Annotated in this window: 50 protein-coding genes (1 of these 50 running past the window's edge); 32 read left to right on the top strand and 18 right to left on the bottom strand. The window is 71.2% G+C overall.

Going from position 1 to position 57,671, the window contains the following annotated elements:
• Both N1031_RS09365 and N1031_RS09360 read right to left on the bottom strand, forming a co-directional pair.
• Positions 1-583: the 5' portion of a phosphodiester glycosidase family protein gene (locus tag N1031_RS09365; RefSeq protein WP_259479364.1), read on the bottom strand. Its footprint begins 449 nt before the window's first position; 583 of the gene's 1,032 nt are visible here — the first part of the coding sequence; the start codon lies at positions 581-583; its stop codon lies beyond the left edge, outside the window.
• A gap of 106 nt (positions 584-689) precedes the next feature.
• Entirely contained in the window at positions 690-1,106 is a 417-nt protein-coding gene (locus N1031_RS09360) for a VOC family protein (RefSeq protein WP_259479363.1), read from the bottom strand.
• A gap of 224 nt (positions 1,107-1,330) precedes the next feature.
• Between N1031_RS09360 and N1031_RS09355 the strand changes: the two genes are divergently transcribed.
• Genes N1031_RS09355 through N1031_RS09340 form a run of 4 tightly spaced genes read left to right on the top strand, consistent with a single transcriptional unit; the run spans position 1,331 to position 6,352 of the window.
• Positions 1,331-3,010, top strand: coding sequence for an asparaginase domain-containing protein (locus tag N1031_RS09355; protein WP_259479362.1), 1,680 nt, complete (start codon positions 1,331-1,333; stop codon positions 3,008-3,010).
• A gap of 43 nt (positions 3,011-3,053) precedes the next feature.
• Positions 3,054-4,172 carry an LLM class flavin-dependent oxidoreductase gene (locus tag N1031_RS09350; RefSeq protein WP_259479361.1) on the top strand — a complete coding sequence of 373 codons (1,119 nt, stop codon included), beginning with the start codon at positions 3,054-3,056 and terminating at the stop codon, positions 4,170-4,172.
• 3 nt (positions 4,173-4,175) lie between these two features.
• Positions 4,176-5,522: an NtaA/DmoA family FMN-dependent monooxygenase gene (locus N1031_RS09345; RefSeq protein WP_259479360.1), complete on the top strand. Its 1,347-nt coding sequence runs from the start codon at positions 4,176-4,178 to the stop codon at positions 5,520-5,522.
• A gap of 59 nt (positions 5,523-5,581) precedes the next feature.
• The gene (locus tag N1031_RS09340; RefSeq protein WP_259479359.1) at positions 5,582-6,352 is read left to right on the top strand and encodes a GntR family transcriptional regulator; all 771 of its coding nucleotides are present in this window, start codon (positions 5,582-5,584) and stop codon (positions 6,350-6,352) included.
• 45 nt (positions 6,353-6,397) lie between these two features.
• Here N1031_RS09340 and N1031_RS09335 read toward each other — a convergent pair whose 3' ends face one another.
• The 3 genes from N1031_RS09335 to N1031_RS09325 all read right to left on the bottom strand — a co-directional run bounded on the left by N1031_RS09335 (position 6,398) and on the right by N1031_RS09325 (position 10,309).
• Positions 6,398-7,672: an MFS transporter gene (locus N1031_RS09335; RefSeq protein ID WP_259479358.1), complete on the bottom strand. Its 1,275-nt coding sequence runs from the start codon at positions 7,670-7,672 to the stop codon at positions 6,398-6,400.
• Between the two features lie 35 nt (positions 7,673-7,707).
• On the bottom strand, positions 7,708-8,892 hold the full coding sequence (locus tag N1031_RS09330) for a substrate-binding domain-containing protein (RefSeq protein ID WP_259479357.1): 1,185 nt from the start codon (positions 8,890-8,892) through the stop codon (positions 7,708-7,710).
• Between the two features lie 223 nt (positions 8,893-9,115).
• Complete coding sequence (locus N1031_RS09325) at positions 9,116-10,309, bottom strand: MarP family serine protease (RefSeq protein ID WP_259479356.1); 1,194 nt, start codon at positions 10,307-10,309, stop codon at positions 9,116-9,118.
• A 75-nt stretch (positions 10,310-10,384) separates the two neighbouring features.
• Here N1031_RS09325 and N1031_RS09320 point away from each other — a divergent pair, with 75 nt between their 5' ends.
• From N1031_RS09320 to N1031_RS09310, 3 genes are all read left to right on the top strand, one after another.
• Positions 10,385-10,876 carry a glutathione peroxidase gene (locus tag N1031_RS09320; RefSeq protein ID WP_259479355.1) on the top strand — a complete coding sequence of 164 codons (492 nt, stop codon included), beginning with the start codon at positions 10,385-10,387 and terminating at the stop codon, positions 10,874-10,876.
• A gap of 47 nt (positions 10,877-10,923) precedes the next feature.
• Positions 10,924-12,024, top strand: a complete 1,101-nt coding sequence (locus tag N1031_RS09315) for a cell wall-binding repeat-containing protein (RefSeq protein ID WP_259479354.1) — start codon at positions 10,924-10,926, stop codon at positions 12,022-12,024.
• A 201-nt stretch (positions 12,025-12,225) separates the two neighbouring features.
• Positions 12,226-13,131, top strand: a complete 906-nt coding sequence (locus tag N1031_RS09310) for a methyltransferase (protein WP_259479353.1) — start codon at positions 12,226-12,228, stop codon at positions 13,129-13,131.
• A gap of 149 nt (positions 13,132-13,280) precedes the next feature.
• On the opposite strand, the gene N1031_RS09305 is transcribed toward N1031_RS09310, so the two are convergent.
• The 3 genes from N1031_RS09305 to N1031_RS09295 are packed head-to-tail and all read right to left on the bottom strand — an operon-like array spanning position 13,281 to position 17,536.
• A complete protein-coding gene (locus N1031_RS09305; RefSeq protein ID WP_259479352.1) occupies positions 13,281-13,871 on the bottom strand; it encodes a hypothetical protein in 591 nt (196 codons plus the stop codon).
• Positions 13,868-15,934 (bottom strand): primary-amine oxidase, encoded by a 2,067-nt coding sequence (locus N1031_RS09300; protein WP_259479351.1) that lies wholly within the window; start codon positions 15,932-15,934, stop codon positions 13,868-13,870. Before N1031_RS09300 ends, N1031_RS09305 begins: the two co-directional genes overlap by 4 nt.
• Positions 15,935-15,991: 57 nt before the next feature.
• Entirely contained in the window at positions 15,992-17,536 is a 1,545-nt protein-coding gene (locus N1031_RS09295; RefSeq protein WP_259479350.1) for an APC family permease, read from the bottom strand.
• 184 nt (positions 17,537-17,720) lie between these two features.
• On the opposite strand from N1031_RS09295, the gene N1031_RS09290 reads away from it, so the two are divergent.
• A complete protein-coding gene (locus N1031_RS09290; RefSeq protein WP_259479349.1) occupies positions 17,721-19,223 on the top strand; it encodes an APC family permease in 1,503 nt (500 codons plus the stop codon).
• Positions 19,220-20,029 (top strand): IclR family transcriptional regulator, encoded by an 810-nt coding sequence (locus N1031_RS09285; protein WP_259479348.1) that lies wholly within the window; start codon positions 19,220-19,222, stop codon positions 20,027-20,029. The genes N1031_RS09290 and N1031_RS09285 overlap by 4 nt, the downstream gene beginning before the upstream one ends.
• A 112-nt stretch (positions 20,030-20,141) precedes the next feature.
• Here N1031_RS09285 and N1031_RS09280 read toward each other — a convergent pair whose 3' ends face one another.
• The gene (locus N1031_RS09280) at positions 20,142-21,164 is read right to left on the bottom strand and encodes a PHP domain-containing protein (protein WP_259479347.1); all 1,023 of its coding nucleotides are present in this window, start codon (positions 21,162-21,164) and stop codon (positions 20,142-20,144) included.
• 93 nt (positions 21,165-21,257) lie between these two features.
• On the opposite strand from N1031_RS09280, the gene N1031_RS09275 reads away from it, so the two are divergent.
• Together N1031_RS09275 and N1031_RS09270 are read left to right on the top strand one after the other, a co-directional pair.
• A complete protein-coding gene (locus N1031_RS09275) occupies positions 21,258-23,903 on the top strand; it encodes a carboxylate--amine ligase/circularly permuted type 2 ATP-grasp protein (RefSeq protein ID WP_259479346.1) in 2,646 nt (881 codons plus the stop codon).
• A 101-nt stretch (positions 23,904-24,004) separates the two neighbouring features.
• Positions 24,005-26,440 carry a helix-turn-helix transcriptional regulator gene (locus N1031_RS09270; RefSeq protein WP_259479345.1) on the top strand — a complete coding sequence of 812 codons (2,436 nt, stop codon included), beginning with the start codon at positions 24,005-24,007 and terminating at the stop codon, positions 26,438-26,440.
• Here N1031_RS09270 and N1031_RS09265 read toward each other — a convergent pair.
• Positions 26,414-27,685: an MFS transporter gene (locus N1031_RS09265; protein WP_259479344.1), complete on the bottom strand. Its 1,272-nt coding sequence runs from the start codon at positions 27,683-27,685 to the stop codon at positions 26,414-26,416. The genes N1031_RS09270 and N1031_RS09265 overlap by 27 nt on opposite strands.
• 407 nt (positions 27,686-28,092) lie before the next feature.
• On the opposite strand from N1031_RS09265, the gene N1031_RS09260 reads away from it, so the two are divergent.
• On the top strand, positions 28,093-29,112 hold the full coding sequence (locus N1031_RS09260) for an LLM class flavin-dependent oxidoreductase (protein ID WP_259479343.1): 1,020 nt from the start codon (positions 28,093-28,095) through the stop codon (positions 29,110-29,112).
• 42 nt (positions 29,113-29,154) lie between these two features.
• Positions 29,155-31,449: a phosphoribosylformylglycinamidine synthase subunit PurL gene (gene purL / locus N1031_RS09255; RefSeq protein ID WP_259479342.1), complete on the top strand. Its 2,295-nt coding sequence runs from the start codon at positions 29,155-29,157 to the stop codon at positions 31,447-31,449.
• A 54-nt stretch (positions 31,450-31,503) separates the two neighbouring features.
• Here the strand turns inward: purL and N1031_RS09250 are convergent, their stop codons facing one another.
• The 4 genes from N1031_RS09250 to N1031_RS09235 form a co-directional block, all read right to left on the bottom strand.
• The gene (locus N1031_RS09250; protein ID WP_259479341.1) at positions 31,504-31,833 is read right to left on the bottom strand and encodes a chorismate mutase; all 330 of its coding nucleotides are present in this window, start codon (positions 31,831-31,833) and stop codon (positions 31,504-31,506) included.
• A 9-nt stretch (positions 31,834-31,842) separates the two neighbouring features.
• The gene (locus tag N1031_RS09245) at positions 31,843-32,808 is read right to left on the bottom strand and encodes a DMT family transporter (RefSeq protein ID WP_259479340.1); all 966 of its coding nucleotides are present in this window, start codon (positions 32,806-32,808) and stop codon (positions 31,843-31,845) included.
• Between the two features lie 113 nt (positions 32,809-32,921).
• Positions 32,922-33,341 carry an organic hydroperoxide resistance protein gene (locus tag N1031_RS09240; protein ID WP_259479339.1) on the bottom strand — a complete coding sequence of 140 codons (420 nt, stop codon included), beginning with the start codon at positions 33,339-33,341 and terminating at the stop codon, positions 32,922-32,924.
• Positions 33,342-33,353: 12 nt separating this feature from the next.
• Positions 33,354-33,989, bottom strand: a complete 636-nt coding sequence (locus tag N1031_RS09235) for a GNAT family N-acetyltransferase (protein ID WP_259479338.1) — start codon at positions 33,987-33,989, stop codon at positions 33,354-33,356.
• Positions 33,990-34,062: 73 nt separating this feature from the next.
• On the opposite strand from N1031_RS09235, the gene N1031_RS09230 reads away from it, so the two are divergent.
• On the top strand, positions 34,063-34,677 hold the full coding sequence (locus N1031_RS09230) for a maleylpyruvate isomerase N-terminal domain-containing protein (protein WP_259479337.1): 615 nt from the start codon (positions 34,063-34,065) through the stop codon (positions 34,675-34,677).
• Here the strand turns inward: N1031_RS09230 and N1031_RS09225 are convergent.
• Positions 34,662-35,183 carry a MarR family winged helix-turn-helix transcriptional regulator gene (locus N1031_RS09225; protein WP_259479336.1) on the bottom strand — a complete coding sequence of 174 codons (522 nt, stop codon included), beginning with the start codon at positions 35,181-35,183 and terminating at the stop codon, positions 34,662-34,664. The two genes, N1031_RS09230 and N1031_RS09225, sit on opposite strands and share 16 nt — an antisense overlap.
• 28 nt (positions 35,184-35,211) lie before the next feature.
• Between N1031_RS09225 and N1031_RS09220 the strand changes: the two genes are divergently transcribed.
• Together N1031_RS09220 and N1031_RS09215 are read left to right on the top strand one after the other, a co-directional pair.
• Positions 35,212-36,297, top strand: a complete 1,086-nt coding sequence (locus N1031_RS09220; RefSeq protein ID WP_259479335.1) for an FUSC family protein — start codon at positions 35,212-35,214, stop codon at positions 36,295-36,297.
• 28 nt (positions 36,298-36,325) lie between these two features.
• A complete protein-coding gene (locus N1031_RS09215) occupies positions 36,326-37,633 on the top strand; it encodes a serine hydrolase domain-containing protein (protein ID WP_259479334.1) in 1,308 nt (435 codons plus the stop codon).
• Positions 37,634-37,705: 72 nt separating this feature from the next.
• Here N1031_RS09215 and N1031_RS09210 read toward each other — a convergent pair whose 3' ends face one another.
• Positions 37,706-38,992 carry an adenylosuccinate synthase gene (locus tag N1031_RS09210; protein ID WP_259479333.1) on the bottom strand — a complete coding sequence of 429 codons (1,287 nt, stop codon included), beginning with the start codon at positions 38,990-38,992 and terminating at the stop codon, positions 37,706-37,708.
• A 119-nt stretch (positions 38,993-39,111) separates the two neighbouring features.
• Here N1031_RS09210 and N1031_RS09205 point away from each other — a divergent pair, with 119 nt between their 5' ends.
• Positions 39,112-39,387, top strand: coding sequence for a thioredoxin family protein (locus N1031_RS09205; protein WP_259479332.1), 276 nt, complete (start codon positions 39,112-39,114; stop codon positions 39,385-39,387).
• A gap of 33 nt (positions 39,388-39,420) precedes the next feature.
• Here N1031_RS09205 and N1031_RS09200 read toward each other — a convergent pair whose 3' ends face one another.
• Positions 39,421-40,329, bottom strand: coding sequence for a Vgb family protein (locus tag N1031_RS09200; protein ID WP_259479331.1), 909 nt, complete (start codon positions 40,327-40,329; stop codon positions 39,421-39,423).
• Between the two features lie 94 nt (positions 40,330-40,423).
• Between N1031_RS09200 and N1031_RS09195 the strand changes: the two genes are divergently transcribed.
• The 14 genes from N1031_RS09195 to N1031_RS09130 all read left to right on the top strand — a co-directional run bounded on the left by N1031_RS09195 (position 40,424) and on the right by N1031_RS09130 (position 55,294).
• The gene (locus tag N1031_RS09195) at positions 40,424-43,435 is read left to right on the top strand and encodes a Na+/H+ antiporter subunit A (RefSeq protein ID WP_259479330.1); all 3,012 of its coding nucleotides are present in this window, start codon (positions 40,424-40,426) and stop codon (positions 43,433-43,435) included.
• Positions 43,432-43,944 carry a sodium:proton antiporter gene (locus tag N1031_RS09190; RefSeq protein ID WP_259479329.1) on the top strand — a complete coding sequence of 171 codons (513 nt, stop codon included), beginning with the start codon at positions 43,432-43,434 and terminating at the stop codon, positions 43,942-43,944. The genes N1031_RS09195 and N1031_RS09190 overlap by 4 nt, the downstream gene beginning before the upstream one ends.
• Positions 43,941-45,521, top strand: coding sequence for a Na+/H+ antiporter subunit D (locus N1031_RS09185; RefSeq protein WP_259479328.1), 1,581 nt, complete (start codon positions 43,941-43,943; stop codon positions 45,519-45,521). The genes N1031_RS09190 and N1031_RS09185 overlap by 4 nt, the downstream gene beginning before the upstream one ends.
• Positions 45,518-46,090: a Na+/H+ antiporter subunit E gene (locus N1031_RS09180; protein ID WP_259479327.1), complete on the top strand. Its 573-nt coding sequence runs from the start codon at positions 45,518-45,520 to the stop codon at positions 46,088-46,090. The genes N1031_RS09185 and N1031_RS09180 overlap by 4 nt, the downstream gene beginning before the upstream one ends.
• Positions 46,087-46,350 carry an MrpF/PhaF family protein gene (locus N1031_RS09175; RefSeq protein ID WP_310795677.1) on the top strand — a complete coding sequence of 88 codons (264 nt, stop codon included), beginning with the start codon at positions 46,087-46,089 and terminating at the stop codon, positions 46,348-46,350. The genes N1031_RS09180 and N1031_RS09175 overlap by 4 nt, the downstream gene beginning before the upstream one ends.
• Positions 46,350-46,718: a monovalent cation/H(+) antiporter subunit G gene (mnhG, locus tag N1031_RS09170; RefSeq protein ID WP_259479326.1), complete on the top strand. Its 369-nt coding sequence runs from the start codon at positions 46,350-46,352 to the stop codon at positions 46,716-46,718. Before N1031_RS09175 ends, mnhG begins: the two co-directional genes overlap by 1 nt.
• A 42-nt stretch (positions 46,719-46,760) precedes the next feature.
• Positions 46,761-48,365, top strand: a complete 1,605-nt coding sequence (locus N1031_RS09165) for a HipA domain-containing protein (protein WP_259479325.1) — start codon at positions 46,761-46,763, stop codon at positions 48,363-48,365.
• A gap of 49 nt (positions 48,366-48,414) precedes the next feature.
• Entirely contained in the window at positions 48,415-49,248 is an 834-nt protein-coding gene (locus N1031_RS09160) for a hypothetical protein (protein WP_259479324.1), read from the top strand.
• Between the two features lie 76 nt (positions 49,249-49,324).
• Positions 49,325-50,281, top strand: coding sequence for an ATP-grasp domain-containing protein (locus N1031_RS09155; protein WP_259479323.1), 957 nt, complete (start codon positions 49,325-49,327; stop codon positions 50,279-50,281).
• Positions 50,278-51,324 carry an LLM class flavin-dependent oxidoreductase gene (locus tag N1031_RS09150; protein WP_259479322.1) on the top strand — a complete coding sequence of 349 codons (1,047 nt, stop codon included), beginning with the start codon at positions 50,278-50,280 and terminating at the stop codon, positions 51,322-51,324. The genes N1031_RS09155 and N1031_RS09150 overlap by 4 nt, the downstream gene beginning before the upstream one ends.
• Before the next feature lie 13 nt (positions 51,325-51,337).
• Entirely contained in the window at positions 51,338-51,862 is a 525-nt protein-coding gene (locus N1031_RS09145; protein ID WP_259479321.1) for an Lrp/AsnC family transcriptional regulator, read from the top strand.
• 128 nt (positions 51,863-51,990) lie between these two features.
• Positions 51,991-53,391 carry an APC family permease gene (locus N1031_RS09140; protein ID WP_259479320.1) on the top strand — a complete coding sequence of 467 codons (1,401 nt, stop codon included), beginning with the start codon at positions 51,991-51,993 and terminating at the stop codon, positions 53,389-53,391.
• 54 nt (positions 53,392-53,445) lie between these two features.
• Complete coding sequence (locus tag N1031_RS09135) at positions 53,446-53,847, top strand: Rid family hydrolase (protein WP_259479319.1); 402 nt, start codon at positions 53,446-53,448, stop codon at positions 53,845-53,847.
• Positions 53,848-53,851: 4 nt separating this feature from the next.
• Entirely contained in the window at positions 53,852-55,294 is a 1,443-nt protein-coding gene (locus N1031_RS09130; protein ID WP_259479318.1) for a flavin monoamine oxidase family protein, read from the top strand.
• Here the strand turns inward: N1031_RS09130 and N1031_RS09125 are convergent.
• The gene (locus N1031_RS09125) at positions 55,291-55,629 is read right to left on the bottom strand and encodes a UBP-type zinc finger domain-containing protein (RefSeq protein ID WP_259479610.1); all 339 of its coding nucleotides are present in this window, start codon (positions 55,627-55,629) and stop codon (positions 55,291-55,293) included. The two genes, N1031_RS09130 and N1031_RS09125, sit on opposite strands and share 4 nt — an antisense overlap.
• Positions 55,630-55,756: 127 nt before the next feature.
• Between N1031_RS09125 and N1031_RS09120 the strand changes: the two genes are divergently transcribed.
• Entirely contained in the window at positions 55,757-57,538 is a 1,782-nt protein-coding gene (locus tag N1031_RS09120; RefSeq protein ID WP_259479317.1) for an FAD-dependent oxidoreductase, read from the top strand.
• Positions 57,539-57,671: the final 133 nt, after the last annotated feature.

Here is a 57,671-nt window from a genome sequence, read left to right as displayed (position 1 = left end):
AGAACGCGAGGCCCTCGCGGGCACCCTCGTCGCGGTAGACGACGCCGTTGCGGATGACGATCCCGGTGTCGCGGAAGCCGTAGTAGTCGCCGTTGATCGCGAAGATCGCGCCGTTGTCCTCGGCCGTCTCCGAGGTGGTCTCGGTGATGTTCTCGCCGAAGGAGTTCTGCGCGAACGCCGAGCGCAGCACGGTCGCGTCGGAGAGCGTGACGTCGGCGACGTAGTACGTGACGGTGTCATCGCCCGAGCCGGTGACGACGGTGGAGATCTCGATCGAGGCGTCGTCGGAGGTGTAGCTCGTGCCCGTGACGGTTCCGGATGCGGCGGTGCCGTCGGTCGCATCGGTCGCGGCCTCGTCGGTGCCGGTTCCGGTGCCGGCCTCGGACGTGTCGCCCGAGTCGCTCGTGCCGGACTGAGCGGCTTCGTAAGCGTCGACGTCGGAGATCTCGACGTGCTCGATGACGTAGCGGTCGAGCGCCCACGTCGCCCCGCCGCCGAGCGTGAGGGCGACGGTGAGCGCCGAGGCCGCGATGACCACCGTGCGGCGACGGGGGCGCCGGAGTGTGCGGGGTGTGCGGTTCATACCCCCTTTGCTACGCGCCGATCTCAGGCGCCCCACTCGGGCGGGCTCGCGGGAGCCTATGAGTCCCTATGAGCCCACCAAGAGCCGCGAGCCCGCCACGGGTGCTCTACTGCGGCGCGCTGCCGCCGTTCACCATCCACACGATCCCGAACTTGTCGGTGAACTGGCCGTAGTAGTCGCCCCACGGGGCCTTCTCGAACGGCACGAACAGGGTGCCGCCCTCCGACAGACCGTCGAAGTAGCCGCGCAGCTCGTCGATGTCCTCACCGCTGATGGCGATGGTCACGTTGGTGCCCGGCGTGTAGTCCATTCCGGTGGGGGTGTCGGAGCCCATCAGCACGAGTCCGCCGGGCGTGACGAGCTGGGAGTGCATGACCAGACCGCCCTCGCCCTCTGCGACCGGCATCTGGAAGTCGTCGAAGGTGCTCGCGGTGAGTTCGCCGCCGAGCACCGACCTGTAGAACTCCATCGCCTCCTTGGCCTCGCCCTTGAAGCTGATGTACGGGTTGAGATTCGTGCTCATGGCGGCTCCTCACGGTTCGGCGCCGGTCACCGCGACCGCGCGCTCGACAGCACTCTATCGCCCCATGTGAACGCTGTACACATACCCGTGGTGAACAGCCGGTGAGACGGCGCAGCGCGTCGGGCGGCCCGGAATCATGCCGATCGAGGGGCCTTCGAGGTGGCGAAGCGCCTCGGTCACACGGCGGCAACTGACGCGAAACAGGCCCGCCGTACGCTTCGGGCATGAGCTTCTCACCCGACCGCCGTGCCCGCGTGGTGATCTTCTCCGGGCCGCGCGCGACCATCCAGAACAGCGCCGCGCTCCGCACCAGCCAGTCGGTGCGCCGCGCCAGGGGCCTGAGCGGTGCCGACGACACGCAGCCCGAGTCGCTGCGGTCGCAGCATCTCGCCGCGCCCGTCACCGCGTACGTCGCGGCCTTCTCCGCGCATCCGCTCGAGCGCGACTCTGCCGAGCTCTACGGCCCCGTCGACGGCTGGCTCGACCCCGCCACCGGGGAGTTCAGTGAGACCGAGATCGCCGGCGGCACCGCGGTCTACAAGGTCACCCTCGACCCCGCCGACGGCCCCTTCCCGCTCCCCTACGCGGCCACCCAGGCCAACGGCGAGCCCTGGAACGGCCCCTTCGACGACAACGGCACCGCACGCCAGCTCTTCTACCCCGACGCCTCGCGCATCGTGAACGAGATCGACCACTTCGGCCTCGACGGCTACGGCGCCAACAACCTGATGGGCGAGCTCGCCGACTTCGACTTCGTGCGGGCGGCCCCCTCGGGCGGCTACACGAAGGGGCAGGCGGCGGCCGACCGCACCGACACCCCCACCCCCGCCGGTTTCCGCGGCGAGCCGGGCGACCTCGCCCCCGAGGTGCTGGGCGAGAACTTCTTCCCCTACATGCCGATGCGGCAGGAGCCCGCGCTGCCCACGCTCGCGACGCTCACCAACATCGTCTACGAGACCCTCGCATCCGGCGACTACGACGGCGCCATCTGGCTCGAGGGCAGCCCCACCACCGAGGAGACCGTCTACTGGTTCAACCTCCTCATCCCCACCCGCCGCCCCCTCATCGGCAACTGCTCGCAGTACGGGCACGGCGTGTTCGGCAACGACGGCGACCACAACCTCGTGCAGTCGACCGCCTACATCGCCTCGCGCGTGTGGGCCGACGAGAACGGCGACGACCGCGTGGGCACCGTCATGATCCAGAACGGGCAGGTGTTCACCTCGCGTGAGGTGATGAAGGCGGATGCGCGCCCCGGCGGCTACGTGGCCTGGGGCGGGCACGGGGGCATCGTGGGCAACACCGTCGAAGACCCGGTGCTGCAGTTCGTGCCGGTCGCCAAGCACACGCACACCTCGGCTCTCACGCTCGACCGGCTGCCCGCATCCGTCACCGGCCTGCACGGCGAGCCCGTCACGACGCTCTCGGAGAAGGGGCACCTGCTGCCCGAGGCGATGCCGAAGGTGACCGTGGCGCGCTACGTGAACTACGGGCAGGACGACTTCTCCGACTCCGCCGACAGTGAGGTCGAGATCCTCGCCCGCATCGAGAAGAACCTGCGCGACCACCCGCTCGCCGGGATCGTGGCCGAGGGCTCCGCACCCTACGGAGGCGTATACGAGTCGATGCGCGCCGCGCTGCTGCAGGCCGTGTTCCGCGGCATGCCCGTGGTGTCGGTCGGTCGCGGCGGCGGGGGCTACGCCTTCGCCATGGCGACGCTCGGCGGCCTGCTCATCCGCGGCAGCAACCTCTCGGCGCCCAAGGCGCGCATCCTGCTCATGGCGGCGCTGCTGAAGTTCGGCGCCCTGCCGGTGCCGGCCGACCCGGATGCGCCCACCGAGGCCGAGCTCGCCGCCATCCGCTCGAAGGTGGCCGAGTACCAGACCGTCTTCGACACCCACTGATCCGCTCGCCGCCCGCCCACCCGAAACCCGATTGGAACATCCCATGGTCAGCTACGGCGTCTTCCTCCCCGTCGGCAACAACGGCTGGATCCTCTCCACCACCTCGCCGCAGTACGAGCCCAGCTTCGCGCTGCAGCGCACGATCGTGCAGAAGGCCGAGCAGCACGGCTTCGACTTCGCCCTCGCCATGCTCAAGTACCGCGGCTACGGCGGCGAGACGCAGCACTGGAACCACACCATCGACCCGATGACGCTGATGGCGTCGCTCGCGCCGCTCACCTCCACCATCAAGCTCTACGCCACCGTGTCACCGCTCAGCTACAACCCGATCGTGGTGGCGAAGATGGCGCAGCTGATCGACGAGGTGTCGGGCGGCCGGTTCGGCATCAACCTGGTGGCGGGCTGGAACCGCAGCGAGTACGCGCAGATGGGCGCCTGGCGGGGCGACGACTACTACGGTTACCGCTACGACTTCCTCTCGGAGTTCACACAGATCCTGCTCACCGCGTGGGAGACCGGGCACGTGACCTTCCACGGGAAGTACTTCGACATCGAGGACTGCGAGGTGCTGCCGAAGCCGGTCGGGCACGTCGATCTCATCTCGGCCGGCACCTCGTCGCGCGGCCGCCGCTTCGTGGCCGAGTACGCCGACTACCACTTCGGCGCCGGGTCGGACGCCGCCCAGGTGGCCGCCTCGAACGCCCTGCTCGCCGAGGCCAGCGAGAGCCTCGGCCGCACGCCGGGTGCCTTCGCGCAGACCCTGGTGGTGCTCGGCGACACCGACGCCGATGCGGCACGCAAGGTGGAGCTCTACCAGAAGGGCGTCGACGTGGGCGCGGTGCAGGGCATGATCCGCGAGTACTCCAACGACACCTCCACCGACGGCTCGAGCGCCATGGTGGTGGAGAGCCACAAGGCCGACATCTCGCCCTTCTACGGCGGGGGCGCGCTGGTCGGCTCGCCGCAGACGGTCGCCGACCACCTCAACGCCATCGCGGCCGTGCCCGGCACCGCGGGCGTCATGCTCACCTTCGACGACTTCGTGGAGGGCATCGACCGCTTCGGCACCGAGGTGATGCCGTTGCTCGACCACCTGCCGACCCGCACCGCCGCCGCACCCACCGCCGCGACCGCGCCCACCGTCTCCGCCCCGAAAGGCTGACCCGTGCCCTACCAGATGAGCCTCGCGCTCGACCTCTCGTTCTCGCACCACCAGGGTCGCTGGCGCCTCCCCGGCTCCTGGGCCGGGCGCGACTTCCCCGACCTGCGCATGTACCGCGAGCTGCTGCTGGCCGCCGAGCGGGGCTGCCTCGACATGGTGTTCTTCGGCGACGGCACGGGCATCCCCTCCACCTACGGCGGCACCATCGACCCCGCCGTCGAGTGGGGCATCGGCTTCCCCCGCCAGGACATGAGCCCGTTCATCGCGGCGCTCGCGCAGGAGACCACGAACATCGGGTTCGGACTGACGTATTCCTCCACGTTCATGCATCCGTTCTACGTGGCGCGTCTGCTCAACTCGCTCGACATCGTGACAAAGGGCCGGATGGCCTTTAACGTGGTCACCTCGTCGAGGGTGGCGGATGCGGCCAACTACGGCTTCGACGCGCTGATGGACCACGACGAGCGCTACCGCCGCATGGAGGAGTTCGTGCATGTGTGCCAGGAGCTCTGGCGCAGCGTCGACCAGGACGCGTTCGTGTGGGACCGCGAGAGCGGTATGGTGGCCGAACCCGGCAGCATCCGGCCCATCGACCATCACGGCGAGTTCTTCGACGTGGCCGGCCCCCTCAACACCGTGCCGAGCCCGCAGCAGGCGCCCGTGCTCATCCAGGCGGGCGGCTCGCCCCGCGGCATCCGCGCCTCGGCCGGGTTCGCCGACGTGGTGTTCGGCGGTGCGTTCTCCGACGCCGACCGGCAGCGCCACCGCAGCATGCTCGACGAGGAGCTGCTGGCCGCCGGCCGCGACCCCTCGCGCGTCGGCATCCTCTGGGACCTCCACCTCATCGTGGGCGACACCCCCGACGAGGCCCGCCGGCGCAAGGAGCAGCTCGCCGAGCTGCTGCCGCCCGAGGCCTCTGCGGCGCAGTTCGCCCACAACACCGGCTACGACTTCGCGCAGCTGCCCGCGCGCTTCACACTCGAGGAGCTGAAGGCCGAGGTGATCGCCAAGCAGGCCAGCCCGATGGGCTTCCGCGACCTCGAGAACGAGTACGGCGCCACCACCGAGCTCACCCGCGAGGAGTTCTTCGACGGGCTCTGGAAGGTGGCCACCGGCTACGAGCACACCGTCGCGGGCAGCGCGGCCGAGGTGGCCGACTACCTCGAGGAGTCCTACGAGGCATCCGGCAGCCGCGGCGGGTTCATGATCGCCCATCCGCAGGTGACCCCGCGCGACCTCATCGACGTGGTAGGGCTGCTCGTGCCCGAGCTGCAGCGGCGCGGTCGCTTCCGCACGGCCTACGACGGATCGACGCTCCGTGAGACGCTGGGAGTGCCGGCGTTCTCCTAGCCGGCACCGGATGCGCGACCGCCCGCCGCCGTCGCCGCACGACCCGAGAGGGGAGTTGAGTGGACCAGCCGAGACGGCGCACCTTCACCGACGACAAGATCCTCGACCTGGGCCAGCATCGCCGGCAGGACGAGGCGAGGCGCCTGCGCGACCTCGTCTCGGCCTTCGTGCTCTCCGTCACGGCGGGCGGTGAACGCCTGCCCTCCGACGAGGAGATCGCGCGCGAGTTCTCCTGCACCCGCAACACGGCGCGCATCGCCATGCAGATGCTGGTGCAGGAGAACACCATCGGCCGCACCGCCGGCCAGGGCACCTACGCCCACAGCCGCCCCACCACCTGGCGCACCGACCGGTTGCTCGACAAGCTGCGCATCGACCCGCCGCCCACCGACCACGACTACGTGCTCATCGGCTGGCGCGAGACCACCGCGGTGCCGCGGTCGATGGCGACGGTGTTCGCCCCCTCGGTGGCGAGGATGGCCGTGTTCGAGCGGGTGGTGCTGTACCGGGGCCGCCCCGGGTCGCTGCGCACGTACTACCTGCCGCTCAGGCCTGACGACGTGTTCACGCCGGCCGACGCGAACGACGACGTGCTCGAGATCCTCGAAGGCCGGTTCGGGCACCGGCCGCTCAGCTCCACCCGGCAGATCAGCGCCATCTCGGCCGATCTCTCCGCCGCCGAGCTACTCGCCGTCGAGGTGGGCACCCCGCTGCTGTTCATCGAGACCACGGTGCGGGATGCGGCGGGAGACGTGGTGATGGTCTACCACGGGCGGCAGCGCTCCGACCAGGTGCGCGTGGAGCTCACCCCCGCCCGCGACGAGCTCTGACCCGGGACTAGCTCTGAGGCCGCACCCGCGCTGCCGAGGTTCGTCTCAGCGAGCAGGGGCGGGGTTCTCGGATGCGCGAGGGCGGGTCAACGTCGGCGCGAGCACGGCGACGGCCGCCAGGAGAACGGCTGCGATCGTGGCGACGGCGGGGAGCGCGCCGAGCTGGTCGGCGAGGGCGAACACGAGCAGGGGGCCGACGGCGGCGCCGATGTCGCCCGCCGTTCGGGTGAAGCCGACCACTGCGCCCGCAGCCGCCGGCGAGAAGCGCTCGCCCGTCACGACGTTGGGAACCACGCCGGCGACGCTCGTCGCCACGTAGTACGCCACGAGCACGGCTGAGAACGCGATCGGCGCGGGCAGCACCGGGAACAGCAGCAGCGACCCCGCCGACACCAGGCTGGCCGGGATGAGCACCGACAGCCGGGCACCGCGGTCGACCAGACGGCCCACCAGCGGGAGGGCGCCTATGCTCACGAGCGTACCGACCGACATGGCGACTCCGAGGCCCAGCGGGGTGAGGCCCCCGACGTCGTATGCCAGAACGGGAATGAGTCCCTGTTCACCGGCGAAGCGGGCCAGGAAGGTGGCGAAGGAGACGGCGACGAGGCCGATCACGAGGGCACGGGAGCCGCCGAAGCGTGAGGCTGCCTGAGTGGCGACAGGAGCCTCGCCGGCCTCGCCGCTCCGCGCATCCGTCGCCGCGTCGACCCGATCATCCGGCGCCGCCGCGCCCCGCGCATCCGTCGCCGCCCGCGCCCGCGAGAACGCCGCCCAGTAGTACCGCGCCGGCCGCACGAGGTCGACCGCCAGGCACGCGAGCAGCGGCACCACGGCCACCACGAACGCGCCCTGCACCCCGATCGCCGTGACCGCGGCACCGCCGATGAGCGCCCCGATCGCGGAGCCGCTCATCTGCACCACCGTGGCCGTGGCCATCGTGCGCCCACGCCGGGCGGGCGGCGCACCCGCCACGAGCACGGCGAATCCGATCGTCACCGCCGCACCGCCGAGAACGCCCGCCACGAGCCGTGCCCCGAGCAGCAACGGCTCGGTCGGCAAGAACCCTGTCAGCGCGGTGACCACCGCGAGCAGCAGCGACACCACCTGCAGGAACGGCCGCGGCGGGATGCGGCGCAGCGCCAGCCCGGCCGGCACGTTGGCGAGCACCCGTCCGATGGCGAACGAGGCGATCAGGAGGCCGATGCTCGCCGCGCCGATGCCGAACGCCTCCACCAGCACCGGCAGGGCCGGGACGATCACGCCCCACGTCATCTGGGCAGACGCGATGAACGCGCAGACGAGGATCGCCTGCGCGTTCACGCTCGCGCCGGAGGGCGCGGAGGGGACGGGGTCGCTCAGTTGGTCAGTCCGATCGAGGTGTCGATGAACTCGTTGGTCACGAGGTCGCTCGGGGTGATGCCGTCGGCCGGGGTCACACCCTGCTCGGCGAACACCGGGAGCACCTTGTCGATGAGGTCTTGCACGCGCTCCTCGTCGAAGTCGCCCAGGGTGTCGTTGTCGCCGTTGCCGGTGATGCCCTCGGAGAGCATCGTCTCCACAGCGTAGTCGGCCACGCCCTGCGAGTAGACCCAGCCCGTGTCGTACTGCTCGACCAGGTCGAGGATGAGCGCGTTCGCGGTGGAGGGGTCGTCGAAGTAGTCGACCGTCGCCTGCTGCAGCACCGGCACGAGCGCGGTGAGGCACTCGCTGTCGGCCTCGAGGTCGTCGCTGCGCACGGCGAGCGCGTCCTGGTAGGGGCGGTAGCCGAGGTCGTCGACGAGCTGGTAGGTCACCGGCTTCATCCAGGCCTCGACCTCGTTCTCGTAGATGTAGGGCTCGGCCGAGGCGAAGCCCTGCTGGGCGGCGGTGCCCTGGGCGGCCACGAACGAGGCCGGGGTGCCGTCGTAGGAGGCGTCGGCCTGGGCGGCCGGCACCACGCCGGTCTGCACGAGGTAGGTCATGTAGGCGGTGCCGTCGAAGTAGCGCACGACCGCTCCGGCGTCCATGACGTCCTGAATGCCGGTGGCGTCGGGGTAGGTCGCCGGGTCCCACATCACCATGAGAGGGCTGATGTCGTGCGAGGCGAACACCGCGGTGGTGGACATCTCGGCCGACTGCGAGATGGCGTCGTCGGTGGAGACGTAGCCGAGCATGATGTCGGGGTCGGTGTACATGAGGCTGGTCACCGACTGGTAGCCGGTCGCCGGGCCACCGGCGCGGATCTCGACGTCGACGCCGGTGTACTCGCCCGAGGCCATGAGCGGCCCGGAGACCACCTTGTTCGTGGCGTCGATCGTGTAGTCGTCGCCGAGCAGCTGATAGAGGTGACCGTGCTCGGCCTCCGGGTTCCAGCCGGTCTGGATGACCACGTTCGCGGGGCAGCCCGCGGCGGCGAGGTCGACCGAGCCGATCTCGAGCCCGGCGGCGGCGGTCGAGTCGCCCTCGGAGGCGGTGGAGCCCGAGCTGCAGGCGGTGAGCAGAAGGGCGCTGGCCGCGACGGCGCCGAGCGCGGTCGCGATCTTCGGGGTGGAACGGCGCATGTGATCTCCAGGATGTGAGTGGTGCGTCGGGTGCGGGGGGAGCCCGCCCAGTCTCACCCGACGCCGTTGCACCGGTGTTTCCCGACCGAGAACGATCGGTTGCGCCACCCCGCGCCACCCCGCATCCGCGTCAGAATGCGGATGCGCGGAGTTTGCGCCACCTCGGCGCGCACCCCGCGCCCCCCGGCCGGTTCGTGGTGACCCGGATGCGCGCCGCGCGCGATCAGGCCGTGCAGGCTCCGGAGGCCACCGGCTCGGTCGACCCGACCGCGGCCAGAACCGGCGCGATCTCGTCGAGCGTCATCGCGTACCCGGTGTCGGAGTCGATGGTGGAGCGGGCGAACACCACGCCCACCACGGTGCCCGAGGCGTCGAACAGGGGGCCGCCCGAGTTGCCCGGGCGCACCGTGCCGCGGAGCGAGTAGATCTCGCGGGTCACCGCATCCTGCTCGTAGATGTCGCGCCCGACGGCGTCGAGCACCTCGCGCACCCGGGCGGTGGCCGTGGTGTACCCGCCGTTCTCGGGGTAGCCGGCGACCACGGCCGAGTCGCCGCCCGTGAGCTCGGTGCCGGTGGGCAGCGGGTCGACGCCGAGCCCCGGCACGGCGAGCACGGCGAGGTCGCGGTCGGGGTCGAACACCACCAGCGTGGCCTTGTGCAGTTCGCCGACCCCGCCGACCTGCACGTAGCTCTGCTCGGAGCCGGCCACCACGTGGGCGTTCGTCATGACGCGCTCCGGCGCCACCACCCAGCCCGAGCCCTCGGCGTCGCTGCCGCAGCTGGGCGCCGAGCTCAGGATGCGCACCACTCCGCCGGCCGCGTCGTTGACCGCCGCGGGCACATCGGGGTCGGGTGCCGGCGCATCCAGGATCGTCTCGACACCGAACGCGAACACCTCGGGGAAGCCGGAGTCGTCGAGCGCGGAGTCGATCGTGTCGAGGGCGTCTTCGGCCGGCACGGGGGCGACCGAGTCGAGGGCGGCCACCACCCGGGAGGAGGCCACGAGCTGGGTGACGGGCACGATGCCGGTGGTCTGCAGGAACCCGGCGAGCAGCCACACCACGACGGCCCAGGTGAGCAGGCCCAGCACCGCGCCGCCGAGCGAGTCGATGCCGCGGCCGATGCGCACGGAGCCGATGACCCGCCGGAGCAGGCGGGCGACGACGCTCAGCACGGTGATCGCGAGGCCCATGCACAGCAGCAGCACGACGCCTGCGGCGACGGCCCGCTGGAGCGCGGAACTCCAGCCGAAGGCGGCGAGCCAGTCGACCACGCCGGGGGCCACCAGCGAGGCCAGGAACGCGCCGGCGACGATCCCGGCGAGCGACGCGGCGGTCACCAGTGCGCCTCGCCGCCAGCCGCCCAGAACGGCGAGCACGGCGACCAGGACGAGGACGATGTCGACGAAGATCTGCATGTGTGAGGTCACACTACGGACGCCGCATCACCGGATGCTGGGAGACGGGTGTCGAGGGCGGCGTAGAGTGCTGTCGTGACCGAAGCCCTCGACAGCATCCCGCTCACCACGATCGACGGGGAGACCACCACGCTGGCCGCCTACGGGCCGGTGAAGCTCATCGTCAACGTGGCCTCGCGCTGCGGGCTCGCGCCGCAGTACGAGAAGCTCGAGGCGCTGCAGAAGGAGTACGGCGAGCGCGGTCTCACGGTGCTGGGCTTTCCGAGCAACCAGTTCCTGCAGGAGCTCGGCGACACCGAGAAGATCAAGGAGTACTGCTCGCTCACCTGGGGTGTGACCTTCCCCATGTTCGACAAGGTGAAGGTGAACGGGCGTGGCGCGCATCCGCTCTACCAGCAGCTGAAGAAGACCCCGGATGCGGAGGGCAAGGCGGGGCGGGTCACGTGGAACTTCGAGAAGTTCGTGGTGACGCCCGACGGTGCGGTGCACCGCTTCCGGCCGCGCACCGAGCCCGACGACCCCGCGATCGTCGCGCTCATCGAGTCGTCGCTGCCTCCCATTGCGTAGTAATTACTCATCACGCCGTGGGGTGCCTCGCCCCTAGCGTCGGGAGCATGACGTCTTCTCGCCTCCTGCAGGCCGGCACCACCGCTCTCCTGTGCGGTGCCCTCGCGGCCACACTTCCCGCCACCACCGTCTCGGCGGCCACACCGGCGGAGGGTGGCCCAGCCGCGGTCGCTGCGCAGGCCGATGGCACCCTCATTCCTTCGAAGGGGATGGTGCGCATCGCGGGAGCCGACCGCTACGAGGTCTCGGCGGCCATCTCGGCGAGCATCGCCTACCCCCGTCTCCCCGTTCCGGTGGCCTACGTGGTGTCGGGCGAGGCGTTCCCCGACGCCCTCTCGGCCTCCGCGGTCGCGGGAACCCTCGGCGGCCCGGTTCTCCTGGTCACGAAATCCACCATCCCCGACGCCATCCGGGCCGAGCTCACCCGCATCAAACCGCGCAAGATCATCGTGCTGGGTGGGGCCAACAGCATCGACGCCTCGGTCGAGGCGCAGCTCGGCGCCTACTCGTCGTCGGTCAACCGCATCGCGGGAGCCGATCGCTACGAGGTGTCGGCTCTCGCCTCGGCCGGCGTCTTCGAAGTCGCCCCAACGGGTCCGGGCGTCGACACACTCTTTCTCGCTTCGGGCGAGAGCTATCCCGATGCGCTGTCCGGCGCCCCCGCCACAGCAGCCACCCGAGAGGGTGCGCTGCCGGGCCCGCTGCTTCTCACCCGGCGGGGCGACCTCCCCGCGGTGGTCGAAGCCGAGATCCGGCGGCTGCGGCCCGAGCGCATCATCATCCTCGGCGGTGCAAACACCATCTCCGACGAGGTCCTTGCGAAGCTCCGCACCATCCAGCCCGCCGCCTTCCGCATCGGCGGAACCGATCGGTACGACACCTCGATTGCGATCTCCAGCTTCGTCGGCCAGTCCGACACGATCTACGTCACCTCGGGCCAGAACTTCCCCGACGCGCTCTCGGGCGGTCCGGCCGGCATCATCGGCCGCAGCCCTGTCTTCCTCACCTCACCGAACGCCATTCCGGCGAGCCTCGCCACCTACCTCTCCCGCCCCGAGAACAAGCCGAAGCGCATCATCATCCTCGGCGGCCCCTCCTCCGTCTCCCCCGCCGTCGAAGCCGGCTTCGCCGCCTACCTCGCCCCCTGACCGCGCGTCGCCGCAGCCACACGGGCTCGGGCGCCCGGTGGGTTCGCCACGTGCGGCGGCGAGTGGCGCCCTATGCTGCCCGGAACGTGTCTCGCATGGCGAAGCGCGCACGTCGGTTCCGGGGTGGGCCACTCCAGCGCGAGGTGGCCGGGTGCGCGAGGGAGTACGGTTGCCGGAGCCGACGAGGCGGGAGGTCAGCACATGGATCGCATCGACCGGGAGTCCGGATCCCGGGGCGGGGCAGTGGCGGATCACGGGCTGGTGGAGCGACTGCGGGCGGGTGGGAGCGTGTTCGCGGAGGAGGAGGCGGCATTGTTGGCCGACGCCGCGGGCCAGGGCGCCGGGTCGACGGAGCGGCTCGAGCAGCTCGTCTCCGCGCGGGTCGCGGGTGAGCCGCTGGAGCCCTTGATCGGGTGGGCCGAGTTCGCGGGGATGAGGGTGATCGTCGATCCCGGAGTGTTCGTGCCGCGTCGGCGCACGGAATGGCTCGCCGAGTGCGCGGTGCAGCAGGTGGGCGCCGTGCAGTCGGCTGCTGCAGTGGCGGCTCCGATGGCGGCGGCCGTGCAGGTGGTCGGGGAGCATGAAGCCCGGGCGACAGGCGATCCGCGGGCCGTGGTGGTGGACCTGTGCTGCGGGACGGGGGCCGTGGGGGCCGTCGTGGCGGCGCGTACGGGGGCGGAGGTCTACGCCGCCGACATCGATCGGGTGGCTGTGGAGAACGCGCGCCGTAACCTGCCGGCGGAGCGGGTCTACGAGGGCGACCTGTTCGAGGCGCTGCCGAGGTCGCTGCGAGGGCGGGTCGACGTGCTGGCGGTGAACGCGCCCTACGTGCCGACCGCGGCGATCGCGTTGATGCCGTCCGAGGCACGCGACCACGAACCGCGAGTCGCGCTCGACGGCGGAACCGACGGGCTCGAGGTGCACCGGCGGGTGGCGGCGGATGCGCGCGACTGGCTCAGCGCATCAGGAGCCCTGATGATCGAGACCAGCGAGCCCCAGGCCGATCACACGGCGGCGCTGATGCAGGCCGCAGGGCTGCGCGCCGAGATCCGGCGCGACGACGAGCGCGATGCGACCGTGGTGATCGGGTCGGTTCAGTTCTTGTAGGGCTCCCGCGCGAGCGCGATGAGCGCCGCGATGCCGAGCACGCCGCCGACGAGCGTGATGAGTCCGATGATGCCGAGCAGCACGTCGCCGATCATGGGCGCACCTCTTTCCTGAGTCGAGACCAGCGTAGCAAGGGCGCGCCGCCGTCTTCAGACGAACGTCGCGGCCATCAGGGCCGTGGAGAGGCCCATGCTCGTGAGCTCCGTCACGGCGAGGACGCGCTGCGCCCGAGGGCCCCCGGCACGCACCACGCGCCACGCGAGCACGGCGCCGAACACCAAGTACCCGGCCGCGGAGGCGAGCACCAGCGACAGGATGCCCGTCGCCCCGGAGTGCACCGCACCTCCTGCCGCGTGGGACGCCGAATCGGCAGACGCACCGTGAACCGTCATCGCGACGAGCAGCATCGCCATCACCACCGCCCCGAGCGACCCGTGCAGTGCCATCGCGCCGTGCACGTGCCCGCCACCCTCGCCGGGTCGCGCGGCCGTAGCCCCGAGTCCGCTCGGCCGGGCGACCACGGCGGCGCTCGCCACCGCCACGGCGAGCAGCAGGCCCGCCCACACCAGCACCGGCACGCCCAGCACCGCCGTGGCGGCGTCGAGCATGGCGAGCAGCATGAGCGCGGCCCCCACGATCCCGAGCACCGCGCGCAGCCGGCCGGGACGGCGGGCGCCCACCGCACAGCAGGCGCCCACCGCGGCCGGAACGAGCGCCCCGAGGTGGAGCGCCTCGGTCACCCCGCGTGCCCCTCGTGCTCGCCGCCCGAGTGCCCACCATCCGCGTGGTGGCTGCAGTGCGCATCCGCACCATCCGCCCCTGCCCCGTGCCCCGCCGGCGCCGGCACGTTCAGCGCCGGGTTGCGGTCGAAGAACCCGTACGGCTTCAGCGCGAACTTCGCGTAGTCGACCGGCATCACCGGCCAGTCCTCGGGCCGCGGGAAGTGCGTCGGCCCGAAGGTGTGCCACAGGACGATGTCCTCGCCATCGATCGGCGCGTCGTCCGCGATGAACCGGGTGATGCCGTCGCCGCCGGGGTTCTGGTGCACGAAGTCACCCGCCGCATACTTCTCGGCCGGGTCGTACGCCGTCACGAACAGGTGCTTCGTGGCGAACTCCGCACGCCCCGCGATCGACGACGACGGGTCGGCGAGCAGGGTGGGCGACTCGGTCGGCAGCAGCACGTAGCCGGTGGGCCGCCCCATCGCGTTCGTGGCCGTGGTGCTGGTGACGTGCCAGGCGCGGCCCACCGACGCATCCGCCACCCGCCCCGACGAGCCCTCCGTGGTGAGGCGCGTGACCTTCTTGGTGAACGCGTTGCCGTGCTCGTTGCCCGGCCCCACGGGCACCCGCACCGCGTCGACCTCGTCGACCGCGTTCGCCACACCGTCGACCATCATGTCCAGCCGCGCCGAGAACAGGTGCTGGTGGTACGGGCCACCCAGACCCGGAGCCACCTCGGAGGCGTACGGGTAGTCCTCCCCCGACTCCGACACCCCGGGGTACGACGAGGTGAACAGCACCCCGGTGAGCTTCGCCTCGCACTCGATCGTGCCGTCGAGGTAGAGGTACCAGTAGAAGCCGTAGTCGTAGTTGCCGACCGTGGTGAAGAACGAGATGACGAGCCGCCGCGACCGGCGCACCTCGTTCGAGCCGGTGAACATGTCGGAGTGCTTCCACAGCGTGCCGAAGTCTTCCTCGTGCATGCAGATGCCGTTCGAGATGGTGAACGGGTTGCCGAGCTCGTCGGCCAGCACGGCGTCGAAGTAGTGGATCTCGCCCACGCAGTCGCAGCCCAGTTCGAGCGAGTTCGTGAACCGCCCGAACAGGTACTCGCCGGTGTCGAAGTAGTTCTGCCAGAACCGCACCGGCGACGGGTCTCCGTAGGGCACGAGCATCTCGTCGATCGAGGCGCGGTACACGATCGGGCGCGCCGGTGCGTCGGGCGTGCGCGCATCCGCCCACGCCAGCTGCCGCAGCACCAGGCCCTCGCGGGTGTCGAACCCGACCCGGAAGGTCCAGTTGCCCCACGTCACGAGTTCCCCGTCGACCGTGAACGACGGCCCCTCCGGCTGGGTGATGACGATCGGCTTCAGCGACGCCAAGGGCGCGCCCTGCAGCTCGGGATCGTCGAAGTTGCCCGAGGTCTCCGGCACGGGCAGCGGCGACGCGTCGATGAGCCGCGTGACCGTGCGGGTGGCGGTGTCGACGTAGGCCGAGAGGCCGTCGACCGGATGCGCCCAGGGGTGATCGCTCGGTGAGTCCATCCGGAACGCCAGCACCCGCAGGATGCGCCGCCCCTCCTCCTCGGGGAAGTCGTAGTACCCGGCCGAGAGCGGCACGCAGATGACGTTCTCGACCGTGAGCCCGCGGGCGGCGAGCGCCGCCACCCACCCGGCGTCTTCCGCCACGATGTCGGCGATGGCCTCGAACTCCTCCAGCAGCACGGGCAGCTGGCCGCGCGAGCCGTCGAGCACCTCGGTCGAGAGCACGCCGCCGGGCTCCGCATCCGACCCCACCGCCACCACGTTGTCGGTGGAGCGGCCGGTGGCCATGTCGAGCAGCATCACCCGCGCCCGCCGTTCGGGCAGCGGCCCGTCGCCGTCCTGCCAGGCGAGCACCTCGCGCTTGTGCGGCTCTTCGAGGCCCACGTAGGCGAAGCGGGTTGTGGGGGTGAAGTCGGGCGCCGCGGTGACGAGGTCGCGGATGCGGGTGAACTCCTCCGTGCTGAGCGAGGCGAGCGGATGCGGCGGGGTCGCGCCGTCTGCACCGGTGGTGCTGAGGTCGGTGTCGGCGATGGTCATGGTGTGGTTCCTTACGGTTGGGCGTGTGGGCGTGACAGGCGAACGGATGGGCGGGGCTCAGGATGCGGCAGGCGGCACGGTCTCCGACGAGGCCGCCGACGCGGGCGGCACGGTCGCCGCGCTCGAGTCGCTGATGGCCTCGGTGATGGTCTCGTACACCGCCGGCCGTGCCCGCTTCAGCACCGCCGCCTGCACCAGCCCCACCACGGGGAACACCACGATCAGCGCGAGGAGCACGAAGCTCACCACCCCGAACACCGGAGTCCCCTCGGCGTCGACGTCGCCCACCATGAGGGGGAAGTACGCGATGATGACGATCGCCGAGCCGATCAGCCCGATGAACCCGAGCGCGGGCGCGATGACCGTGTTCCACACCCGCCTGTCCTGCTTGGTGCGGGCGAAGTACACGATCACCGCGAGCGAGGTGATGCCCATGAGGATGGCGATGGCGAGGGTGGCGACACCGGCGAACCAGGTGAACACCTGCAGCACCGGGTCGAGGGCGAGCAGCGCGAACACCACGATGAGCACGGCAGCGGTGACGGTCTGCACGAGCGAGGAAGTGTGCGGCGAGAGGTGCTTGGGGTGCACCCGGCCGAGCACGTTGGGCAGCACGCCCGCGTTCGACATGGAGTGCTGGTAGCGGGTGATGACGTTGTGGAACGACAGCACGCAGGCGAACATCGAGGTGATGAGCAGCACGTTGATGATGACCTCGCCCACCACGCCGAGGTACTTCGCGGTGGTGACGATGATCATCGCGCCCGGGTCTTCGGCGGCCACGCCGAGCACGTTGTCGGGGCCCCAGGCCATCACGAGGCCCCACGAGGCGAGGGTGTAGAACACGCCGATGCCGATCACGGCGGTGTAGGTGGCGCGCGGGATGGTGCGCGAGGGGTCCTTCGCCTCGTCGCGGAAGATGGCGGTGGCCTCGAAGCCGATGAACGCCGCGATGGCGAACATGAGGCCCACGCCCGGCGCCCCCGAGAAGATGTTCTCGGGCAGGAACGGCGCCGCCGAGAGTCCCTGCTCGCCGCCGGTGAACACGATCGCGGCCACGAGCACGAGCACGATGCCCACCTCGCCCACGAGCAGGATGCCGAGCACCCGGCTGGAGAGGTCGATGTGCCGGTAGCCGAGGAAGCCGACGATCGCGATGACCGCGAGCGAGTAGAGGTACCACGGGATGTCGGGGCCGCCGAGACCGGCCACCGTCACCTCGAGGATGTAGCCGATGTACCCGTGCACGCTGATCTGGATGGCCGTGTAGGTGAGCAGCGCGAGGAAGGCGCTCGCGAGGCCCGCCGGGCGGCCCAGTCCGTAGCCCACGAAGGTGAAGAACGCGCCTGGCCGCGGCACGTGCCGGGTCATGGCGGCGAGCCCCACCGCGAACAGCAGCAGGATGACCGCCGAGATCGCGTAGAGGCTCGGAAAGCCCACGCCGTTGCCGAGCAGGATACCGAGCGGCGCGGCACCGCCGACGACGGTGAGCGGAGCGGCGGCGGCCACCACCATGAACACGATGGCGGTGACGCCGAGCGAGCCCTTGAGGGTTCTCGCGTGCGGGCTGCCGACGGCGGCGGGGTCTTTCGTGACGGACATGGCGGTCTCCTCGACTCGGGGTTGCCGACCACTGTGCTCGGTTCTCTTTTCGGTTCTGTCACCGCCCCGTGAAGCTTCGGCACACCCCGAATGAGACGGATGCGCAGTGCTGTCTCATTTGGAGATCACGCGCCCGAAACACGGCCGTCTCGCCGCCGCAACGTGCGGCTCGTACCCTGAGGCCGTGACCGCCGAGCCCGCCACCGCACTGGAACGCGCCATCGCGGATCCGCCGCCCGTTCCCGGCATCGGCACGCGCTCGCCCGTCGAGGGTCTGGAGCGCCGCACCGTGGGCTTCGTCGACGTGCTCGCCCAGTCGGTCTCGGCCGTCGCGCCCTCGGCCGCGGCCACGACCATCCCGCTTCTCGTCGCCGTCGTCGCGGGCGGTGGAACCCTGTGGGCGCTCGCGGTGGCGATGGTTCTGTCGCTGCTCATCGCCGGCACGGTCAACCAGTTCAGCCGCCGCATCGCGGCCACCGGCTCGCTCTACACCTACGTGTCGCGAGGGCTCGGCACCGGCGCCGGGTTCGTGGCGGGCACCGCGATGCTCGTGGGCTACGGCTTCATCGCCATGTTCGCGCTGGCGGGCGCGGGCTACTACCTCGCCATCCTGCTCGGCCGCGTGTGGCCGGGAGCGGTGTCGAGCACGGGGCTGGCCGTCGCGATGATCGCGGCCATGGCCCTGGTCGTGGTGGTGGTGATCGTGCGGGGCATCCGCCTCTCCACCCGGCTGACGCTGCTGATCGAGACCGTGTCGGTGGCGATCATCCTGGTGCTCGTGGTGACCCTGCTCGTGAACACGGGCGGCTCGTTCGAGTGGAGCGCACTGAGCCTGGCCGGGTCGACACCGGCCACCTTCGCGGTGGGGGCCGTGCTGGCGCTCACCGCCTTCGTGGGTTTCGAGAGCTCGTCGGCGCTCGGCGTTGAGGCGCGGAGGCCCTTCGCCGCGGTGCCGCGGGCGATCGTGTGGACCGTGATCGTGTCGGGCTCGCTCTACCTCGTCGCCACCTACAGCCAGATCGTGGGCTTCGGCGCCCTCGGGCTCGACCTCACCGCGAGCGCCTCGCCGGTCAACGACCTGGCGACGGCCTACGGGGTGGAGTGGATGGGGCTGCTGCTCGACGTGAGCATCGCCACCTCGTTCCTCGCCTGCGCGATCGCGTCGACGACGGCGCTGGCGCGGGTGCTGTTCGCCATGGGGCGCGAGGGGGTGCTGCCTCCGGTGCTCGGGGTGACGCACCGGCGCTTTCGCACGCCATGGGTGGCGGCCGCCGTGGCCGTGCCCGTCGTCGCACTCGTGCCCATCGTGTCGATCGCGCTGGGCTCGGGGCTCTGGGAGACCATGCAGACCCTCATCGTGGTGGCCGCGGCGGGATACATCACGGCGTACGTGCTCGTGTGCGTGGCGGCCCCGGTGTTCTTGCGCCGCATCGGCGAGCTCACGACGGGTGTGGCGGTGCGCGCGGTGGCGGCGGCCGCGCTGCTCTCGGTCGGGCTGGTCGTGTATCTCGTGGTGGAGTTCGCGGGCGAGCGGTGGCTGGGGGCGCTCGTGTTCGTGCTGCTGATGGCGGCCGGATGCGGGTACTACCTGGTGCGCAAGCGCCGGCACCCGTGGCTGCTCGACACCATCGGGGTGTACGACGTGCCGGTCGCCGGCGACGTGCTGGGCGGGGGCTCGCCGGGGTGACGGGCGAGGCGCAGCCCCTCTCCACCCCACCGTCGGCGCCTGCCGATCTGCGAGCCAGGCAGCCGAAGGCGGTGCACAGCGCGCTCGCCGTGCTCGAGGAGGTCGCGCGCTGCGGGGCCGGGGTGACGGCGCAGCAGGTCTCCGAGAACCTCGGCATGCCCCGGGCCACCACCTACCGGCTCATCAACCTGCTCGTGCAAGACGAGTACCTCGTGCGCATGCCCGACCTGCGGGGCTTCACGCTCGGCCGCAAGGTGGTGGAGCTCGCGCACCTGGTGGCACCGGTCGCTCCTCCCCAGGCGGCGGTGGCGGTGGTCGACGAACTGCGCGCGGGCATCCGCGGCGGCGTGCACCTCGTGCGCTACGAGGGCGACCGGATGCGCGTGGTCGACGTCGACCCCGACTTCCCTCTGAGCGACTCGCGCCGCCTCACCGCCGAGCTCGACACCTCGGCGATGGGCCGGCTGCTCGTGGCCGAGCTGCTGGAGCAGGGCGCACCGCTGCCTCCCGAGGTGCGGCCGATCGTGCGTCAGTCGCCCGAGCGGCTGGAGTCGATCCGCCGCGGCGTCGCGCTCGAGGGCCGCGCCTGGCAGGTCGACGCCTTCACCCCCGGCTTCGGCTGCCTGGCCCTCCCCATCCGCGGACCCCGCGGCGAGCTCGTCGCCTCCCTCACCCTCTCCGCCCCGCGCATCCGCATCGAACAGCCCGGCCCCGTGCTCGACCAGCTCCTCGACGGCACCCGCCGCCTCGCCCCCCCTCCTCCGCTGACCGCGCCCCGTATCCCCCTGCTTCCCCGCATCGAGTAGGCCGAATCAGTCGCTTCCTCCGCGCGATGGCGACCGATTGCGCCCACTCGATGAGGCCACGTGGGGTGGGAAGGATGCGCGGGGAGGGGCGAGGCGGGATGCGCGGGCGGGGTCAGCGGGGGCGGGTGGTCCAGGCGAGGAGGCGGGGCAGGGGCCAGGTGGTGACGATGCGGTCGCCGGGCACGCCGAGGGCGGCGGCGCGAGCGGCACCGCGGTCGAGCAGCGAGAGGTGCCCGGGCGCGTGCGCGTCGGAGTCGATGGAGAACAGACAGCCGAGCTCGAGGGCGAGCGCGAGCAGCTCGTCGGGCGGGTCCTGCCGCTCGGGGCGGGAGTTGATCTCCACCGCGACCCCGTTCGCCGCGCACGCCTCGAACACGGCGCGCGCGTCGAACTCCGACGGCGGCCGGGTGCCGCGCGACCCCTGCACGAGCCGGCCGGTGCAGTGCCCGAGCACGTCGGTGCGCGGATTCGACACCGCCGCGAGCATCCGCTCGGTCATGGTGCGGCTGTCGGCCCGCAGCTTGGAGTGCACACTCGCCACCACCACGTCGAGCTGCTCGAGCAGCGTCGGGTCTTGATCGAGCGACCCGTCGTCGAGGATGTCGACCTCGATCCCGGTGAGCAGCCGGAACCCGTCTGCGAACCCCTCGTTCAGCCCGTCGACCACGTCGAGCTCGGCTTCCAGCCGCTCGGCACTCAGTCCGTTCGCCACGGTGAGGTTCGGTGAGTGGTCGGTGAGCGCCAGGTACTCCCGCCCGAGCGAGCGCGCAGCGGCGGCCATCGACGGGATGCCCGTGGTGCCGTCCGACCAGTCGCTGTGGCTGTGCAGATCGCCCCGGATCGCCTCCATCAGCGCGGCGGCATCGGCATCCAGCTCGAAGCCCGACCGCTCGCGGAGCCCCACGAGGTAGTCGGGCACCCGCCCCTCGAGCGCCTGCGTGACGATCTCGACGGTGCGGTCGCCCACCCCCTTGGTGGCCTTGAGACGGCCGTCGGATGCGCGGGCCGCGATCTCCTCGGGCGTCCACTCCGCGAGCACGGCGGCAGCACGCCGGAACGCCTTCACCTTGAACCCCGGCGCGAGCTCGCGCTCGAGCAGGAAGGCGGTCTCCTCGACGGCGGCGAGCGGATCCATGCCTCGACCCTAACCACAGGAGCCTCTCCGCGTCAGATGTCAATCGAACGTGAGTCCGAACCGCTGGTCACCGTCTCCCCCTAGGGTGAGCGCATGGCTGCGGAGTTGACGCTGGGTGCGGAAGAAGAGCTCCACCTCATCGATCTCGAGAGCGGGCGGCTCTCGGCACGGGCACCGCAGATCCTCTCCCGGCTGCCCGCCGAGAACTACTCCGCGGAGATCCAGCGCACCACCGTCGAGACCAACACCGAAGTCGTGACGAGTCTCGACGGACTGCGTCAGGAGATCCTGCGGCTGCGGCGCGGCGTGATCGAGGCGGCCGCGCCCGACGGCGTCGGCATCGCCTGCGTCGGCACCGCGCCGCGGAGCGAGTTCGCCGACTTCGAGCTCACCGCATCCGGTCGCTACGGCCGCATGCAGCAGCGCTACCGGCTGCTCGTCGACGAGCAGCTCATCTGCGGCACGCAGATCCACGTGGGGGTCTCCGACCGCGACCTCGCCGTCGAGATCGCGCAGCGGGTGGCGCGCGACCTGCCCGTGCTGCTGGCGATCTCGGCCAGCTCGCCCTACTGGAACGGGCAGGACACCGGGTACTCGAGCATCCGCACCCTCGTCTGGCAGCGCTGGCCGAGCGCGGGGGCGACCGGGCCGCTCGGGTCCGCCGCCGAGTACGACGAGCTGCTCGCCGACCTCATCGCCACCGGGGTCATCTCCGACTCGAAGATGGCGTACTTCGAGGTGCGGCCGTCGTCGCACGCGCCGACCCTCGAGCTGCGCGTGTGCGACGCCTGCCCGGTGGTCGACGACGCGGTGCTCATCGCGGGGCTGTTCCGGGCGAGCGTCCGTGCCGCCGAGCTCGACATCGCCGCCGGCCGGCCGTTCGTGCCCGCTGCCGCACCGCTGCACCGTGCCGCCATGTGGCAGGCCGCCCGCAGCGGACTCTCGGGCGACCTGCTCGACGACACCGCGCATCCCCGCCCCACCGCCGCCGGGCACGCCGTGCGCCACCTCATCCGCAGACTGCGGCCGCAGCTCGAAGAACTGGGCGACCACGAGGAGGTGCTGCACCTGGCCGAGGCGCTGCTCACGCGGGGCAACTCGGCCGACCGGCAACGGGCCGCCTTCGCCGAGCGCGGCTCGCTCGACGACGTGGTGCGGCTCGTGGTCGACGAGACGCACGGGCCCGCCTCGGGGCTCGAACCCACCGTCGCCGCGCTGCGCTCGTACCGCACCCGCGCGGGCGACGAAGCGGTGGGCGCCGGGTCGCGACCGCGCGCCGTGTACGAGGAGATCGTGCATCACCTCGAGTCGCTCGAGCCCGAGACGGTCGAGAGCAGCCTGCGGGCGGTGCGCGAGTGGACCGCCGACCACGGGCTCGACTTCGGCGTCGACGGCGAGACCAGGCCGTTCGAGGTCGATCTGGTGCCGCGCATCATCACGGCGCACGAGTGGAACGGCATCGCCGAGGGCGTGCGGCAGCGTGCCCGGGCGCTGGAGGCCTTCTTGCGCGACGTCTACGGCGAGCAGCGCATCCTGGCCGACGGGGTGCTCCCGCGCACTCTCGTGGAGAGCTCTCCCGGGTACCTCACCGCGGCCGGGCGGCTGCCGGGCGGCGCCACCCGGGCGGCCGTGATCGGCTTCGACCTGGTGCGCGACGAGCTCGGGAGCTGGCGCGTGCTCGAGGACAACCTGCGGAACCCCAGCGGTGCCGCCTACGCCGTCGCGATCAGACGGCTGCTCGACGAGGTGGCAGCCGGGGTTCCGCGGCCCGAGGGACTGGCCTCGCCCGAGGGGGTGTTCGGGATGCTGCGCGCGACTCTCGAGGCGGGCGCGGCGACGATCGCGGAGGGCGCGGGTGACGACGACGGGCCACGGCTCGCGCTGGTGTCGTCGGGCCCCGCGGCGAACGCGTGGTTCGAGCACCGCACGCTCGCCGAGGCGGCAGGGCTGCGGTTGCTCACCCTCGACGACCTCGTGGTGGAGGACGGCCTCGTGCGCGATCGCGGCGACGGAGCCCGGCTGCACGCGCTCTACCTGCGTCTCGACGACGAGCTGCCCGACGCCGTGTCCACGGCCGGGGAGCGCATCGGGGCGGCCGTGCTCGACGTCGCGGCGGCGGGTGGCGTGTTCGTCGCCGGAGCGCCCGGAAACGGTGTCGCCGACGACAAGGCGCTCTACGGCGAGGTGCCGAGCCTCATCGCCTACTACCTCGGCGAGCGCCCCCTGCTCGAGCAGGTGCCCACCTACCGCACCGCCGACGAGCTCGAACGCCGCGGCGTGCTCGAGCGGGTGGGCGAGCTGGTCACCAAGCCCGTCGACGGGCACGGCGGCTCGGGTGTTCTCGTGGGGCCGGCGGCGGATGCGCAGACGATCGCCGCCCGGCGCGCCGAAATCTCCGCCGATCCGGGCCGCTGGGTGGCGCAGGAGGTGGTGGCGCTGTCGTCGCACCCCACGTTCGTGATACCGGAGGCGGCGTCGGTGCCCACCGCGACCGCCCCCACGGATTCGGCTGCGGCCGGCCCCCACACCTCGCCGTCTCCGGTGATCACCGGCCCCGTGCTCGAGCCGCGCCACGTCGACCTGCGCGTGTTCGTCTACGCGACCGGCGCATCCGCCGACCCCACCGCCGTCGAGTTCACCGTCGCACCGCTCGCCCTCACCCGGGTCGCCCCCGCCGGCAGCATGGTCGTCAACTCCTCGCGCGGCGGCGGCGCGAAGGACACCTGGATCCTCCGCTAGCTCGGCTCGCCGGCGTCCCGCGCCTGCGGCTCGCGCCCGCGGCTCGTGCCCGCGCTCGATGTTGCGTACCATTCGGAACCAGGTCGAGTGACGACAGCGAGGTGAGACCGACGACGAACCGACGACCCGCGGAATCCCTCCGGCCTGCCGAGGTCGAGACGATCCTCGAGTCCCTCGCTCGCGGCGAGGGCGCGCTCGTCGTGGGCGAGCCGGGTTCCGGTCGCACCAGGATGATCGCCGAGGCGGTCGACGCCGCCGACGCCGCGCTCCGCCCGCGACTCTGGGTCGGCGACACGATCGAGCGGCTCGACGGCGATGCGGCGGAGCGCCTCGCCGAGGCCGTCGGGAGGGGCCGTCTCGTTCCTCTCATGACCGCCACCCAGGGTGCCCGCCTCGCCCCACCCGTTCATGAGCTGCTGCGGTCGGGCCGTGTCACCCGCGTCGAACCCACCCCGTTCTCGCCTGCCCAGACACTGAGGATCGTCGAAGGTGAGCTCGGCTGCACACTGGGCGCCGGCGTCGCCGCCGACTTCGTTCCCCAACGCCCAGGAGGAGACCTCACCCTCCTCCTCAGCGCACTCGACATCGGCCTGCGACAGGGGAGCATCCGTCGAGACGGCGGGGTCGTCGTGGAGGGGCCCCGTGGCTACGATCTGGACGAGTTGCGGCCGCTGCTGGAAGAGCGCCACCGCATCCCTGTCGACGACGACGACCCGGCCGCCGTGGCCGCCCACCTCATCGGCCTCGTGCCGGACCTCGATCTGCTCGCCGCGGAGGCCTTGCTGGCCGATGTCACCGGCCAGGCCGACCGGGCCTTCGAACGACTCGAGGACTCCGGCGTGGTGGATGTGCTCGACTCGCCTCCGTCGGGTTTCCGGCTGCGCCTCCACGACCCGGTGGTGGAGCTGCTGCTGCCGCACACCATGGGGCGGCTGCGGCGGCGGCGCCTGAGCGCCGGCCTGCTGGACTCCCTGACCGCGCGCCCAGCCGACCAGCTGGGCGAAGGCGAGGTGGTGGCGCTCGTGCGCGAATCCGTGGCACTCGGCCGGCCCCTTCCCGCCGATGCCGCGACCCGCGCGGCCATTCTCACGCTGCATGCCGGACAGGCCGAACTGGCCGTCCACCTGGCCGAGATCGCGGTCGAGGCGGGGGGCGGCCTCAGCTCTCAGCTCACCCTGTCGGCCGCGCGGGCGCGATTCTCGGAGGCTCATGCGGAATCCACGTCGAACTGGAGCCTGCCACGGCACCAGGCGACCCTGGCGCGCGATCTGGTCGCCTCGATGACCATCAACCGGCTGAGAATCGGTAACCCTGCCGAGACCACGGTGGCGGCGTCGACCGAGTCGACCGGCTGGATGGTGGAGTCCGACCGCCTCGCACAGGAGGCGTCTCGCGCCGTACTGGTCGGTGACCCCGAGCTGGCGCGCACGCGACTCGCCGAAGCCGAGGCGGCGCTCGCGCCGTCAGGGGCCGACCGCTTCCGGGTGCGCTGGGGGCGTGCCCAGCTGGATCTCTTCGACGGAGTGTCGGAGTCGCTGCTCGCGGAGTTGCGCGGCCTCCGTGACGAGGCGCGCTCCCGCGGCATCGGCAGTCATCAGGCGATGGCTTCGATGCTGCTGGGGTTCGCCCTCCAGTTCGCCGGCAGGTCGGCCGAGGCGCTCGGTCCACTCAGGGAGGCCGAACTGCTCGCGAGTTCGCTCGGGATGGACGGCATCGTGCATCGGGCGAGAACCGACCTCGCCGCGGCACTGGCCGCGACCGGCGATTCTCACGCGGCCTGGGAGATTCTCCGGCCGGTGCTCGACGTCGCCGACGGCGAGCTCTTCGTCCACGGCCAGGCACTGGCGAGCAAGGGCCGGGTTCTGGCGGCGGAGGGCCGCCAGAGCGAAGCCGCTGCGGCAGCCGTGAGCGCCGCGGCAGCGCACGAGTCACAGGGGCTCGCCCTCTTCACCCTCTTCGCCCTGGTCGATGCCGCCCGCCTGGGACTGGCGGGTTCGGTCTGTGCGCGGGTCGAGCGCTTGACCCGCGACGTGGCGGATCTCACCCGTACCTCGCTCGCGAGGCACGTGCGGGCGCTGGCCGCGCTGGAGCGGCTCGGGGCGCGACCGGGTGAGCACGAGGGCCCCGGGGGAGAGTACGGCGACGACCGCCGCTCGCTCGCCTCGGAGTTCTCGGCGATCGGCGCGCTGGAAGCCGCGGTCGGCTTCCCGCTCCTGTCCGCAGAGTCGTTCGCGCACGCCGGTGTGCTCCACGAGTCCTGCGGGCAGGATCGCGAGGCCGCCGCGGCTCGCCGGTCGAGCGAGCGACAGGCGCAGCAGTGCGGTGTGATCGCGCCTGCGTCGGCGACCTCGCCCCGGGCGAGCGGTCTGTCGGAGCGGGAGCGCGAGATCGCGTCGCTGGCCGTGGAGGGTCTCAGCAACCGGGAGATCGGCGAACGGCTGGTGATCTCGGTGCGCACGGTCGAGACCCATCTCCTCCGCGCCTATCGCAAACTCGGAGTGCGCGAGCGCTCAGAGCTCGCCGCCGCCCTCTCCTGAACGGGTCTCCTTCGGCGAGGCCGCTGGGGCATATGCCCTGCGGGGCATGCGCAGGGCGAACAGCGAAGCGGCGGCCATGAGCACGAAGGCCGAGGCGAAGGCCGCCGGGTAGCCGGAGACGTCGACGAGGAGCCCGGCGAGGAGCGGGCCCGCGATCGCACCCGCATCCGCCACGGCCTGGAAGACCGCCACCGGCTGACCACCCCGCCCGCCGGCGGCGTCACCCACCGCGGCCGCCGGAGCCGTGCCCATGAAGGCGGCCGCGACCCCGTAGAGGCAGAGCAGCACGATGAGCACCCAGAGCTCGGTCACGAACGGGATGGCGAGCATGACGAGGGCGCCCACGCCGAACGAGGCGAGGATCGCCGGGCGCCGGCCGACGGTGTCGACGAAGCGGCCCGCCGGCACGAGGGCCAGGGCCTGAGCCACGGCGGCGACGGCGAACGCGATGCCGGTCCAGGCCGGCTCGCCGTGCAGCACCTCCACCACGAGCACCGGGATGAGCGCGCTGCGCACCCCCATCGCCGACCAGCCCTGTGCGAGGCTCGCCAGAAGTGCCGACTGGTACCGCGCATCCCGCAGCACCTCGCGGAACGGCTTCGCGGGGGCGGGAGCCGCCGAGGTCGCATCGCCCCGGCGACCCGACAGCAGCAGGAGACCCACGGTGCCGGCCACCACGAGCGTGCCGGCGTAGAAGAAGAACGGGGCGTGCAGCGAGATGCCCGAGAGCAGGCCGCCGACGGCGGGCCCGGCCATCCCGCCGATGAGGAACCCGCCCTGGTAGAAGCCCACGGCGCGTCCGCGCACCGCGGGATCGGCGGCGCCCAGCAGGAGCGTCATGGCGGCCACGGAGAACATGGCGGAGCCGATGCCACCGACACCGCGCAGCGCGAGCACGAGCGGATAGCTGTCGGCGAGGCCCACCAGAGCGCTCGAGGCGGCCACGATGCCGATGCCGACGGCGAGCACGACCCGCTCGCTCACGCGGTCGACGAGCTTGCCCACGAACGGATTCGCCACGAGGCGCATCACGGCGAACGCCGACACCACGGCACCCACCTCGAGGTAGCCCACCCCGAAGCTGCGCACGTACACCGGCAGCACGGGCACCACCACGCCGAAGCCGAGCATCACGAAGAAGGCCACGACGGCGAGCACCAGCACGTCGCGCGGCAGGGGAGGCCCGTCGCCCCAGAGGCGCCTGGCCCACGGCGAGCGGCGAAGGCCGGCGGATGCTCGGGTCACTGCTCCAGCGTAAGTCGCCGCAGCGGGGGGAGTGTCGCGGGGGCGCATCGCCGGCGTCATCGGGCAGCGTGTCAGGAGAGAGAAGGGGAGGTGCGCGCGGCGAGCTCGGGGACGCTCAGGGTGAGCCGCACGCACCTCACGCGGCATCTCGGATGCCGCAGGCGGATCCACGGTCGGGGTCTCCGTGGCCGCCAGGTTCGGGTTGTTGCGTCTTGGACACTACCGCTCTTGCGCGGCGTCTGCTCGATGGCTCCCAGGCTCTGCGGGGGGTTGCTCGCGTGCATCCAATCACTAGTCCTGACCTGGGATTTCGCTGCCTCGATGCACCCGTATACAGGTGCTGCGAGGCCGATTTCCGCCCCCTATCCTGAGCCAAAGCTTGGGCAATCCTGCGGCAGTATGGAGGCGTGCCCACGCCCGACTCCCCGCTCGCCCGACTCGGCTTCCTCACCATCGGCCTGTTCGACCCCGCCGACCCCCGCGGCGGGCACGAATCGACGCTCCGGCTGATCGAGCACGGGGAGCGTCTCGGACTCGACAGCGCGTGGCTGCGCCACCGCCACCTGCAGTACGGCATCTCGTCGCCCGTCGCGGTGCTCGCCGCCGCGTCGCAGCGCACCAGCCGCATCGAGCTCGGCACGGCCGTCACCCCGATCGGCGCCGAGAACCCGTTCCGGCTCGCCGAAGACCTCGCCACGGTCGACGTGCTGACGGGAGGCCGCCTCAACCCCGGCTTCTCGGCGGGGCCGCCGATGAATATCGACCGCTACCGCGACGCCATCTACCCCGGCACCTTCGAGCAGGAGGAGTTCGGCTACGAGCGACTGCTGCGCTTCCGCGACTTCGTGCGCGGCGACGTGGTGAGCACGTTCTCGGGCACCGAGGGCATCGAGGTGTTCGCCGACACGGTGCAGCCGCACGCCGCCGGACTCGCCGAGAGGCTCTGGTACGGAGGGGGCAGCACCCGGTCGGCGGAGTGGGCCGGCCGCCACGGCTTCCACCTGCTCACCTCGAGCGTGGTGCAGGGCGAGCTCGGCGACGACTTCGCCGAGAACCAGCTGCACCAGGTGCGCGCCTACCGCGAAGCGCTCGGCGCGCGGGGCCGGGTGTCGCAGGGTCTCGTCGTCATTCCGACAGACTCCGCGTCACCGGCGCAGATCGAGCGCTACGAGGCTTACGTCGCCTCACGGGCCGGCCGCGTGGGCGTGCCGCACGGCCCGAGGCGCATGCTCTTCGCCGCCGACCTCCTCGGCACCTCCGAACAGCTCGCCGAGCGGCTCTGGGCCGACGCGGCCTTCCGCGAGATCGACGAGGTGGCCTTCGCGCTGCCGTTCTCGTTCGAGCACGACGACTACCTGCAGATCCTCGACGACCTCGCTGGGCGGCTCGGACCCCTGCTCGGGTGGAAGCCCGCCGCGTCCGCGTAGCAGCCCGCCGTACCCGCGCATCCCGGCCGGTAGAATCGCCGGGTGAGCATTGCCGATACCGTCGAGAACGCCATCGCCACCCCCGAGCGGGAGCAGCCCTACGAGGCACTGGGCCTGAAAGCCGACGAGTACGCGAAGATCCGCGAGATCCTCGGCCGCCGTCCCACGAGCGGCGAGCTCGCCATGTACTCGGTGATGTGGAGCGAGCACTGCTCCTACAAGTCGTCGAAGATCTACCTGCGCCAGTTCGGCCAGAAGGTCTCCCCCGCCATGAAGAAGAACCTCATGGTGGGCATGGGCGAGAACGCCGGTGTGGTGGACGTGGGCGAGGGCTGGGCGGTGACCTTCAAGGTCGAGTCCCACAACCACCCCTCCTACATCGAGCCGTTCCAGGGCGCCGCCACGGGCGTGGGCGGCATCGTGCGCGACATCATCTCGATGGGCGCGCGCCCCGTCGCCGTGATGGACCAGCTGCGCTTCGGCAAGATCGACGACCCCGACACCGCCCGCGTCGTGCACGGCGTCACCAGCGGCATCTCGTTCTACGGCAACTGCCTGGGCCTGCCCAACATCGGCGGCGAGACCTACTTCGACCCGGTGTACCAGGGCAACCCGCTGGTCAACGCGCTCTCCGTCGGTGTGCTGCGCCACGAAGACCTTCACCTGGCCAACGCCCGCGGCGTGGGCAACAAGGTCGTTCTCTTCGGAGCGCGCACCGGCGGCGACGGCATCGGCGGCGCCTCCATCCTGGCGTCGGACACCTTCTCGGCCGGCGGTCCCACCAAGCGCCCCGCGGTGCAGGTCGGCGACCCCTTCGCCGAGAAGGTGCTCATCGAGTGCTGCCTCGAGCTGTTCGCGGGCGAACTGGTCGAGGGCATCCAAGACCTCGGGGCTGCGGGCATCTCGTGCGCCACCTCGGAGCTCGCCTCCAACGGCGACGGCGGCATGTTCATCGAGCTCGAGAAGGTGCTGCTGCGCGACCCCACGCTCACCGCCGAGGAGATCCTCATGTCGGAGAGCCAGGAGCGCATGATGGCGGTGGTGCGCCCTGAGAAACTCGAGGGCTTCCTCGCCGTCACGGCGAAGTGGGATGTGGAGACCAGCGTGCTCGGCGAGGTCACCGACACGGGGCGCCTCGTCATCCACTGGCACGGCGAGGAGATCGTCAACGTGGAGCCGCGCACCGTGGCCGTCGACGGCCCGGTCTACGAGCGCCCGGTCGCCTACCCCGCGTGGATCGACGCGCTGCAGGCCGACTCGGCCGCCCGACTCCCCCGCGCGACGGAGGGGGCGGCGCTGCGCGACGAGTTCCTCCGCGTGGTGGGCTCGCCCAACATGGCGTCGAAGGAGTGGATCACCAACCAGTACGACCGCTACGTGCTCGGCAACACGGCGCTGTCGTTCCCCGACGACGGCGGCATGATCCGGGTCGACGAGGAGTCGGGGCTCGGCTTCGCGCTCGCCACCGACGCCAACGGCCGGTACTGCCAGCTCGACCCCTACCGCGGGGCGCAACTCGCGCTCGCCGAGGCCTTCCGCAACGTGGCCGTCACCGGTGCGGTGCCCGTCGCGGTCTCCGACTGCCTCAACTTCGGCTCGCCCGAGAACCCCGAGGTGATGTGGCAGTTCTCGAAGGCGGTCGAGGGCCTGGCCGACGGATGCCTCGAGCTCGAGATCCCCGTCACCGGCGGCAACGTGTCGTTCTACAACCAGACCGGCTCGCAGCCCATCCACCCCACCCCGGTCGTGGCGGTGCTCGGCGTCATCGACGACGTGGCCCGCCGCATTCCGTCGGGGTGGCAGGACGAGGGGTCGAACCTGTATCTTCTCGGCACCACGCGCGCGGAGCTCGACGGCTCGGCGTGGGCCGGCGTCGTGCACGACCACCTCGGCGGATTGCCGCCCGAGGTGTCGCTCGAGGCCGAGGCCACGCTCGCCGAGCTGCTGCGGGCCGCGGCACTCGAGGGGCTCATCGACTCGGCGCACGACCTCTCCGACGGCGGGCTCGCGCAGACGCTGGCCGAGGGCGTGCTGCGCTTCGGAGTGGGCGCGCGGGTGTGGCTCGACGAGATCGTGTCGCGCGACGGCGTGACGGCCTCGGATGCGCTGTTCAGCGAGTCGACGGCGCGTGTGCTCGTGTCGGTGCCGCGCGAAGACGACGTGAAGTTCCGCGGGCTGTGCGAGGGGCGCGGCGTGCCGGCCCTCCGCATCGGCGTGACCGACGCGGAGTCGGGCTCGCTCGACGTGCAGGGTCTGTTCGAGGTGCCGCTCGCCGAGCTCGCCGGCACCCACCGCTCCACCCTCCCCGAGCACTTCGGCCCCGTCGTCGGCGGCTGACCCGGCGCGGCTCCCGCCCGGCGCCGCGGCTACACGGATACGGCAGCGGCGGCGCTACTCCGCGTCGGCGGCGAGGCGCTCGTGATGGTGGATGACCTCGGCGATGATGAAGTTGAGGAACTTCTCGGCGAACGCCGGGTCGAGGTGCGACTCCTCGGCGAGCCCGCGCAGCCGCTTGATCTGGCGCGCCTCACGGTCGAGGTCGGCGGGCGGCAGCCCGTACTCGGCCTTCAGGCGGCCGACGGTCTGCGTGAACTTGAAGCGCTCGGCGAGCATGTGGATGACGGCGGCGTCGATGTTGTCGATCGACTGACGGATGCTCTCCAGCCGCTCGTAGACATCGGCGTTGCTGTCGAACCCGCCCGCGGGCGCCTGTGACTCCATAGGAGCACTCTAGCCAGCTTCGCCCGCCGGCTTCTGCGTGCCCGCTGAGCGGGAGCGGCGGCGGGGCAGGTGCAGCCGGCCCTGCGCGAGCAGGATGCCGAGGAACACCAGCAGCGCCCCGAGCGGGGCGTTCCAGCTGAGGGTCTCACCGAGCAGCACGATACCGAGGAACACGCCCACCACGGGCGTGAGATACGTGACCGTCGAGGTGGCCGTCGGCCCCCAGGCATTCAGCACGTTCATGTACCAGAAGTACGCGACCCCGGTGCCGAGCACCCCGAGCGTGAGCAGGCTCAGCACGATCGGCAGGTCGAGCGACACCGGCCCGAGCGCCACGACGGGCGTGAGCACGAGCAGGATGAGCGCACCCATGCCCACCTGGAAGAACGCCGCCGTCAGCCCCGTCACCGGATGCCGTGCAGCGATGAACCGCCGGATGTACCCGAACGTGAACCCGTAGCAGACCGCCGCCCCGAGGCAGGCCAGCTGCCCGGCCAGCTCGAGCGCGAGATCTCCGTGCGCCGCCTGATTCACGGCGAACGACCACGGCCCGATGATGACGACCACCCCGATGATGCCCGCGATCACCCCGAGCACCCGCGAGCGGTCGAGCTTCTCGACCCGGAACGCGAGCGTGACCATGAGCGCCGTGGTGATGGGCGTGACCGCGTTGTAGATGCTCGCGAGCCCTGAGGTGACGTACTGCTCGGCCCAGGCGAACAGGAGGAACGGGATGGCGCAGCCGAACGCCCCGATCACCACGAAGTGCGCGTAGACGATCGGCTGCTTCGGCAGCCTCGTGCGCGTGACCAGCAGCAGCACCGCCAGCGTAAGGGTGCCGAGCAGCAGCCGCGCCCAGGCGACCTGCCCGAACGACACCCCGCCGAGCGCCACCTTCATGAAGAGGAAGCTCGCACCCCACACCAGCCCGAGGGCCGAGAACTGGAGGGCGACGGCGAGGCGGTTCTGTGGCACGGAGCGAGGCTACCGCGCACTGGCGACATCGCGCCCGCGCGGCGGCCCCGCGCATCCGTCTTTGGCGCTCTCAGACGCCGGAATGGCGATTAATCGACGGACCGGACGGCGGCCTACTCGACGACCGAGACCGTGACCTCGATGTTGCCGCGGGTGGCGTTGGAGTACGGGCAGATGGTGTGCGCCTTGTCGGCCACCTTCTGGGCGTCGCCGGCCGAGAGCCCCGGGATGTAGACGTCGAGCTCGACCGCCAGGCCGAAGCCGCCCTCCCCGTTGCTGCCGATCGACACGCTCGCCGAGACGCCCGCATCCGTGGTGTCGAGCTTGAGCTCGCGGCCCGCGGCATGCACGGCCCCGAGGAAACAGGCCGAGTACCCGGCGGCGAAGAGCTGCTCGGGGTTGGTGCCCTCACCCGAACCCCCCATCTCCTTGGGCGGGCGGGTGTCGAAGTCGAGCCGGTCGTCTTCGCTGCGGACGTGTCCGTCGCGACCGCCGCCGGAGGCGTGGGCGATCGCCGTGTAGATGGGTTCCATGGGGATAGTCCATCACCTCGCCGGGCGAAGTGCCACCGCGGCGGAATCGTTCACACGCTGTTCGAGGCCCGCTCTCACGCGCGGCCAGTCGTCGACGATGATCGAGAACACGGCGGAGTCGCGCCAGCTGCCGTCGGCGCGCTTCATGTCACGCCGGCTCACGCCCTCGAAGGTCGCGCCCAGCTTGGCGATGGCCGACTGCGAGCGCTCGTTGCGCACATCCGCCTGGATCTTGATGCGGCCGAAGCCGTGATCGAAGGCGAGGCCGAGCAGCAGCAGCTTGGCCTCGGGGTTGACCGCGGTGCCCCAGACGCGGGGGTCGTAGGCGGTCCAGCCGATGTGGGCGTACTCGAGCGCGGGGTCGATGTCGCCGAGCGTCGTCGTGCCGACGAGCGTGCCCGCGTCGGGGCCGGCGGCGAGGCGGATGACGTAGGCGTTGCCGCCCTCCCACTGGTAGTAGCTCTCTGCCCAGGGCACGAACTCCTCCACCGTGGCGCGGAAGCCCTCGGGCCCCCCTCCGTACCCCGAGGCGAACACCTCGGGGTGGCCGATGGCCGCGTGCAGCTCGGGCAGGAGGGCGCGGGTGAGGGGTTCGAGGCGGATGTGGCGGCCCTCGATCGGGAGGTGCGGCGGGCGCGTGGCGGACATGGCTCGATTCTCGCAGGGGTTCGGGATGCGCGACGCGGCACCCCGGGAGCAGTGTCTGTGCCACGATGGTGCGATGGGCAGTGCCGCCGTGTTCTTCCACTCCGCCACAGCGTTCCACGACCTCGTGACGCGGCTCCCCGCCGAGGCGTGGGATTCACTCGCGCCCGTGCTCGGGGAGTGGACGCTGCGCTCCCTCGTCGGCCACACCACCCGCGCCATCCTCACGGTGGAGAGCTACCTCCTGCTCGACGACCCCGGCTTTCCGAACGTGCCGAACGCCGAGAACTACTACGCCCGGGTGTACCGCGACCTCGCCGATCCGGCCTCGGTCGCAGCCCGCGGGGTCGAGGCGGGCATCTGGCTGGGCGACGACCCCGGCAAGGCGGTCGCCGATGCGCTGGCACGGGCGATGGCGCTCGTCGACTCGGCGCACCCGGAGCGCGTGGTGTCGATCGGCGGTCTCGGAATCGAGCTCGGCGAATATCTGCGCACGCGCGTGTTCGAACTCGTGGTGCACTCGCTCGACATCAGCCGAGCGACCGGCGTGCCGCACGGGCAGCCGGCCGAGGCGGTGCGGGCGACGCTCGAACTCGCCGCCGGCATCGCCGCGGTGCGGGGGGAAGGCGAGCGGGTGCTGCTGGCCCTCACCGGGCGGGACGGGCTGCCCGAGGGCTACTCGCTGGTCTGAGCGCCGCCGGCCCGCTCGAACGAGGCCAGAACCCGCCGTAGCAACTCACCGGTCTCGGCGAGTTCGTCGGGCGTCAGGGCGGCGACCATCTCCCGCTCCACCGTGAGCAGTCGCGGGAACACGTCGTCGATGAGCCGCGCGCCCGCGGCGGTGGGTTCGATGAACGCGCCGCGCCCGTCGTGAGGGTTGGGGGTGCGCACCACGAGCCCTCTCGTCTCCAGCGCCTTCAGCCTCTTCGTCGTCGCCGGGCCCGAGGCCAGCGACACCGTCGTCAGTTCGCCGGGCGAGAGTCTCCGCCCCGCGCGACGCAGGGCCGACAGGATGTCGAACTCGCCGCGGGTGAGCCCGAACCCGGCGAGGAACTCGTCGCCGCGGCGGATGAGCAGCGCGGCCCCACGGAGGATGCGGCCGGCCACGTCGATCACCCCGGTGTCGAGCTCGGGCGCGAGCGTGTGCCAGCCCGCGCGGATGCGGTCGATGTCGTCGTCGTGACCGAGATCCGTCATGCAGATAGTTTACGAGTAAACTACTTGGATGCCCGCATCCGCCTCATCGTCTCCGAGTCCGTCGCTCGCGCCCGGTCCGCTGCTGCGGCGGCTGGTCACCCTCGGCCCGCACGCGGGCGCACACCGCGCCGCGGCCCGGGCCGGCATCGCGATCGGCGTGCCCCTCGTGGCGCTCGAGCTCACGGGCCACATCGACCTCGCCCTCTACGCGGTGTTCGGCGCCTTCACCGCCCTCTACGGGCGCGACCACACCCACGGCACCCGGCTCCGGATGCAGGCCACCGCCGCCCTCGCCTTGATCGCGTGCGTGGTGCTCGGCACCGCCATCGCGGTCTCACCCCTGCGGGACTGGCTGATCGTGCCCGTGGCCGCGGTCGTCGCGGGCGCGCTGACGCTGGCGGCCGACGCCCTCGACTGGCACCCACCGGGAGCGCTGTTCTTCGTGTTCGCGCTCGCGGCGTGCGCCTCGGTGCCCGCCGAGCCCGTGGGGGTGCTGGTGGCGCTCGCCCTCGCGGGCGCGAGCGCCGCCTTCGCGATGCTCGTGTCGGGTGCCGGGATCGCGCATCCGGCCGCGCGGCGCCGCGAACCGACCCGGCTCCGGGTGTCGCTGCGCGCCGCACTGGCCCGACCCGGCGAGCGCACGAAGATCGCCGGGCTCGCGGTCGCAGTGCTGGTGGCAGGCGCCGTCCCCACGGTGAGCGGGCTGGGTCACCCGTACTGGGCGATGGTGTCGGCGGTCGCGGCGCTGTCGGCGGCCGACATCGCGGGGCACCTCGTGCGGGCCGGGCATCGCGTGCTCGGCACCCTGGCGGGCGTCGCGCTCGCGGCCGCACTGCTCGCGCTGAGCACCGTTCCCCTCGTGCTGGTGCTGTTCGCGGTGCTGCTGCAAGTGGGCGCGGAGCTGTTCGTGATGCGCAACTACGGCCTCGCGATGGTGTTCGTCACGCCGCTCGCGCTCATCATGTCGTACCTCGCGCATCCCGGCTCGGAGTGGGCGCTGCTCGGCGACCGCACGCTCGAGACCCTCCTCGGCACGGCCGTCGGCCTCGCCGTGAGCGCCGTCGTCGCGCTCACCCGCCGCGGCCGCAGCCCACGCGCGCCCGTGGTGCCCTGAGCACGCTCCGGTGTGGTGTCATGGGTGCATGGCCCCCGCGCTCCGTCTGAGACGATCGTTCACCCGCCGGGTCGGGAGCGGCGTGGCCCTCGCGCTGATCGTGGCGTTCGTGACGGGCTGCGTGGCGGAGCCGGCCGGCGGCTCACGCCCCGGCGGTGGGGATGCGGTCTCGTCGGCTGCGGGAGTCGTGGCGGGGATCTCGAGCGGCACACCGGGTGAGACCACCCGCGTGCTCGCCGACGCCGCCGACGCCGCCTTCGACGAGCACCACCTGGGGTCGCTGCTCGCCCAGATCAGGGTCGACGGCACCCTCGTGGCGCAGTACAGCCGCGGGGAGGCGATGGGTGGCGAGCCGATCACGCAGGACGGGCGCTTCCGCAACGGCGCCGTGGCGATCATGTACGTGTCCGCGACCCTGCTCCGCATGGCGGAGGACGGGCTGATCGACCTCGACGCGCCCATCGCGCAGTGGGCACCCGAGTTGCCCTACGCCGACACCACCACGCCCCGGATGCTCGCGCAGATGACCTCGGGGATGCCCGATCACGTGCAGAACCCGGAGTTCCTCGCCGCCCTGAACGCCGATCCCTTCCGCGACGTCACCCGCGACGAGGTGCTCGAGTCCAGCGCTGAACTCGGCCACTGGTTCGAGCCCGGCACCAACTGGGGCTACTCGCACGCGGGATACTTCGCTCTCGGGCTGGTGCTCGAACGCGCCGGCCGAGCGCCCCTCGACGAGCTCATCTCCCACTATGTGCTCGACCCGCTCGGGCTCACCGAGACCGTGGCCGACCAGTCCCCGGCCGTTCCCGAGCCGGTGGTACACGCCTTCACCGCCGAGCGGGGCGTGTGGGAGGACGCCACCTACTGGAACCCGTCGTGGACCCTCCCGCCCGGAGCCGTCGAGACGACGACCATCGGCGACATGGCGGAGAGCTTCGAGCAGATCATCGGCCGGGGAGCCGTGCTCGAACCCGCGTCGCTGGAGGACATGCTCACACCGCCGCCGGCGGGATTCGGTTCGTCGCTGGAGGGGTGCCCGACCTGTCACACGCTCACACCGGAGTTCAGCTACGGGCTCGGCGTGTTTCTCGAGAACGACTGGGTGATGCAGACGCCCCTCTTCGCCGGGTACCTCTCGGCCGTGGCGACGCTGCCGCCCGATCGCAACGACGGTCACAGCGTCACGATCGCGGTGGCCGCCACCATGACCGAGCAGAGCGTCACGGACTGGACGGGCACCCTCCCGAACCGAGCCACCCAGCTGGTCGACGAACTCGCCGCCACGCTGGTTCCGGAGGCGGTGGCGCCCGTCTTCCACGGGCCCGCGGACTGACCGCCGGTCTGGCCGCCCGGCTGCTTCGCGCGGGTTCGCTCAGCGCGCGCACGCGGCGCGAGCCGGCACGGCTCAGCCGAGCAGGTCGTGCCGTTCGACGATGGCGTCGCGCGCGGGGCCGACCCCGATGGCCGAGATGCGCGAGCCGCTCATCTCCTCGAGAGCGAGCACGTAGCGCTGAGCGGCAGGCGGCAGGTCGGAGAAGGTGCGGGCACCGGTGATGTCGTCGGACCAGCCCTCGAACTCCTCGTAGACGGGCTTCGCGTGGTGGAAGTCGCTCTGCGAGACGGGCACCTCGTCGACCCGCACGCCGTCGACGTCGTAGGCCACGCAGACCGGGATGCGCTCGAGGCCGGTGAGCACGTCGAGCTTGGTGAGCACGAAGTCGGTGACGCCGTTGATGCGCGCCGTGTACCGGGCGATCGGGGCGTCGTACCAGCCGGTGCGGCGCGGCCGCCCGGTGGTGGTGCCGAACTCGAAGCCCTGCGAGCGCAGGAACTCGCCCGACTCGTCGAACAGCTCGGTGGGGAAGGGGCCCGCTCCGACACGCGTGGTGTAGGCCTTCACGACCGCGATCACGCGGTCGATGCGGTTGGGCGCCACGCCCGAACCGGTCGAGGCGCCGCCCGAGGTGGCGTTCGACGAGGTGACGAAGGGGTAGGTGCCGTGGTCGACGTCGAGCATGGTGGCCTGGCCGCCCTCGAAGAGCACGGTCTTGCCCTCGTCGAGCGCCCGGTTGAGCACGAGCGAGGTGTCGGCCACCATGGGCCGCAGCCGCTCGGTGTACGACAGCAGGTCGTCGACGACCTCCTCGGCCGCGATGGCCCGCCGGTTGTAGACCTTCACGAGGATGTGGTTCTTGAGGTCGAGCGCGCCCTCGACCTTCTGCCGCAGGATGCCCTCGTCGAAGAGGTCTTGCACGCGGATGCCGACGCGGTTGATCTTGTCGGCGTAGGCCGGGCCGATGCCGCGGCCGGTGGTGCCGATCTGCCGCTTGCCGAGAAAACGCTCGGTGACCTTGTCGAGCGTGCGGTGGTAGTGCGTGATGACGTGGGCGTTGGCCGACACCAGCAGGCGCGACACGTCGACCCCGCGCGAGCCGAGCGCCTCGAGCTCGTGGAAGAGCACCTCGACGTCGACCACGACGCCGTTGGCGATGACGGGCGTGACACCCGGCGTGAGGATGCCCGAGGGCAGCAGGTGCAGGGCGTACTTCTTGTCGCCGACCACCACCGTGTGCCCGGCGTTGTTGCCGCCGTTGAACTTCACGACGTAGTCGGTGCGGCTTCCGAGGAGGTCGGTGGCCTTGCCCTTTCCCTCGTCGCCCCACTGGGCGCCGATCAGGACGATCGCTGGCATGTGTGGATTCCCTCCGAACCGTGCCGGTTGACAATCGATCCTATCGTGAGCGGGTCCGCGCATCCGGTGGGCGGCCCCGCCTGGGGAATCCCGGATGCGTTCCGCCGGTTGTGCAGGACATGCCAGAGCTCACCGTCACGCTGTACTCGTCGAGCTTCTGCGGCGCGTGCACGAGCACCCGCGCGACGCTGGAGCAGATCGCTCCCCTGCTCGGCGACCGCATCGAGTGGCACGAGGTGAACGTGGCGGCCGACCCCGACGCGAGCGAGACCGCCGGAGTGGTGGCGACCCCCACCGTCGTCATCTCGGCCCCCGACGGCACCGAACGGATGCGCGCCGCCGGCGTGCCCACCGCACCCCAGCTCCTCACCGCCATCGCCGCCGCCCTCCCCTGACGGACGGTCACGCCCCGGGGTCAGGCTTCCGGATCAGGAGGCAGGGGCGACCTCGAGGAGGGCGCCGGACTCCATCGCGACCCAGACGGTGCCGTCGGGCGCGACCGCCAGGCCGTGTGGCTCCTCGTGCCCGGAAGGGGCGAGGTCGACGAGCGCGACCACCCCGTCGTACCCGACGCGCGCGAGTTCATTCGACCCCCATAGCGTCGCCCACAGGCACGAGCCGTCGGGCGCCGCGGCCACCGCGTGCGGCTTCGACGACGACCACGGCAACGCGAACTCGGCGAACACCCCCGAGCGGTCCACCCGCCCGATCGCCCCGGCCTGCATCTCGGCGAACCACGCCGCACCGTCGTGCCCGACCGTGATGCCCACCGGCCCGGCGTGCGGCGTCGGCACCTCGAACAGCCGCACCGCCGAATCGCCCCCGCGCACATACCCGATCGCGTTGGCCTGGTTCGCCGTGAACCACAGGCTCTCGCCCGACGATGCGATCATCGACACGAACCCCTCGTCGGTGCCGGCCGGAAACTCCGTGACCCGCCCGAACAGGTCGATACGGCCCAGCGCATCCCGCCCCAGCTCGGTGAACCACGCGGTGCCATCGGCCTGCGCCGCCACCCCGAACGGCTGGGCTCCGCGCGTGGGCACTTCCACCCGCCGCAGAACCCCGGATGCACCCACCAGCACGAGCGCGTCGCCCGCGGTGTCGGAGACCCACACCGAGTCGTCGGCCGCCGGCGTCACCTGCGAGACCTGCGCCCCCGCGGCCGACGCGGCGATCGGGATGCGCGTGACACCTTCCGACCCGACTCCAGGCGCGACGCGCAACACCGCACCCGCGTGCACGAGCGTGCACCACACCGCCCCGTCGCGCGTGATCGCGACCCCGTACGGCCCCTCGGCGGCGGTGGCGACCTCGTGCACGACGATCGAGCTCATACCCCGAGCCTAGCCACCGCGACCGGGCCCCTCCGGCGTCCCGATAGAATGGAGGACCTGCCCTCTCCCCGACGAGCCGCCTGGAGGAGTCCGCGTGATCTTGGCCCTGCTGACGTTCGCAGGGCTCGTGGCGCTCACTCCGCTGCTCACGCGCATCCTCTCGACCCGGGTGTTCTACCTGCTCGCGGTGCTGCCGGCAGGCGTGTTCGTGTACACGCTCACGCAGACCGCCACGGTGCTGGGGGGCGGAGCGGTCACCGAGTCGGTGCCCTGGATCCCGCAGCTGGGCATCGCGTTCGCCTTCCGGGTCGACACCCTGGCCTGGCTGCTCGCCCTCATCGTGACGGGCGTGGGCGCTCTCGTGCTGGTGTACTGCGCCCGGTACTTCTCGCCCTCCGAGCCGCAGCTGGGCCGCTTCGCGACCGTGCTGCTCGCCTTCGCGGGCGTGATGTACGGCCTCGTCACCGCCGACGACATCTACGTCATGTTCATGTTCTGGGAGATCACGAGCGTGCTCTCCTACCTCCTCATCGGTCACTACACGGGCCGCAAGGAGAGCCGCGGCGCGGCCCTGCAGGCGCTCCTGGTCACCACCTTCGGCGGGCTCGCGATGCTCGTGGGCATCGTGCTGCTCACGGCGGAGGCCGGCACCACGAGCATCGCCTCGCTCGTGGCCGACCCGCCGGCGGGCAGCGGCGTCGTCACGACGGCGGTCATGCTCATCCTCGCCGGGGCGCTGTCGAAGTCGGCGCTCGTGCCGTTCCACTTCTGGCTGCCGGCGGCGATGGCGGCCCCCACCCCGGTGAGCGCCTACCTGCACGCGGCCGCGATGGTGAAGGCGGGCATCTACCTCGTGGCCCGCTTCGCGCCGGGCTACGCCGACACCCCGGGGTGGATCCCGGTGCTCGTCTCGCTCGGCGTGCTCACCATGCTGCTCGGTGCGTGGCGCTCCCTCCGCCAGAACGACCTCAAGCTGCTGCTCGCCTACGGCACCGTGAGCCAGCTCGGCTTCCTCACCGTGGTCGTGGGCTTCGGCACCCGCGACACCGCGCTCGCGGGCGCCACCCTGCTGCTCGCGCACGCCCTGTTCAAGGCCACCCTCTTCCTCGTGGTGGGCATCGTCGACCACGACGAGGGCACCCGCGACCTGCGCGAACTCTCCGGCCTCGGCCGCCGCCGCCCCGCGCTCGCCGCGATCGCGATCGTCGCCGCCGCCTCCATGGCCGGCGTCCCGCCCCTCCTCGGCTTCGTCGCCAAAGAGGCCGTGCTCACCTCCCTCCTCGAAGCCGCGGATGCGTGGGGCTGGGCCGCCCTCATCGGCATCGCCCTCGGCAGCATCCTCACCGTCGCCTACTCCGCCCGCTTCCTCTGGGGCGCCTTCGCCACCAAGCCCCTCCCCGACGAGGTGGAACACCACTCCGCGCACCACGCCCCCGACCCCCTCATCCTCATCGCGCCGGCGTTCCTGGCCCTCGCCACCCTCGCCCTCGGCATCCTCTCCCCCCTCATCTCCCCCTTCCTCGAGTCCTACGCCGACACCATCCCCACCGAACCCGGCTCCCACGGCGTCTACCACCTCGCCCTCTGGCACGGCCTCGAGCCCGCGCTCGGCATCTCGGCCGCCATCATCGCGGCGGGGCTCGGCCTCTTCGCCCTCCGCAAGCCGTTCGCCCGGTTCCAGCGCAGCCTCCCGCACGTGTTCGACGCCGCACGCGACTACATCCGCATCGTGCGCTCCGTCGACGCGCTCGCCGCCCGCGTGACCCTGTTCGCTCAGAAGGGCGGCCTGCCGCAGTACATCGGCACGATCCTGCTCGTGGTGGTGCTCTGCCTCGGCGCCGCCACCGCGTTCAACCGCACCTGGCCCGAGTCGATCGTGCTCTGGGACTACCCGGCGCAGCTGTTCGTCGCCGCCGCGATGGCCGTGGCCGCCGTGCTCGCCGCCCGTGCCACGCACCGTCTCGCCGCCGTGCTGCTCGTGGGTGCCACCGGGTTCGGCATGGTGGTGCTGTTCGCCTACCACGGCGCACCCGACCTCGCCCTCACGCAGGCACTGGTGGAGACCGTGACCCTGGTGGTCTTCATGCTCGTGCTGCGGCGCCTGCCCACGAAGATCGCCCAGCACAACAAGCCCGTGCGCCGTGGCCGCCGAGTGGTGATCGGTGTGCTGGTGGGCGTGACGATGGGCCTCGTGGGCATCGTCGCCCTCGGCGCCCGCGAGGCGGGAACCCTCACCGACGAGCTCGCCCGGCTCTCCTACGAGCTCGGTCACGGCGAGAACATCGTCAACGTCATGCTCGTCGACATCCGCGCCTGGGACACCATGAACGAGCTCAGCGTGCTCATCGTCGTGGCCACGGGCGTCGCGAGCCTGATCTTCGTCACCGGGCGGAACGCCAGCATCCCGCGTCTGCGCGAGTCACGGGCCAGGCGTCAGGGCATCGCCCGCACCCGCATCGTCGATGACCCGCACACCGCAGACGAGGCGCCCGCCGAGCGCCAGCACTCCTGGCTGCTCGGAGGCCGCACGCTCGCCCCCGAGAACCGCTCGCTCATCCTCGAGGTGCTCGTGCGCCTCATCTTCCATCCCGCGATCGTGGTGTCGATCTTCCTGCTCTTCGCCGGCCACAACATGCCGGGCGGCGGGTTCGCGGGCGGCGTTCTGGCGGGGCTCGCCCTCATCGCCCGCTACCTCGCCGGCGGTCGCTACGAGCTCGGCGAGACGCTGCCGATCGGGCCCGGCGTGCTGCTCGGCACGGGCATGCTGCTCGCCACCGGCACGGCCGTGGGCTCGCTCTTCCTCGGCGCCGACGTGCTCACCTCGGCGTACTTCTCGGCCGAGGTTCCCGTGCTGGGCTACATCTCGTTCGGCACCTCCACCATCTTCGACGTGGGTGTGTACCTCGTGGTGATCGGCGTGGTGCTCGACATCATCCGCGCGCTCGGCGGCGAGGTCGACCGGCAGCAGGCCGAGGCCGGCGACGCCGCCCCGGAGGGCTCGGGCGACGAGCACACGGATGCGCGCGACACCGGCGCGGTACCCGTCGCGACCACGGCGCCTGTGAACGCCGAGACGCCCGCCACGACGAGCGGGGGCCGCCGATGAGTGCCTCCCTCACCCTCGTCGTGCTGATGGCGATCATGTACGGCACCGGCGTCTATGTGATGCTCGAGCGCAGCCTCACGCGCATCCTGATCGGCTTCCTGCTGGTGGGCAACGCCACGAACCTGCTCATCTTCCTGATGTCGGGCCGCGCGGGCAGCGCTCCGATCGTGCCGGGGGGCGAGGTGGCCGCCGACACGGTCGACCCGCTCCCGCAGGTGCTCATGCTCACGGCCATCGTCATCAACTTCGGCGTGACCGCGTTCATCCTGGCCCTCATCTACCGCTCGTGGTGGCTGTCGAACCTCGGCGACGAGGGCGACGACGTGATGAGCGACGAGGAGAAGGAGGAGGCGATCGAGGCTGAGAACGCCGACGAGCTGCAGGCCTCGCTCGAGAGCGACGACACCGCGGTGCTGGAGGTGCTCGACGAAGACGAGGACCACGGCGACGACGACGGCCCGCCGGCCACGCCGGAGCCCAGCGAGCGGGAGAGGGATGTGATGCGATGAGCTCCGCACTCGTTCCCCTGCTCGTGCTGCTGCCGCTGATCGGCGCGGCCGTCACGCTCATCCTGGGCCGTTACCCGCGACTGCAGATCGTCATCTCCGTGTCGGCGCTCACGCTCGTCACGGCCGCTGCCGCTGTGCTGCTGGCGGTGGTCGACCACTCGGGCGAGCCCGTCGTGGTGCGCGTCGGCGGCTGGGAACCGCCGTTCGGCATCGTGCTCGTGGTCGACCGGCTCTCGGCCATCATGGTGGTGGTCTCGGCGCTCATGCTGCTCGGGGTGCTCGTGTTCGCGGTGGGGCAGGGCATCGCCGACCGCGACCGCGACACCCCCGTGTCGATCTTCCACCCGACGTACCTCATCCTCTCGGCCGGACTGTTCGACGCGTTCATCGCCGGCGACCTGTTCAACATGTACGTGGGCTTCGAGATGCTGCTCGCGGCCAGCTACGTGCTGCTCACCCTCGGCGGCACCGGGTCGCGCATCCGGGCCGGCGTCACCTACGTGGTGGTGAGCCTGGTGTCGTCGCTGCTGTTCCTCGGCGCGATCGCACTCATCTACGGCGCGACCGGCACCGTGACGATGGCGCTGCTGTCGGAGCGCATCCGGGCCCTGCCGCTCGACGTGCAGATGATCCTCTGCGTGGCGCTGCTCATCGGCTTCGCGGTGAAGGCGGCCGTGTTCCCGCTGTCGTTCTGGCTGCCCGACTCCTATCCCACGGCCCCGGCGCCGGTCACGGCCGTGTTCGCGGGCCTGCTCACGAAGGTGGGCGTCTACGCCATCATCCGCACCGACCGGCTGCTGTTCTTCGACGTGCCGCTGATGGTGCCGTTGCTCATCGTGGGCGGGCTGACGATGCTCATCGGCATCCTCGGCGCGCTCGCGCAGGCCGATGTGAAGAGGCTGCTCTCGTTCACGCTGGTAAGCCACATCGGCTACATGATCTTCGGCGTCGCGATCGGCACCGAGCTCGCGATGGGCGCCACGATCTACTACATCGTGCACCACATCGCGGTGCAGACGGCGCTGTTCCTCGTGGTGGGGCTGATCGAGCGGGTCGGCGGGTCGACGTCGATCACGAGGCTCGGCGGGCTGCTCAAGAAGGCGCCGTTCGTAGCGGCATTGTTCTTCATCGGAGCGCTCAACCTCGGCGGCATCCCGCCGTTCTCGGGCTTCCTCGGCAAGGTGGGGCTGTTCGAGGCGGGCGCGCAGAGCCCGTCGCCGCTCGTGTACGCCCTCCTCGCCGCCGGAGCGATCACCTCGCTGCTCACGCTCTACGCGCTCATGCGGGTGTGGAACATGGCGTTCTGGCGGCCCAAGGCCGAGGTGGAGGGCTACGAGTCACCCCTCATCGAGTCGCTGCAGGAGAGCCCGGAGACCACGAACGGCACCGCCACCGGCGTCGCGACGGCCACGCGCAACTCGGCGCTCATGACCGGGGCCACCACCGGACTCATCGCCATCACCGTGGCGCTCACGGTGTTCGCCGGGCCGCTGTTCGGGCTCACCCAGCGGGCGGCGGTCAACGTGGTGACGCCCGAGGTCTACGTGGAGTCGGTCTTCCCGGGAGGCACGCCGTGATCGCGCGCATCGCCTCCGGCCTCGTGCCCTTCCTCGGCCTGGTGCTGCTCTGGATGCTGCTCTGGGGCGAGTTCAGCGTGCTCAACCTGCTCGTGGGCATCGGGTTCGCCCTGCTCGTGTCGGCCACCTTCTATCTGCCCGCGGTGCGGTTGAGCGGGCGCTTCAACCCGTGGCGCGCGCTGGTCTTCCTGGTGCGGCTCCTGGCCGACATCGTGGTGGCATCGCTGCAGATCGCCTGGGTGGCCGTGAACCCGCGTTACACGCCGTCGAACGCGATCATCGTGGTGCAGCTGCGCAGCAGGAGCGACCTCGTGATGACGTTCACCGCCGAGGCCGTCTCGCTCGTGCCGGGGTCGATCGTGCTCGACCTCGACCGCGAGCAGGGCACCCTGGCGCTGCACGCACTCGACGTGCACTCCGCCGACGAGCTGCCCCGCCTGAAGCGCGAGGTGCTCGCGACCGAGCGGCGCATCATCCTGGCCGCGGGGTCGCACGACGACGTGGAGCGGCTGCGCGCGGCGGAGAGTACCGACAAGAAGAGCGCCGACACGAGGGAGGCCACCTCGTGATCGTCGTCATCGTGATCGCCGGCGCACTCATGGCCGCCGGCGCGGTCGGCGCCATCTGGCGCATCGTGAAGGGTCCGTCCGCGCTCGACCGCATCATCGCATCCGATGTGCTCATCGCCACCGCGATCATCGCGATCGGCGCCGAGATGGCCGTGAACCGGCACACCGACACGCTGCCTGTGATGCTCGGGCTCGCGCTGTTCGGCATCCTGGGCTCGGTGAGCGTGGCCCGCTTCATGTCGTCGAGGGATGACACCTGATGGACGCGGGCTGGGACATGGTGTGGGACGTGCGCGACGTGGTGACCGCGGTGCTGGTGCTGCTGGCGGCGCTGATGTGCTTCGCGGCGGGGGTGGGACTCATCCGCTTCCCCGACGTGCTGTCGCGGCTGCACGCGGCCACGAAACCGCAGATCCTCGGGCTGATGGCGATCGTGGCCGACGTGGCGGTGACGAACTTCTCGCTCGGCACGCTCACCCTCGCGGTGGCGATCGTGTTCTTCCAGAGCCTCACGGCCCCGGTCTCGGCGCACCTCGTGGGGCGCGCCGCCTACCGCACCGATCACTTCCGCCGCGACATCCTCGTCGTCGACGAGCTGACCCCGGATGCGCCCCGAAATGTCACATAGAACGTACTTTACTCCCAAGTACGGTCGCTATAGCATCTGAAGATGCGCATCGCTTCCGCCGCGGACTACGGCTACCTGGCTCGAGACCGACGCGTGGAGCTGGAGTTGTCGCAGGCCGAGTTGGCCGAGCGCGCCGGGGTCACCCGCCAATGGCTGGTGCGGTTCGAACAAGGCTCCACCGAGACCACGGTCGCGAAAGTGCAGGCGGTATTGCGGGCGCTCGATCTGGTGACGGTGGTTCTCGTGGCGGAGCCCGGTGTGCCGACCGACCCGTCACCCGATGAGCCGCCGGCGAACGAGCGCGCCCAGGCGAGTGCGCCAGGTCGTCGGCGAAGCTCCGCCGGCCGACGTGACTCTCCCCTCCACATCCTTCTCCACGGAAGGCACGTGGCGCGGCTGATGCGGGGTGTGCGAGACGAGTTCAGGCTGGAGTACGAGCCCGAGGCCTCCGACGACCTCACGACCGTGCCGGTGTCGTTGTCACTGCCGCTCGCCAAGCGGGTGCATCGCGGCGAGGCGGTGTGGAACTTCGTCGACAACCTGCTGCCCGACAGCCCTCAGGTGCGGGAGCGCTGGGCGACCCGCGCCGGGCTCACCCGGGCCGACCCGTTCGAGCTGCTCGCGCACTACGGCCAAGACGTGGCCGGTGCGGTGTGGTTCCGTCGCGACGGCTCGCCCGACATCGGCGAGCGCCGCCCGGTCGACGACGAGTGGATCGCCCGCCGCATCCGCGAAGCCCGGGCCGACGCCACCGCCTGGCACGACGACACGCGAGCGCCCGAGGGACAGTTCTCGCTGAGCGGTGCTCAGACGAAGTTCTCGCTCGCCCGCCACGAGGGTGACTGGTTCGAGACCTCGGGAGCGGCCGCATCCACGCACATCGTCAAGCCCTGCGTGCACGGCGTGCCCGACGGCGAGATCGTCGAGTTCATCACGATGCGCGCCGCCGCGCGGCTCGGCATCCCCGCCGCCGCGGTGGAGCTGACCAGGTTCGGCGACCAGCATGCCCTCGTGGTGGAACGGTTCGACCGCGTACAGGATTCGGCTCCGACGCTCCGCCTCCATCAAGAAGACCTGGCGCAGGCGCTCGGCACCCCGCGGCTCGCGAAGTACGAGGTGCACGGAGGCCCCTCGATCGACGCCATCGCGCGACTGCTCGCCGAGACGGCTCCGCTGGCGAGCGATGACTCACGGAAGCGGTTCGCGCGGGTTCTCGCGTTCTCGTGGATCGTGCTCCACACCGACTCGCACGCCAAGAACCACTCGGTGTTCCTCGATCCGGGCGGCGCGCGGCTGACACCGCTCTACGACGCCTCGTCGGTCATCCCGTACCTCGGTGCGGCCGACCTCGACGAGGAGTCGCTCCTCGCCCGCGCCGCCGGGCGGTCGCTGGCCTTCCGGTACGGCGCCTCGGCCGTGGCGGGCGAGATCGGCGGCTTCGAGCTTGGTGCGATCGCCCGGCGGTGCGGCATGCCATCGGCAGAGCTGCTCGAGGCCACGGCGCAGATGTGCGACGCACTGCCGGCCGTCGTCGAGGAGATCGCGGCGGGACTGCCGGCGGAGGTGCGCTCGGAGGTCGTCGAGCGCTATGTGCGCTGGATGCCGCTCCGCGCGGAACAGGCACGAGCATCCCTTCTCTCCGCGTGAGCGCGCGCGACTAAATGACAGAGTCTCATCTGCGCGGTATGCTCGGCACATGACGGGGATGCCAGCGCGTGGAGGGAGGGGGCGGCGGGCTCTCGTGCTCGCCGCTGCGCTGGTGGCCGTGGGCACTGCGGCAGCGGCGATGAGCGGATGCGTGGCGCGGCCGGGCGACGACGACGCGCGGCAGGTGGAGGAGTGGATCGAGCAGCAGGAGTGGGTGCTCTCCGCCACCTCGAGCACCTCGGACGACCCGTGGAGCGCGAGCGCGTCGTTCATCACGCAGCTCGACCCCGCCATCCCCGACGACGATCTCGAGCGACTCGCCACCGAGGCCGAACGGCGCGCAGACGGCAAGGGCTGGCCCGCGGTCTACCTCACCTGGGAGCTCGGCGACGACCGCAGCTTCTCGAATCTGGGCGGGGCGGCCACCCTCGATGTCTTCCTCGCGCTGCGCGACGAGGCCTCGTTCGAGACGTTCACCGCGCGGGGCGCCAACGAATGCTCGGCCTACTGCGCCACGATCGACGCGGAGTCGCCCGCCGGGCTCCTCGCCGCCGTCGAGCGGATGCGCGCGACCGCCGAGGAGGTCGGAGGCGTTCAGCGCAATCTGGGATTCACGGCCACCGACCCGGGCTCGACGTTCTGGGTCACGGCCGAGCTCGACGCCCCGGTCGACGAGGCCGTGGCGGTGTGGGAGTCACTGGTCGCAGCGGGCACGGTCTCGATCAAGTCGGCACGGGCCTGGGTGGTGGAGCCCGTGGGCGACCTGCCACCCGACCAGCTGCTCGACGTCACGGTGGCCGACGAGGCATCGCGTATCGCCGCCGAGCAGCTCGCGGCCGGCCAGAGCGCGGTCGAGGTGCGGGTGAGCGTCGCCGAGGGCTGACGGGAGTAACGTTCGGGCTGAGCGGAAGCTCGCTGCGATACGATCGGTCATTTCACGCCCTCCCGAGGAGCACACTGTGACAGAGTTCTTTACCACCCCGCCGGCGGTCTACATCCTGCACGAGAACGAGACCTGGATCCCGCCGCTGGCCGCCGCGCTCGACGCCGCGGGCGTGGAGCACCGGGAGTGGCGCCTCGACACCGGGTCGATCGACCTCGGCACGGAGCCGCCGCAGGGGGTGTTCTGGTCGCGGCTGAGCGCCTCGGCCCACACCCGCGGGCACGAGGTGGCGAAGGAGAGCTCGCGCGCCGTGCTTCGGTGGCTCGAGTCGTGGGGCCGCCGGGTGGTGAACGGCAGCCGGGTGGTGGAGCTCGAGGTGAGCAAGGCCGCGCAATACGCGGCGCTCCGAGCTGCGGGGTTCGACGTGCCGCACACGATCGCGGTGTTCGGCACGGCCGACCTGAAGCGGCGGGCCCGGCAGCTGCCGACGCCGTTCATCACGAAGCACAACCAGGGCGGCAAGGGCCTCGGGGTGCGCCGCTTCGACACGGTCGACGAGTTCGACCGCTACGTCGACGGCCCCGAGTACGAGGTGCCGGTCGACGGGATCACACTGCTGCAGGAGTACGTGGTGACGCGCGAGCCGTTCGTCACCCGCGCCGAGTTCGTGGGCGGCGAGTTCGTCTACGCGGTCAAGGTCGACACCTCGGCCGGCTCGTTCGAGCTCTGCCCCGCCGAAGCGTGCGCGGTGCCCGGCGCGACAGCCCCGAGCCTCTTCACCGAGCGCACCGACCTCGACGCCTCCACCCCCTTCATCGCCGAGCTCGGGCGCTTCCTCGCCGCCCAGGGTGTGGAGGTGGCGGGCGTCGAGTTCTTCGAGACCGCCGACGGCCGGCTCATCCCCTACGACATCAACACCAACACCAACTACAGCCCGGATGTGGAGGCCGTCACGTCGCGCTCCGCGTCCGCCGCCGTGGCCACGTTCCTCGGGGGCGAGCTGGCATCGCGCTACCAGGCGGTGACCACGTGAGGTTCGGCTACTGGACCCCGGTGTTCGGCGGCTGGCTCCGCAACGTCGACGACGAGCAGATCCCGCTCACCTTCCCCCACCTGGCCGAGATCGCGCAGACCGCCGAGCGGGTGGGCTTCGACCTCACCCTCGTGCCCGAGCTCAACCTCAACGACATCCGCGGGTACGCCGGCCCCACCTTCGACGCCTGGGCCACCACCACGGCTCTCGCCGCCGTCACCTCCACCCTCGAGCTCATGGTGGCGCTGCGCCCGAGCTACCACCCGCCGGCGCTCACCGCGAAGCAGGCCACCACCATCCAGGCCATCGCGGGCAACCGCTTCACCCTCAACGTGGTGTCGTCGTGGTGGGCCGAGGAGGCCAGGCAGTACGGCGTGGAGTTCCACGAGCACGACGACCGCTATGCTCTCACGGCCGAGTACGTGGACGTGCTGCGCGGCCTGTGGACGCAGACCCCGTTCACCCATCACGGCCCCTCCTTCGACTTCGAGGGCACCTACCTCGAGCCCAAACCCGAGGTGCTCCCCCTGATCTATGCGGGCGGCGAGAGCGAGGCGGGCCGGCAGGCCATTTCGGGGTTCGCCGACGCCTACCTCACCCACGGCGGCACCGTCGACGAGCTCGCCGCGAAGATCGGCGACATGCGGCGGCGGCGTGAAGAGCTCGGGCGTGAGCCGTTCGAGCACGTCGGCATGGCCGCGTACGCCATCGCGCGCGACACCGAGCAGGAGGCCCAGGCCGAGCTCGAACGCATCACGGATGTGCGCCACGGCGCCGCCTACGAGTCGTACCAGGAGTTCGTGTCGCGCTCGCACCTCGACACCGCCGTCGACCTCAAGGACTACTCGGTCTCGAACCGCGGCCTCCGCCCGGGCTTCGTGGGCACACCCGAACAGGTCGCCGAGAAGATCCTCGCGTTCGAGGCCGTCGGCGTCGACACGCTGCTGCTGCAGTTCTCCCCGGCACTCACAGAGCTCGAGCGCTTCGCCGAGCAGGTCGTCCCGCTGGTGCGCGGCGAGGTCGCCACGCACGTGGGAGGCTAGCCGTGGAGGCGAGATGACAGAGACCCGGGGGCGGAAGCCCCGCGAGATCGACGAACTCGATCGGCTCATCCTCTGGGAGCTGGCGCGGGACGGGAGGATCTCGAACAACGACCTCGCCGAACGCGTGCACGCGTCTCCCTCGACGACGTCGGCCCGCCTTCGCGCTCTCCGGGACGACGGTCTCGTGCAGTCGATCCATGCGCAACTGGATTGGACGGCGGTCGGGCTTCCCGTTCAGGCGGTGATCGCGGTGCGGATGCGCCTGCGCACCGAGCTCGACTCCTATGCGACGAAGATCGTGCACATGCCATGGGTGGTGTCGGTGTCGTACCTCGGTGGTCCCGATGATTTCCTCATCCATGTCGGGTGCACCTCCACGGAACAGCTTCGCGAGGTCGTCGCGACGTACTTCAACTCCGACACGGCCGTCGCGTCGACGCGGACGCAACTGCTCTTCGAGCACCTCGTCGGAGCGCAGTACATGGATCATCTGAGCGGCTGGTCCGAGATCCTGGGCGATGTTCCGCCTCCTGCCTAGCCCGCAGGAATTCCGGATCCCAGCGGCTGGCAGGGCCCACTGCCGCAGATTCTGCGCAGAAAAAGCCCATCTCCAGATTATTTTGCCCTGAAATCTGCCCGAAACAGGAGCATCTGCATGCTTCTGGCATGACGAACAATCGCGTGACGCTCACTCGGAACCTCTCCGTCGGCTCCATCGTGCTCATGGTGGTGGCAGCGGCCGCACCGCTGACCTGCGTGATCGGCATCATCCCCGTCATGCTCCTGCTGTCGGGGAACGTCGCCGTCCCGGTCTACTTCATCATCGCCGGTCTGATCCTTCTGCTCTTCTCCGTGGGCTACACCCGGATGAGCCGGTTCGTCGATGACGCGGGCGGATTCTTCAGCTACATCCGGGCCGGCCTGGGGTCTGTCGCCGGCGGATCGGCGTCGACCCTCGCCATCGGCGCCTACGGACTCACCCTGATCGCACTGTTCGCCTACGCCGGCGCCTTCGCCGCGCAGCTGGTGGGCAGCGTCTCGGGGTGGACGGACAGCCCGTGGTGGCTCTGGGCGGTCCTCGCGGCGGCAGTCGTCGCTGTGCTCGGATACCGCAACATCGACCTCAGCGCGAAGGCGCTCGGCATCCTCCTCCTCGCCGAGACGCTCCTCGTGGTCGTCCTCGACGTCGCGATCATCGGCCGCGGCCCCGGCGAGGGCTACTCCCTCGACTCCCTGTCACCCGCCACGGCCGCGACAGGTGCACCGGGACTGGGCCTCCTGTTCGCCTTCCTCTGTTTTCTCGGGTTCGAGGCCACGACCGTCTTCCGCGCCGAGGCCAAGGACCCCGAGCGCACCATCCCCCGGGCGACCCTGGTCGCGGTCGGCTCGATCGGGATCTTCTACGCGGCGACGGCGTTCCTCCTGGTGTCGGCGCTGGGGCCGGATGCCGTCGCGGCGGCCACGGCCGACCCCACCGGCGTCATCACGGGTCTCGCCGCCCAGTACCTGGGTCCGGTCTTCGGCGATGTGCTGCAGGTGCTCGTGCTGACCAGCCTCCTGGCGGCGGCCATCTCCTTCCACAACGTGGTGAACCGCTACCAGGTGAGCATGAGCGCCGCCGGTCTCATCCCGGCCTGGTTCGGCCGCATCCACACCACCCATCGCTCTCCCGCGAACGCCTCGATCGCGGTGTCTGGAATCGTGATCGCCGTGCTCGTGGTGACGGCCGCACTCGGTCTCGACCCGATCTCGCAGATCTACGCACCCCTCTCCGGGTGCCTCGGACTCGCGGCGCTGATCCTCATGTGCGCGACCTCGATCGCGGTGATCGTGTACTTCAGGGTTCATCAGCGGCGCGCTCCCCTCTGGGCGACGGTGATCGCACCGGTGATCGCACTGCTCGGACTCGGCGCGATCGTGGTGCTCGCCTTCACGAACCTCGACCTGCTGAGCGGGTCACCGGCGTCGTCGATCTTCTTGATCGCGCTGCTCGTCGTGCTCGCCGCGATCGGCGGTGGTGCAGAGGCCCTTAAGAACCGACGCTCGCGCACCGTGGTCGTGCACTGAATCACCTCCGGTGACCAACCGTCATCCACCCCCACCTCGAAAGGCAGTACACCCGTGTCCACACGTCCGGAAAGCATCATCCCCTCGTCTCAGCGCGCCGTCGCCGAGCAGAACGGCTACTCACCGGCGATCCGCCTGGGTGGGCAGCTGATCGTCTCGGGGCAAATCGGTGTCGACGCGGAGGGCGTCGCGATCCCCGACCCCGAAGGCCAGATCGTGGCCGCCTTCGACGCCCTCGGCGAAGTGCTCGCCGAGGCGGGGATGGGATTCAGCGACATCGTCGAGCTGAAGACCTACCACACCGAGTTCGAGACGCTCGGGTTGTTCCTGGAGGTCAAGGCGCGGTACATCACCGGGCCGGTGTTCCCCGCCTGGACGATCCTCGGTGTCGCCCTGGCCGCCCCCGGGTCGATCATCGAGATCGGCGCGATCGCGTACCGGCCGGAAGAGGGGTGACCCGATGACTGCCACAGACGAACGCCGCTCCATCGTGATCATCGGCGCCGGCATGGCGGGGATGGCCGCGGCCCGCCGGCTCCTCGGCGCCGGCCACGACGTCACCGTGCTCGAGGCACGCACCCGCTCGGGTGGCCGCGTGCACAGCGTGCGCGGGCCGTTCGCCGACGGGATGCACACCGAAGCCGGCCCCCTGTTCGTTCCCACCGACCACGACCACCTCATGGAGTACATCAGGCTCACCGGGCTCGAAGACCGTCTCGTGCCCGTGTCACCCGAGCACCTCGGGGGCTTCCATTACCTGCGCGGGGAACGCTACCTGCACCACGGGGCCACCCCGGAGATCTGGAATCGTGACGGGAGCCTCACACCCGCCTCCTGGCCCGGAGAGCTTCACGACGATGAACTCGACGCCGACCTCGACGCCCTTGCCGAGCTCATCGTTGCGCGCGTCGAGGGCGGACTCGGTGACGTGGACGACCCGTCGTGGCCACCCGCGCATCTCCACGGTGCCGACGAGATCAACGCGCTCGAGTGGCTGGCCTCGCTCGGGGCGAGCCCCGATGCCGTCGAGCTCATCCGAGTCGCGCACCTGGCCAGCTACGGTGACAACGGACGTGACGTCTCGCCCCTGTTCTTCTTGCAGCAGTGGGCCGACCTCAGGCGGCTCGGCACGGCCGGGAGCTACACCGTCATCGAGGGCGGGAACGACGCGATCGCGAACCGGCTCGCCGCCCTCCTCGGCACGGTGATCGACTACGGCTGCGAAGTCACCGACATCCGTCACGACGACCGCGGGGTCGAGGTCGGCTATCTGCGCCGTGGTGCTCGAACGGCGCTGCGCGCCGACCACGTGATCTCGGCGATCCCGTTCGCGTGCCTCGACGAGATCGCGATCGAGCCCGCACTCCCGCCCGCGAAGGCGGCCGCGGTGCACGAGCTGAAGGGCACCTCGCTGGCCCACCTGTTCATCCAGTGCAAGGAGAGGGTCTGGCGGCGTCCCGACGGCCGCGGTGTCATCGCCCTCACCGGTACCGACACCGAGCTGGCGACGATCATGCGCGACGCCACGTTCGCCGTTCCGGGATCACGCGGCATCCTCGACCTCTTCATGGTGGGCCCGCAGGCCGAGCGCATGGACGCCCTCGACGACGACGCTCGGCTGTCGGCGGCGCTAGAGGCACTCGAGACGATGTTCCCCGGCATCTCGGAGGCGGCGGAGGGGGCACACTACCACTCCTGGAACACCGAGCGGTTCAGCCGCGGTGACTACGTGACCTACACCACCGGCCAGTTCCTCAGGCTGTGGCCGCACGTCGCCACCCCGGTCGGCCGCATCCATTTCGCCGGTGACCAGACCGCGGTCAAGTCGGGATGGATGGACGGCGCCATCCGATCGGGGCACCGAGCGGCCGCCGAGATCCTCGACGACATCGCAGCCGCCTAGTGCAGCTGCTCTCGCCAGTTCAGCGGCACGTGCCCGGCAGGCCCGGGCGCCGGCTGGTCGAGCGGGTGCGAGGTGGGCGGGGCGAGCTCGGGCCCCTCCGCGTACTGCGCCGAGCCGTAGTCCCAGAACCAGTCCTCGCCCGGCTCGAAGCTCTGCACGATCGGGTGGCCCGAGGTGCGCGCGTGCGCCGTGGCGTGCTGCGAGGGCGAGCTGTCGCAACATCCGATGTGCCCGCACTCCGCGCAGCGCCGCAGGTGCAGCCACCACCCGTGCTGCGGGTCGCAGTCGGCGCACCCCGTTCCGCTCGGCACTGCCTCGACGTCGATTCCGCGCATCCCGCTCACCCTTGCATCGTACCCACGCGCATCCGTTCGCCGCCCGGCAACACGGATGCCCGGGTGGCCCCCGGTGAGTCACCCGGCACCACGCATCGAGCAGGATGCGCGAGCTAGGCTCGTCGCCATGGGGAACGACGTGCCGATGGAGGAGCTGATCCGCGCCGCACATCCGGTGCTGACCACGGAACAGCTGGGCCGGCTCGTCGCATACGGCGCCGAGGAGACGGTGGCCGTGGGAGACACCGTCTTCGAGTCTGGGGAGGCCGCGCCCGACCTCATCGTGATCCTCGAGGGGTCGATCGACCTCGAGCAGGCCGCCACGGTCGACGCCCCTGCCGAGGTGATCGCGCGGTTCGAGGCGAACGACTTCGTGGGCGAGCTCAACCTGCTCACCGGGCAGCGCATCTTCCTCACCGGACGGGTGGCCGAGCCGGCGCGGGTGGTGCGCATCACGCAGAAGGAGTTCCGGCGGCTGATGGCCGAGGAGCCCGACATCTCCGACCTGCTGCTGCGGGCGCTCGTGGCCCGGCGCAGCAAGCTGCAGCGCACGGCAGGGGCGCGGGGCATCGAGATCATCGGCAGCAGCCTGTCGTCGCGGGCGCTGGCACTCCGCACCTTCGCGGCGCGGCAGCAGCTGGCGCACACCTGGTTCGACTGCGACAGTCTCGACGGCCAGTCGCTGCTTCGCGCGGCGGAGCTCACGGCCGACGACCTGCCGGCCGTCATCCTGCCCGACGCCGTGCTGCGGAACGCCACCCCGGGCATCCTGGCCGAGAACATCGGGCTGTCGGTGCCGCGCAGCTGGGGGTCAAAGATCGTCGACCTGGCCGTGATCGGGGCCGGGCCCGCGGGGCTCGCCGCTGCGATGTACGGGGCCTCGGAAGGGCTGCGAACCGTGCTGCTCGAGGCCACCGCGACCGGTGGGCAGGCGGCGGCGAGCTCGCGCATCGAGAACTACCTGGGGTTCCCCTCCGGCCTCAGCGGCGCTGAGCTCACCGGGCGCGCGATGGTGCAGGCCGAGAAGTTCGGGGCGCACCTCTACAGCCCGTGCCGGGTGATGCGGCTCGACACCGTCGACGGGCCACTGCGCCTCACGCTCGACGACGACGCGATGGTGCAGGCGCGCTCGATCATCATCGCCACCGGGGCGCAGTACCGCTCGCTGCCGCTGCCCGGGTGGTCGCGGTTCGAGGGTGCGGGCATCTACTATGCGGCCACCGAGCTCGAGGCGCGGGCGTGCGGGCAGACCGCGGTGACCGTGGTGGGCGGAGCGAACTCGTCGGGGCAGGCGGCGCTCTTCCTCGCCGAGCACGGCGCGAGCGTCACCATCGCGGCGCGCCGCGACGAGCTCGGGGCCACCATGTCGGCCTACCTCGTGGAGCGACTGAAGGCGCACCGTCGCGTGACGATCCGCACCCGCACCGAGGTGACGGCGCTGCACGGCGACACGGCGCTCGCGGGCGTGACGCTCACCGACCGGGCGAGCGGGATCGCGGTCGACCAGGACTGCAGCGGGCTGTTCTGCTTCATCGGGGCCGAGCCGTCGACGGGGTGGCTGCAGGTGGCGGATGCGGGCTGCGGGGCGAGCGCGGCCGGTGCAGTCAGCGTGGATTCCGGGTCGGGCGCGAGCACCGCGTCGATCGCGGCAACTGCCTCGGAGCTGCGAGTGCTCACTGACCACGCGGGCTTCGTGCTGACGGATGCGCAGATCGCGCGCGAGGGCGACGAAATGCCCGAGGCCTACCGCCTCCTCGGCCGGGCGCCCCTCGCCTACGAGACCAGCGTGCCCGCCGTCTTCGCCGCGGGCGACGTGCGCCTCGGCTCGATGAAACGCGTCGCCGCCGCCGTCGGCGAGGGTGCCAGCGCTGTGCGCTCCGTGCACGTCGCCCTCGGCTCGCGCACCTGAGCCCGACCACTCACCCCCGGCCGCGCATCCCGCACTCCCGATCGACCGGTCGCCAAGTGCCCCCCCCCCCCACGACCACGGGGCCGGGCTGGATCCTTTCCAGGCGGCCCATGCTCTTCATCGGGCTGATCTC

The organism is Herbiconiux moechotypicola, from assembly GCF_024979255.1.
GTDB lineage: Bacteria > Actinomycetota > Actinomycetes > Actinomycetales > Microbacteriaceae > Herbiconiux > Herbiconiux moechotypicola.
Note: the sequence above shows the minus strand (reverse complement) of the source record. Positions and strands in the feature narration are given on the sequence as shown.

Coding starts and splice junctions, on each gene's coding strand:
- N1031_RS09360 (WP_259479363.1), bottom strand. CDS start 1,106: ATGAGCACGAATCTCAACCCGTACATCAGCTTCAAGGGCGAGGCCAAG.
- N1031_RS09355 (WP_259479362.1), top strand. CDS start 1,331: ATGAGCTTCTCACCCGACCGCCGTGCCCGCGTGGTGATCTTCTCCGGG.
- N1031_RS09350 (WP_259479361.1), top strand. CDS start 3,054: ATGGTCAGCTACGGCGTCTTCCTCCCCGTCGGCAACAACGGCTGGATC.
- N1031_RS09330 (WP_259479357.1), bottom strand. CDS start 8,892: ATGCGCCGTTCCACCCCGAAGATCGCGACCGCGCTCGGCGCCGTCGCG.
- N1031_RS09325 (WP_259479356.1), bottom strand. CDS start 10,309: ATGCAGATCTTCGTCGACATCGTCCTCGTCCTGGTCGCCGTGCTCGCC.
- N1031_RS09315 (WP_259479354.1), top strand. CDS start 10,924: ATGACGTCTTCTCGCCTCCTGCAGGCCGGCACCACCGCTCTCCTGTGC.
- N1031_RS09310 (WP_259479353.1), top strand. CDS start 12,226: ATGGATCGCATCGACCGGGAGTCCGGATCCCGGGGCGGGGCAGTGGCG.
- N1031_RS09300 (WP_259479351.1), bottom strand. CDS start 15,934: ATGACCATCGCCGACACCGACCTCAGCACCACCGGTGCAGACGGCGCG.
- N1031_RS09295 (WP_259479350.1), bottom strand. CDS start 17,536: ATGTCCGTCACGAAAGACCCCGCCGCCGTCGGCAGCCCGCACGCGAGA.
- N1031_RS09280 (WP_259479347.1), bottom strand. CDS start 21,164: ATGGATCCGCTCGCCGCCGTCGAGGAGACCGCCTTCCTGCTCGAGCGC.
- N1031_RS09275 (WP_259479346.1), top strand. CDS start 21,258: ATGGCTGCGGAGTTGACGCTGGGTGCGGAAGAAGAGCTCCACCTCATC.
- N1031_RS09250 (WP_259479341.1), bottom strand. CDS start 31,833: ATGGAGTCACAGGCGCCCGCGGGCGGGTTCGACAGCAACGCCGATGTC.
- N1031_RS09240 (WP_259479339.1), bottom strand. CDS start 33,341: ATGGAACCCATCTACACGGCGATCGCCCACGCCTCCGGCGGCGGTCGC.
- N1031_RS09235 (WP_259479338.1), bottom strand. CDS start 33,989: ATGTCCGCCACGCGCCCGCCGCACCTCCCGATCGAGGGCCGCCACATC.
- N1031_RS09230 (WP_259479337.1), top strand. CDS start 34,063: ATGGGCAGTGCCGCCGTGTTCTTCCACTCCGCCACAGCGTTCCACGAC.
- N1031_RS09225 (WP_259479336.1), bottom strand. CDS start 35,183: ATGACGGATCTCGGTCACGACGACGACATCGACCGCATCCGCGCGGGC.
- N1031_RS09220 (WP_259479335.1), top strand. CDS start 35,212: ATGCCCGCATCCGCCTCATCGTCTCCGAGTCCGTCGCTCGCGCCCGGT.
- N1031_RS09215 (WP_259479334.1), top strand. CDS start 36,326: ATGGCCCCCGCGCTCCGTCTGAGACGATCGTTCACCCGCCGGGTCGGG.
- N1031_RS09210 (WP_259479333.1), bottom strand. CDS start 38,992: ATGCCAGCGATCGTCCTGATCGGCGCCCAGTGGGGCGACGAGGGAAAG.
- N1031_RS09205 (WP_259479332.1), top strand. CDS start 39,112: ATGCCAGAGCTCACCGTCACGCTGTACTCGTCGAGCTTCTGCGGCGCG.
- N1031_RS09200 (WP_259479331.1), bottom strand. CDS start 40,329: ATGAGCTCGATCGTCGTGCACGAGGTCGCCACCGCCGCCGAGGGGCCG.
- N1031_RS09190 (WP_259479329.1), top strand. CDS start 43,432: ATGAGTGCCTCCCTCACCCTCGTCGTGCTGATGGCGATCATGTACGGC.
- N1031_RS09185 (WP_259479328.1), top strand. CDS start 43,941: ATGAGCTCCGCACTCGTTCCCCTGCTCGTGCTGCTGCCGCTGATCGGC.
- mnhG (WP_259479326.1), top strand. CDS start 46,350: ATGGACGCGGGCTGGGACATGGTGTGGGACGTGCGCGACGTGGTGACC.
- N1031_RS09165 (WP_259479325.1), top strand. CDS start 46,761: ATGCGCATCGCTTCCGCCGCGGACTACGGCTACCTGGCTCGAGACCGA.
- N1031_RS09160 (WP_259479324.1), top strand. CDS start 48,415: ATGACGGGGATGCCAGCGCGTGGAGGGAGGGGGCGGCGGGCTCTCGTG.
- N1031_RS09145 (WP_259479321.1), top strand. CDS start 51,338: ATGACAGAGACCCGGGGGCGGAAGCCCCGCGAGATCGACGAACTCGAT.
- N1031_RS09140 (WP_259479320.1), top strand. CDS start 51,991: ATGACGAACAATCGCGTGACGCTCACTCGGAACCTCTCCGTCGGCTCC.
- N1031_RS09130 (WP_259479318.1), top strand. CDS start 53,852: ATGACTGCCACAGACGAACGCCGCTCCATCGTGATCATCGGCGCCGGC.
- N1031_RS09125 (WP_259479610.1), bottom strand. CDS start 55,629: ATGCGCGGAATCGACGTCGAGGCAGTGCCGAGCGGAACGGGGTGCGCC.
- N1031_RS09120 (WP_259479317.1), top strand. CDS start 55,757: ATGGGGAACGACGTGCCGATGGAGGAGCTGATCCGCGCCGCACATCCG.